The following is a 57671-nucleotide window of genomic DNA, read 5'->3' as shown; positions in this document are numbered from 1 at the left end:
GTTGCATCACCTGAGCCGAAACTCACTGCGAGGAAAATGGCGCTCTTCTCGCTACCGAATTTCACACCGTCATGCAAGATGTTGAGGGCTCGTTGCTGGTCGCCGTCCAATCCAAGGCTAAGTCCCAGGATCGACGCAGCTCTACCGTTTTCTTGAGCATGGGCGCATTCCAACAGCTTGTAGGCGAGTGCCTTGTTTCCCCAGGTCTCGCGTGCGGGGTCGTCACGGCTTGCATTGAGTCTTTCGCCGAGGTATGCCTGAGCGTCAGCACTTCCCATTTCAGCTGCGAGAGACCAGAAGGCATACGCTCGAGTTGCATCTTGCCTCACACCGGTACCATTGATATGCAGGGTCCCCATAAAATCAAAGGCACGAGGAATTCCCATCTTCATTACTTCTTCAACGAGTGAAACCGCTCGCTCCGTATCTTTCCCCACCCCTTTCCCTTGGATGTATAAGCTGGCTAAATTCAGCATTGCTTGCCAGTGCTTTTCTTCTGCGGATTTACTCCATAGTTTTGCCGCTTTCACGTAATCGCGGTCGTCTGGCCATAGATCAAAGCTGGTGGCTGCCAGGCCTTCTCTGAACCAGGTTTCCGCCTCTTCGTTAAGAGGAGTCTCGCTGTACTTCTCGTAATTGCAAGGAAACTCTTTGCGATGAGGATCGAATGCCTTGAGGGACATGTTGCGGGGAAGCTTATGCATGAACATTGATATCAGAAGAAAGAATACGATTAATGACAACAAAGCGACCCCTATGGCGGTGCCGCGTAATTTGATTTTTTTGATAAAGATCGTTGGCATGGGCAGGAGTTATGCGATTCGCATATTGGATGTGCGCTTATCTTCGAAGGGGATAAGGAAGCCCTTGCAAGGTTTTTGGTCGTCTTTACTTATCTTGTTCTCAGACAATAATTTGACCCAAGCCTTAAATGCTTCTTGAATAGCGTGATGGCCTCCGTCTCCGCCATTGCACCTGATCGCATCGTCCGTGTGCATAGTGAAAACTCGTGATCGCAAGTTCTCGCTCAACAGCGGATCATCACACCCGATGTTGATCTCAGCATCTACCGCCATGCTGCGCAGATTCATGTTGGCGCTACCCAACGTAAAGAACGCATCGTCGATGATCATCAACTTGCTGTGGATGTAGATCTCGCGATATTTTTCCCCTTTGCTGTCGCCGGCATGATCGTAGGTCCACAGACTGGCTACGAGTGTTTTGATGCCGAGGGAATCGAGCTCCTTGGCAATGTCGGCATTGCTCCGTGATTCACTATCAGGAGAGGCCGGCTTGGATCCCCGCACCAGCTCTGGCGGAGCACCATTTTTCCTTTCCTTGAACTCGTAGGTCGCCAGTTCTTTCTCCCGTTCCCGGAGAGCCAGCTCTCGTTCCACCTCCTTGTCCTGATTGGGCATCGATGTGCCGTGCCCGAGCGCCTTGACGGTCTCATGCGTAGCCGGAACCATCTGCGGGCGCTCTGGAGTGGGGATGACGATGAAGACATGCAGATCGGGGAGCTTGTTCATCGGCTGCCCCGCAGCCTTCCATGCTGTGATGAAATCACGCCGCAGCTGCTTGAGATACTTCGCCCACTCCGCGTACTGGAAATACTGGTTTTCGATGTAGATGTAATTGGACGCGAAGCTGGTTGCTTGCCGATAGAGGCGCTGGATGGTCTTGTCGCCTTCCTCCGCCTGTGTGCGCACGATCTGCGCGCGATGAGCGGCCTTGCCAGCGCGAACCTTCAGGCCAGCCGGTGGTGAGCGCAGGTCGTGCATGCGCTGGATTTGTTGGTCGGCTGTGGCTACCCGATTCCAGGCATCCACGAAATTCTTGCTCACGCTGATCAGGGCCTCGCCGCAAATGCGGCAGGCATAGTCCTGCAGCGGTTTAAGCCCGGGAAGTTCATCCCCGCCACCTTCCCACGATTGGCCCCGGCGCGGGTCGTAAAACAAGTGCTTTCGCGTATCCCAATAATCGGTGACGCTGTTCAGTCCCATTACGTAGCCGACCGCATGTTCTCCCTGCGCATGGTCGTAGTCGATGAGTATTGTTTTCTGATGGGCAGTCGATGCTTGGACCAGGGATTGGTGCTCAGTCATCGACAGCCTGGCGGAACGCTCTTCTGCCAAGCTCTGGCGGACTTTATCGGCGTCGCCCGCGCGGACCTTGAAGGTGAGATGAGGATGCGTGCCGTGAGTGGCCTCAAAGAACCACAAAGCGTTGAAATGGTCACGGCGTTCCTGCGGCGAAAGCCCAGCTTCATAAGATTTTCCGGAGAGTCGTTCGTGATGCCGGATGCGCTTGACCTGCTGGGCGTCGAGCTTGCCGTAGCCCGGCGTATTGTTGGCCATGGCCGAGATCGGGCTCTCATTCCAGCACAGCACCCGTACCTCTACCGGCTTGCCATTGTTGTACTTGCCGGCCGCGACCTCCCTGAGCAAATCCCCCCAGGTCGGCCCACGCGGCCAGGTGTTGCCCTTGCGTTCCAGCTCCATGGCAGGGTCGAATCCCCAGCAGATGATTTCCACGCTGTGCTTTGCTTGGCGGATGTCCTGCAGGATGCGGGCAAATCCTTCTTCGCCACAGATCAGCACTTCAAGCTGGTTGGCGTGATAGATCGGGGAATTGCTGTCTTCTGCGCGCTCCAGCAGCCATTGCGCTGTTGCGGTAGCACTACGTTTGCGCAGATCGATGGGAACGCTGCCTGGATGGTAGGTCTGTGTCATGGCGATGATCAAAAAGGGGAAGGGGTTCAGGCGCCTGCATGGCGCAGGCGGCTTTCTGCGTCCGCTTCAGTGCTGCGGTAGCCCGAGGCCGCCAGCTGTTGGTCCAGTGCACTGATCTCTTCGTGGACCGGCAAATCAAAGCGGTAGCCGTTGGGGAGCTCGACCGAGTAGCTGTTGTCGCCCGGCTGATGGTCTTCGATCCGTAATCGCCCGGCCGCGTCAGTGACGCCCTCGGCGATCTGCGCCCCCTGTTTGAAGAGCGTATAGGGTTGGTGTGCCAGCGGCCTTCCATGGCGCGCATGACTGCGCAAGCGCACCAGCAAACTGTCGCTCTGCTGCAAGTCTTCATAGGTGGGCGGCGGCGGTATTTCCGGTGGCGGACAATTGGCCGGGCCCAGCACATTGTGCTCGGCCGCCTGTTGCCGCCACTGTCCGCTGGTGCCGTGTTCGATGAGGCTGGCGTGCCAGCGGCTGAAGCTGCCGCCTCCATTGATTTCGGTGTTGTCGCGCGAACGGATGCTGATCTTCGGGGCCTGCAGGATGATCTCCTCGCTGGCCTCCAGCAGGATGCGTCGCGCAGCCTGAAGCTCGATGTGTTCTTCGTGAGCCTGTACCTGGACGCTGCCCTTGCCGCTGATCAGCTTCATGTGCTTGGCCGCAAAGGCAGCGAACAGTTCTCCCGCCCGCATCAGCAGCTTGCGTCCGGCACTGAGCTGGATATTGTCCCGGCTGACCAGGTCGATATGCCGCGTCGCGCCCAGTACCATGGTGTCCTGGCTGGTCACGCTCACGCCGGCCGGCGCGTCGAGGGCGACCATGGGTGCCGCAGCGTGCCTTGTGCCGGCGGCCCCTTCGCTCGACTCCCATGCTTGCAGTTGCTTCCTGATGCGCTCCAGTTGCGCCAGATCGGTCGCTTCTGCGTGGTGCCTGGCGGCATCCTGGCTCAAACGCTGCGCCAGTTCCTCCAGGCTGCGCAGCGTGTCCAGCAGGGTCTCCCGCTCCAGCATGCGGCCACGCCCACCGTCCTGTGCTTGCGCCGTAATGAGGACACCCTTTGCCCCGCGCAGGACGCCATGCCCATCCGTGCGCATTTCCAGCCCCTCGCCACGATCATCGCCATGTCCATCGTGGCGCGGTTCGGTGAGATAACCCAGGTTGATCTGGCTGTGCTGGTGCTCGCTGGCCAGTTGCGAGCTGATCTGTCCTGGCGTGTCGTCCAGGCGCAGCTGGTTGTAGCGCGCGCCGTCGATCTCCTTGGACTTGATCCCGGAGAGAAAACGATTGCCGGGCAAACCGCCACCGTGGCTGAAGCGGGCGGGATGGTTGATGCCGTTGTGCAGGACACCGGCGACGACCATCTTGTCGGGATCACCCCCGAGGAAATCTATCAGTACTTCCATGCCCACCCGCGGCACGGCATCCTGCCCATAGCCTGCACCCGCCCAGGCGCTCGATACGCGCACAAAAGCGCTGTCGCGGTCCTCTCCGGTGGTACCCGCGCCTTGCGCATGAACATGGTCTTCCGCATGCAGTCCCTGCAGTTGCACCTTGATGCGACCAAGTTCGTCGCAGTACACCTCCTCGCGTGCAGGACCGACCACCAAGGCAGTGATCGGATGCACGGGGGGCAGGTGCAATCTCGGGTCGTAGTGCGGTGCTAGCGTCGCACTACGGCGGCGGCAGATGAGCTGGTTGCGGTAGCGCATGTCCGCTGCACCCGGCACCTCGGCTTGCCAGATGGAGGCGGGCAGCAGGCGCTCGATGGCATCCTGCAGCGCTTTGGGGAAATTGTTTTCAGCCTGTTGCCGTAACGAGGTCACGATGAATTCGCGCAAGGTGCGATCGTGTCCGCGTAGGTCGGGATGCCCTTCCAGCACGAACCAGTGCCCCACGGCCAGATCGCGCACCGTGCCACTGGCCTCGAAGGATTCGCTGCGGCCCTCGTGCGCCATCATGCGGGCATGGGCCATGCGCAAGTGATCTTGCTGGCCGTCGGCCGTGTGCGGGGCCTCGATGAGCCCGTCATCCAGGACACAGGCCAAGGCCCTGCCCGCATCGCCCTGGTCGAGTACATTTTGACTGGCCACCTCGTCCACGCGCACCGCCTTGTAGTCCCAGCTGCCGCGCCACACACGCCCCGGCACCAGGCTGCGCTGCCGGCTCCAGGCGTTGATGGTGTCGCGCTGCTCGGTAGCGCCGGCGCGGTGGTAACGCACGGTGCCGGCAGCGGCCTGGGGCAGCAGCGCGGCGTAATCACAAAACACCAGCGTGTGCATCGGAACGCCCGCATCGGCTGGCTTGCCAGTATCGTCCGCAGGCTGGGCGCTGGCTATGTACCAGCCGATGCCTTCGCGCCGGCAGAGGCGTCTGATGAAGTGCGCGTCGGATTCGTTGAACTGATGACTGATCTCGCGCACCGGATAGCGGCGATTTTCCAGGCGATGGAGGTCGAAGTGAAACGCCGCCGCCAGTGCCGGGCTGCGCTGGCGCCATTCACCCAGCATGATCTCCAGGATGCGGGGTACGCTCAGTTGACGGAAGATGCGGGTATTGATGCGCTCCTCCATGATCGACAGCGCGTCCTTGAGCGTGAGCTGGTAGATCCGCAACGCCCCGTCGGCGTGGCCTGCGCGCGCCTCGGTGATGATCCCGTTCGTGTGATGCAGCCCGCCACGGTCGGTCACCATTTCGATGCCCAGCGGCTGTCCCAGCAGGGCCTGCAGCGGCAGTTCAGGATCGCTGGAAACGCAGGTCAGTTTCGCCTGCAGTCCTTCCAGCCAGGCTTCCTCGATATCGACCCGCTGCACCAGCAGCCATTGCGCGAAACGGGTTTCCTGCGGTCGCCAGCGCAGCCTGAGCGGGCGGTGTTGCTGCGAGAGTACGGCGCTGGCGAACGCCGCAGCGATGGTCTGGAGGTGATCTGTCATGGCGGAATGGACTGCAGCAACAAGCGTGGTCACAAAAACCGCCCAGCATAGGGACGCCAGCCCGCCAGGACGCCGATCCGCCAAAGAAAGGAAGTGAATCCCGATTTTCTTGAGCAAATGATTCAAAAAATATCGATAATTACCGCTACCTACTGAGCGTCACTCACCAATTCACATCCTGACATGGACACCACCCGCATCGACAAATGGTGCTGGGCCGCACGCTTCTTCAAGACGCGATCGCAGGCCACCGAAGCCGTGGAGCGCGGCCGCATCAAGCTCAACGGCGAGCGCACCAAGCCCGCCCACAACGTCAGGAATGGCGACCGCCTGGATATCGACAACGGTTCCACCGAATGGGAGGTGCTGGTCACGGGCATCGCCGACAAGCGCGGCTCGGCCGCCATTGCCGCCACCCTGTACCAGGAAACCGAAGAGAGCATCGCGCGGCGTGCTGCGCTGGCCGAACGCCATCGCCTCTTCCGCGAACCCTCGGCCGAGATCAAGGGACGCCCGACCAAGCGTGACCGCCGACTGCTCGACCGGTCCTCATCCTGATCCCGCTGCAACGCGGGCTCGTTGTAAGATGAGGACCGTTTTCCCCGGCCTGTCTTTTCTCCAACCCAGGTGCAAAGGTGCAGATGTCTCAGGTGGTCTCTTCCGAATCGATGCAGTCCGTCCCCGTGGCCCGTCCCCTGCGCAAGGAGTGCCCGCCCGGTGCCTGCGATTGCCAGCGTGAAGCGCTGCTGGAATGCCTGCACGCGCCCGAAGCCCGCGTGCTCTGGCTTACCCGTGAAGAAGAAAAACGCCTGATCGAACGCATCACCCGCATCAGCACCTACGACGAGCTGCTGCATGTGGGCAGCCTGATGCGCAAGAACCTCGGCATCCACCTGCACATCAGCCCCGGCCCCAACGAGGTGCGCACCGTGCGCGGCCTGCAGATCCACCTGGCCGAGCAGCCCGGCCTGTGCCGCAAGACGCGCGATACCATCCCGGCAGCCATCCGCAAGTGCCTGGAAAACAACCCCACCATCGTCTACGCCCTGCTCGATGCCCACGACCTGCTGGGTGCCGCCAATCCCCCTCCCGCGTCCGCCTGAAGGCTTGCCACCCGGCAAAATCCGTACCGCAAGACGGCCCGATTTTTTGTTTGACATTTGCGGCGTGATGAATAATAGTACGATCGTTCGAATAAATTCTGCATGAAGATAAATTCATGTCAGTTTATCCAGGGCACAAGACAGCGGACCCCGAGCCGCGCCCGTCGAACCGGTTCCTTCCCGTCGCCGTCTGCGGCGGATATCAAAGAGACAACGATGACTGAGACAAGCAAGGTGACCACCGCGCCCGCCCGGCCCAAGTTCCTGCGCAAGGGCGAGCAGACCCGCGCCGCCATCCTGGATGTGGCGCTGGAGCTGGCCAGCCGTGATGGCCTGGAAGGGCTCACCATCGGCCTGCTGGCGGAGAAGATGAAGATGAGCAAGTCCGGCGTCTTCGCCCATTTCGGCTCGCGCGAGGACCTGCAGATCGAGGTCGTGCGCCTGTACCACAACCGCTTCGAGCAGGACGTGTTCTATCCCTCCATCAAAGAGCCGCGCGGCCTGCCGCGCCTGGAAGGCATGTTCGCGCGCTGGATCAAGCAGGTCACGGTGGAAATCGCCCTGGGCTGCATCTACATCAGCGGCGCGGTCGAGTATGACGACCGCCCCGGCGCCATCCGCGATCACCTGGTGGCCATGGTCCAGGCCTGGCGCGATGCGCTGGAGCGCTGCATCAAGCAGGCCATGGAAGCCGGCCACCTGCGCACCGACATCGAGGTCAGCCAGATGGTCTATGAAATGTATGGCCTGATCCTGGCCCTGCATCACGATGCGCGCTTCCTGCACATCCCCGGCAGCGTTGAACGTGCCGAGGCCAGCTTCCGCCGCCTCATCGACAGCTACCGCCCGCAGGGCAGCGACAGCGCCAGCACCAGCACCCCCAAGAATTCCAAATCGGCTGCCAGGAAGGCAGCGTAACCCGTCCGGAGACATCCATGCCCCAATACAACGCCCCCTTGCGCGACATGCAATTCGTGCTGCACGAGCTGCTCAATGTCGAGGAAGTGTTCAAGGAACTGCCGCCCCACGCCGACACCAACCGCGAACTGGTGGACCAGGTACTGGAAGAGGGCGGCAAGTTCGCCTCGCAGGTCCTGTTCCCGCTGAACCATTCGGGTGACCGCGAGGGCTGCCATTTCGATCGCGAGAGCAAGTCCGTGACCACGCCCAAGGGTTTCAAGGAAGCCTACAAGCAATATGTGGAAGCCGGCTGGGCGGCGTTGTCCTGTGATCCGGACTTCGGCGGCCAGGGCCTGCCGCTGACGATCAACAACTCCTTCTACGAGATGCTGAACTCGTCCAACCAGGCCTGGACCATGTACCCCGGCCTCTCGCACGGTGCCTACGAGTGCCTGCATGCGCACGGTTCGGACGAACAGAAGCAGCTCTACCTGCCCAAGCTGGTCTCGGGCGAATGGACCGGCACCATGTGCCTGACCGAAGCCCACTGCGGTACCGACCTGGGCCTCTTGCGCAGCAAGGCCGAGCCGCAGGCCGATGGCTCCTACAAGATCACCGGCAACAAGATTTTCATCTCCGCTGGTGAAAACGACGTGTCCGCCAACATCGTTCACCTGGTCCTGGCCCGTCTGCCCGATGCACCCGAAGGTTCGAAGGGGATTTCACTTTTCCTGGTGCCCAAGTTCCTGCCCAATGCCGACGGCTCGCTGGGCGCACGCAACCCGATCTTCTGCGGTGCCATCGAAGAGAAGATGGGCATCCACGGCAACGCCACCTGCCAGATGAACCTGGATGGCGCCACCGGCTGGCTGATCGGCCAGCCGCACAAAGGCCTGCAGGCGATGTTCGTGTTCATGAACGCAGCCCGCCTGGGCGTGGGCATGCAAGGCCTGGGCTTGACCGAAGTGGCTTACCAGAACGCCCTGGTCTACGCCAAGGACCGCCTGCAGATGCGCAGCCTGTCCGGCATCAAGGCCGCCGACAAGCCGGCCGATCCGATCATCGTGCATCCGGACGTGCGCCGCATGCTGCTGACCGCCAAGGCCTTCGCCGAAGGTGGCCGTGCTTTCACCTCCTATGTCGCGCTGGAGCTGGACAAGGAACTGACCCACCCGGATGAACAAGTACGCAAGGACAGCGCCGACATCGTGGCCCTGCTGACCCCGGTGGTGAAGGCCTTCCTGACCGACAACGCCTGGATGGCCACCTCCGAGTGCCTGCAGGTCTACGGCGGCCATGGCTACATCGCCGAGTGGGGCATGGAGCAATACGTGCGCGATGCCCGCATCAACATGATTTATGAAGGAACCAACACCATCCAGTCACTGGACCTGCTGGGCCGCAAGATCCTGATGGACAACGGCGCCAAGCTGAAGAAATTCGGCGCGCAGATCCAGGCCTTCGTGGAAGAGCACGGTACCGATGAATCCATGTCCGAGTTCATCACCCCGCTGGCCGACATCGGCGACAAGGTGACCAAGCTGACCATGGAAATCGGCATGAAGTCCTTCGCCAACCAGGATGAAGCCGGCGCGGCTGCCGTGCCTTACCTGCGCGTGGTTGGCCACCTGGTGTTCTCCTACCTGTTCGCGCGCATGGCCAAGATCGCGCTGGAAAAGCAGGACAGCGGCGACGCCTTCTACACCGCCAAGCTGGCCACGGCGCGCTTCTACTTTGCGCGCCTGCTGCCGGAAACCGCGATGCTGATCCGCCAGGCCCGTTCGGGTGCGGCCAACCTGATGGCGCTGGACGCAGAACTGTTCTGATCGCAACACCACGCCGCGCGCGGGCTGCACGCCTGCACGCGGCGTTGATCCAACGCAATGCGGCCCGTGACGGCGTCACGCGGGCGTCACTGCGGCAGGGCATGCTGTGAGCCGCCGCACCAGGGATAAAGAGCGTACAGTGAGCGCTCGCCCCTGCGGCGCAGCACCTTGCCAGGCCCGAATTCATGTTTCATGTTTGCAGCACCAGCAAAGGAGATTTGCGTGTCCAATTTCATCGTCAAAAAAGTGGCCGTGCTCGGCGCGGGCGTCATGGGGGCCCAGATTGCCGCCCACTGCATCAATGCCCGCGTGCCGGTCGTGCTGTTCGACCTGCCGGCCAAGGAAGGCCCGAAGAACGGCATCGTGCAACGCGCCATCGAGAACCTGAAGAAACTCAGCCCGGCACCGCTGGGCAACAAGGATGACGCGGCCCTGATCCAGGTCGCCAACTACGAGGATGACCTGGCCGTGCTGGAAGGCTGCGACCTCATCATCGAAGCCATCGCCGAGCGCATGGACTGGAAGCATGACCTCTACAAGAAGGTCGCCCCGCACATCGGCCCCAAGGCCATCTTCGCCTCCAATACCTCGGGCCTGTCGATCAATGCCTTGTCCGAAGGTTTCGATGCCGGCCTGAAGGCGCGCTTCTGCGGCGTGCACTTCTTCAACCCGCCGCGCTACATGCACCTGGTCGAACTGATCCCGACCCAATCGACCGAACCGCACATCCTCGACCAGCTCGAAGCCTTCCTCACCACCACGCTGGGCAAGGGCGTGGTGCGAGCCTTCGACACCCCGAACTTCGTGGCCAACCGCGTGGGCGTGTTCGGCATCCTGGCCACCATCATCGAAGCCGAGAAGTATGGCCTCTCGGTCGATGTGGTCGATGACCTGACCGGTGCCAAGCTGGGCCGTGCCAAGTCCGGTACCTTCCGTACCGCCGACGTGGTGGGCCTGGATACCATGGGCCACGTCATCAGGACCATGCAGGACAACCTGAAGGACGATCCCTTCTTCTCCTCCTATGCCACCCCGCCGCTGCTGGCCAAGCTGGTCGAGCAGGGCGCACTGGGCCAGAAGAGCGGTGCCGGTTTCTACAAGAAGGTCGGCAAGGACATCCTGCGCATCGATCCGGCCAAGGGTGACTACGTTCCGGGCGGTGCCAAGGCCGATGACATCATCGCCCGCATCCTCAAGGAAAAGGATCCGGTCAAGCGCATGAAGGCGCTGCATGATTCGACCAATCCGCAAGGCCAGTTCCTGTGGGCCATCTTCCGCGATGCCTTCCACTACATCGCCGTGCACCTGGAATCGGTGGCCGACAACGCCCGTGACCTGGACTTCGCCATGCGCTGGGGCTTCGGCTGGAGCGTCGGTCCCTTCGAGACCTGGCAAGCCGCCGGCTGGAAGCAGATCGCGCAATGGGTCAAGGAAGACATTGAGGCCGGCCGTGCACTCTCCACCGCACCGCTGCCCGACTGGGTCTTCGATGGCCGTGACGGCGTGCATTCGGAGAAGGGTTCCTGGTCGCCTTCCAAGAAGGCTGACGTGGCCCGTTCCGAACTGCCGGTCTACCAGCGCCAGGCCTTCCGTGCCCCGCTGGTGGGCGAAGGTGCCGCCGATGGCAAGAGCGCCGGCACCACCTTCTTTGAAGACGAATCGGTCCGCATCTGGCACCAGAATGACGATGTGCTGATCCTGTCCTTCAAGACCAAGATGCACGTGATCGGCCAGGGCGTGATCGATGGCATGAACAAGGCCGTCACCGAAGCCGAACAGAACTTCAAGGGCCTGGTGATCTGGCATCCGGATGCGGCCGAAGGCGGCGCCTTCTCGGCCGGTGCCGACCTGCAGTCGATGCTGCCGCTGTTCATGTCCGGTGGCGTCAAAGCGATTGAGCCGGTGGTGCACCAGCTGCAGCAGGCGCACCAGCGCCTGAAGTACGCCAGCGTGCCGGTGATTGCCGCTGTGGCGGGTCTGGCTTTGGGAGGTGGCTGCGAATTGCTGCTGCATACCGCCAAGCGCGTGGTCTCCATCGAGTCCTATATCGGCCTGGTGGAAGTGGGCGTGGGCCTGATCCCGGCCGGTGGCGGCCTGAAGGAAGCGGCCGTGCGCGCGGCCAAGGAAGCCAAAGGCAATGACATCCTGCAATTCCTGAAGGAATACATGCTGGCCGCGGCCACTGCCAATGTCTCCAAGTCCGCACTGGAAGCGCGCAAGCTGGGTTACCTGCGCGAAGATGACGTCATCGTCTTCAACCCCTATGAATTGCTGCACGTGGCCAAGGTCGAGGCGCGCGCGCTGTTCGATGCCGGCTACCGTCCGCAGCTGCCGCCGCAGGTGCCGGTGATCGGCCGCAACGGCCTGGCCACCATCATGGCGCAGCTGGTCAACATGCGTGATGGCGGCTTCATCTCGGCCCACGACTTCAAGCTCGGCAAGATGATCGCCGAGACTGTCGCCGGTGGCGAGGTGGAAGAGGGCAGCATCGTCAATGAACAATGGCTGCTCGACATCGAGCGCAAGTTCTTCATGGAGCTGCTCAACCACCCCAAGACCCAGGAACGCATCATGGGCATGATGCAAACCGGCAAGCCTGTGCGCAATTAATGAAACCTCTTTCCCCCTGAAGGGGAGGGAGAGTCCAAGGAGATTTGGTAATGAGCAAACAACTGCAAGACGCCTACATCGTCGCCGCCACCCGCACCCCCATCGGCAAGGCGCCGCGTGGCATGTTCAAGAACACCCGCCCGGATGACCTGCTGGTGCGTGCCATCCAGTCCGCCGTCGCACAAGTGCCGGGCCTGGACCCCAAGCTGATCGAGGACGCCATCGTCGGCTGCTCCTTCCCCGAAGGCGCACAGGGCCTCAACATGGCGCGCAATGCCGTGCTGCTGGCCGGCCTGCCCAATACCATCGGCGGCGTCACCATCAACCGCTACTGCGCCTCCGGCATCACCGCCATCGCCATGGCCGCTGACCGCATCCGCGTCGGTGAAGCTGACGTCATGATCGCCGCCGGTGCCGAATCGATGTCGATGGTGCCGATGATGGGCTTCCATCCTTCCATCAACATCAATGCCTTCAAGGATGAGAACGTCGGCATGGCTTATGGCATGGGCCTGACCGCCGAGAAGGTGGCACAGCAGTGGAAGGTCTCGCGGGAAGCACAGGACGAGTTCTCGCTGGCCTCGCACCAGAAGGCCATCGCCGCCCAGCAGGCCGGTGAATTCGCCGACGAGATGACCTCGGTCGAGATCGTCGAGCGCTTCCCCAACCTGGCTACCGGCGAGATCGACATCAAGACCCGTACCGTCGCCCTGGACGAAGGTCCGCGTGCCGATTCCAACCTGGCCGCGCTGGCCAAGCTCAAGCCTGTCTTCGCCGCCAAGGGCAGCGTCACCGCAGGCAACAGCTCGCAGACCTCCGATGGCGCAGGTGCGCTGATCATCGTCTCGGAAAAGATCCTGAAGCAATTCAACCTGACCCCGCTGGCGCGCTTCGTCTCCTTCGCGGTGCGCGGCGTGCCGCCGGAGATCATGGGCATCGGCCCGAAGGAAGCGATTCCTGCGGCCCTCAAGGCCGGCGGCCTGACCCAGGACCAGATCGACTGGATCGAACTGAACGAAGCCTTCGCTGCGCAAGCTTTGGCCGTCATCGGCGACCTCGGCCTGGACCCGAGCAAGGTCAACCCCATGGGCGGCGCGATTGCTTTGGGCCACCCGTTGGGTGCTACCGGTGCGATCCGTGCCGCCACCACCATCCATGCACTGCGCCGCAAGAACCTGAAGTACGGCATGGTGACCATGTGCGTGGGTACCGGCATGGGTGCAGCGGGCATTTTCGAACGCGTCTGATCCGCGCCCGCAAGGCCTGATGTAAAAGCCGCACTGCGCATGCCGTGCGGCTTTTTTTCATGAACCTTATAAATCATTTATAACATTCAAGGAGACCTGTGCAGATGGATATCCAGCTCATCAAGGCCGATGGCGTCCTGACCATCCACTTCGACCGCGAAGACAAGAAGAACGCCATCACCGCCGCCATGTACCAGCAACTGGCTGATGCCCTGAAGGAGGCCGAGACCGACAGCGCGGTGCGCGCCATCCTCTTCACCGGCAAGCCCAAATCCTTTTCGGCCGGCAATGACCTGGAAGATTTCCTGAAGAATCCGCCCAAGACCCAGGACGCACCGGTATTCCAGTTCCTGTGGCAGATCAGCCATGCCAGCAAGCCCATCGTGGCGGCCGTCGCGGGCGTGGCCGTGGGCATCGGTACCACGCTGCTGCTGCATTGCGACCTTGTGTATGCCGCTGACAATGCCAAGTTCTCGATGCCCTTCACGCAACTGGGTTTGTGCCCGGAGGCGGCGTCGTCGCTGCTGTTGCCGCATATCGCCGGTTACCAGCGTGCGGCCGAGAAGCTCTTGCTGGGCGAAGCCTTCGGTGCAGACGAAGCCTGCCAGATGGGTGTGGTCAACCGCGTGCTGCCGCTGGAAGAATTGCTGCCCTATGCGCAGCAGCAGGCCGCCAAGCTGGCGGCACTGCCGGCGGCGTCGATCCGGGTGACCAAGCAGTTGATGAAGAAAAACCGGGTGACAGCGACCGAGCAGCAGATGGTGGCCGAGATCGAGCACTTCTCGCGCATGCTGACCGCGCCCGAGGCCAAGGAAGCGTTCACGGCTTTCTTCGAGAAGCGCAAGCCGGATTTCACCCGGTTTTCCTGAGGGCGGCGACGGCGGGCTCGCCTGCCGTCACTTCCAGCTGCTCTTCCCCGAAGCAATCACCTCCACCGGCTCCACCCGCCGCTCATAGGGATGGCGCAACACAATGCGGCTGGCGAATTTCTCGATGCCGATCTCGTCCTCCAGCAGGCGTTCCATCAGTTCCTGGAACAGCCCAACAGTGGGCGAGACGATCTTGAGCAAATAGTCATACCCCCCGCTGACGTTGTAGCACTCCACGATTTCCGCATACCGGGCTGCCCCCTCTTCGAACTTGCGAAAGTCCGCGGGACGGTGGCTGCCCAGCGTGATTTCGGAAAACACCACGACGTGGCTTCCCAGCTTCTCCAGTGCCACCTGGGCCGCATAACCGGCGATGACGCCGGTTTCTTCCATGCGCTTGGTCCGCGTCAGGCAGGGGCTGGGACTGAGATTGACGGCCTCGGCCAGCTCCACGTTGGAACAGCGGCCCTCGCGCTGCAAGTGCTCGAGGATCTTGATGTCGGTGCGGTCGATGGGGTCGGGGGTGCGCATGGATCGATCATAGCACCGCATCATCGGCCTCAGCCGCGTGTCGCAGCTGCCCGGACTTCGGTCAGCGACTCGTCCAGCGCATCGATCACCATGCCCGCCTGGTCGGCCGACAGCACCAGCGGCGGCCGGATCTTGAGCACGTTGTGGCCCATCGCGCAGGCACTGAGCAGCACGCCCTTCTGGCGCATCCGGTTGACCACTTCGCTGGTGAGCGCCCGGTCCGGCGTACGCTGTGCCCGGTCCGACACCAGTTCCACGCCCACGAACATGCCCGCACCGCGCACGTCGCCGATGGCCTCATGGCGTTCGGCCAGCGCACGGATGCCGTCAAGCAGCACGCCACCGACCTCCCGTGCATGGGGAATCAGGCTTTCGCGTTCTATCGTCTTCAGTACCGCCAGCGCGGCTGCACACGAGACCGTATTGCCGGCGAAGGTATTGAAGTAACGCGAACGCTGCCCGAATTCCTGCAGCACATCGGCGGTCGCCAGGATGCCTGCGACCGGCTGGCCATTGCCCATCGGCTTGCCCATGGTGACGATGTCGGGCGTGACGCCATGGCGCTGGAAACCCCACATGTGCTGGCCGGTGCGGCCGAAGCCCGGCTGCACTTCATCGGCGATGAACAAGCCGCCTGCCGCCTTGATGGCCTGCACCGCCCCCTGCAGAAAGCCCGCAGGTCCGGGGAGGATGCCGTCGCTGGTGAACAGTGAATCCACGATCAGGGCAGCAGGCCGGATGCCGTGGCGTTTCAGGTCGGCGATGGCGGCTTCGACGTCGCGCGTGAATTTTTCTCCCAGGTTCTGCCCCGGCGCGTGATAGGCGCGCGGGGCCGGTACCAGGCGCACATGCGGCCCCAGGTTGACGCTGCTGCCCAGCGAGGGCGAGAACTGCGAGACGGCATCGGTGATGCCGTGATAAGCCGTGTCAGTGACGATGACGCCGGTGCCGCCGGTATGCACCTTGGCGATGCGATAGGCGAGGTCATTGGCTTCGCTGCCGGTGCAGGTGAGCATCAGGTGGGCCAGCGATGTCTCCGGTACCGTCGCCAGCAAGCGCTCGGCCAGCTCCAGGATGGTGTCGTGCAGGTAGCGCGTATTGGTGGCCAGCGTCTGTACCTGTTCGCAGATCGCTGCGGTGACGGCCGGATGGCAGTGTCCCAGCGAAGTGACATTGTTGTACACATCCAGGTAGCGCCGCCCCTGCGGATCGATCAGCCAGACGCCTTCGCCGCGCACGATGTGCAAGGGATGTTCATACATCAGGCGATAGGCCGGCCCCAGCAGGGCATTGCGGCGCTCGATCAGGGCCCCTGTCACGGGGCCGACGTCGGCGCGGCCGGGAATGTAGGCGTTGACCATGGTGAGGTCGGTGGTGGTGGTCGTGCTCATGCAATGCTCCTGTGTCGGATGTCGGAAAGCAGGCGGTCGCGCGCGTCCTGGCGCGGCAGGTCGGCCATCTGGCCGAGCGCCTCCCAGGCCGCCGGGTTGTGCCGCATGATGTAGGCGCGGTTGTGGGGATAGCGCACGGCGCGCCATTCAGAGATGAGGGCCGTGACCAGCTGGCGCGTGACCATCAGGTCGGTGACGATCTCCTGTTCGGGTGCGCTCAGCGGCAGCACGGCGTGATAGGCCGCCACGAATTGTGCCGGCCCGGTAAAGGGATCCTCGTTGCCTGCCATGTGGAAGGCTGCCGCCGTGGCGACTTCACCCACCAGCGGCGCGTGCAGCATGTCGCCGAAATCGATGATGCCGGTGATGCGCTCCTGCTCGTGCGGGGCCACCAGCACGTTGTAGAGGTGATAGTCGTTGTGAATCACCTGCGCACGGACGTCGCGCAGGCGCGGCAACACCTGCTCTTCGAAGCGCGTCATGAAGTGCCGTGCCAGCTGGCGTTTGGCCGGATCCTGCAGGCTCTCCATCTTGTCGCGCAGCCGGTGCGCCGCAGAGACGTTCCACAGCAGGTCGTGATGCGCCCCGGCGTGGTTGAAGCCTTGCAGGGCCAGGTCCAGCCTGGCCAGGCCACTGCCCATGGCGCGCCGCTGGCCGTCGCTGCGGTCGGTATGCTTGATCTGCACGCCGTCGAGGTAGGTCAGCATGCGCACCATGCTGATGCTGCCATCCGGCAGCCTTGCCCGTTCGATGCTTTGCCCGCCCAGCGAGCGCAGCACGCGCGGGATCGGCAGGTCCGGTGCCGCCTGCGCGATGTGATCCAGCGCAGCGATCTGGAAATCCACCACGGTGGCCTGTTCGGACGGATTGCTGATCTTGAGCACGTAGCGCGTGCCATCGGCGCTCTCGATGCAGGCGTTCTGGTCGCGTTCACCGCCCAGCGCAGTGGCCACGCCTTGGATGCCGTAATGTTGCGCGGCCAGCCTTTGCAGCGCCGGCGCCGGCAGGTCAGGTGCCGCCGTGCTGAGGGCGGCGGTATCGGTCGAAGCGGTCTCAAGCATCATGCGTCTCGCATCGCGTGAACGGCCCGGCGTCCATCAGAGGCCCACCAGCGCGGCCAGCTGGCGGAAGTCGGTCAGCCGGCTCACGCCATAACCATCGCAGTAGGGCTCGTGATTGCGATCGATGTAAGCCTTGCCCATGAAGCCGAGGTCTTTGGCCGTCATCAGGTCGTAGCGGAAGCTCGACGAGCAGTGCACCATCTCTTCCGGACCGCAGCCGAGCTGGTCGAACATGTATTCGAAGGCCTGTCCGCGCGGCTTGTAGGCTTGCGCTTGCTCAGCGGTGTAGACCGCATGGAAGGGCGCCTTGAGGTGCGCCACGCTGTGCGGGATCAGGTCGACCATGGAGTTCGACAGGATCACCAGCGGGATGTGCGGGGCGATCTTCTCCAGCGTTTCCACCACATGCGGATGCGGCTGCCAGGTCGGCACGGCTGCATAGAGCGCCTGCGCATCGCTGGCGCGGTACTCCACGCCATGAGCGTGACAGGCACGTTGGATGGCGCTTTCCACCACGTCGAAGAAGGGCTTCCAGGCGCCCAGCACTTCGTCCAGACGATAGAAGCGGAAGCTGTTCAGGAAGGCCGGCATGCGCTTCTCGTCGACACGATCGGCAAAGAGTGTGCGGGCGGTCGGACCCATCTCGAAATTGATCAGGGTTCCATAGCAGTCAAAACTGATGTACTTCGGCTTGAAAGTCATTTGCTCAAACTCCTTCGTTGGGGATGGAAGAAGTATGGCCGCCGGCCTCCAACTAATAATTCTTATTGCGCCGGGATCGGAGCAGCTTCTACTTTTAAACGGCGGCTTTCCGGCATTTTTCGTTACGCTGCGCCGCTCGTCCTGCTGGCAGCCAGCAAGGACGGGCGCTGCACGAGCATTAACCTGCGTTTAATGCTGCGTTCAATGAGCATTAATCACCGTACCGGGAGCGCACACCATAATCAGCACACACCCTGTTGCGGCCTCGCCCTGCGTTCACGCCCCGGCTGCCGACTGTCGATGGAGCTCCTGATGCAATTGAAGTCGTACTGGCTGGACACCTCATCCCCCTTCATCAGCACCCATCCCGCCTTGCCCGACGGCGGTTGCGACGTCCTGGTCGTCGGCGGCGGCATCACCGGTTCAGCCGCGGCCCTGGCGCTGGCGCGCAAGGGGGCCAGGGTGGTGGTGTGCGAAGCTGATATCGTCGGAGGTGCCGCCTCCGGACGCAATGGCGGCATGTGCAACAACGGTTTCGCGCAGGACTACGCTGCCCTGTCACAACGCCTGGGAACGGAATGCGCCAACCGGCTCTATCGGGCCTTCGATGCCGGAGTGGATACCGTGGAAAGGCTGGTGCGCGAGGAATCCATCGACTGCAGTTTTGCCCGTTACGGCAAGCTCAAGCTGGCGGCCAAGCCCGAGCACTTCGACAAGCTGGCGCGCAGCCAGGCCCTGCTGGCCGCCAATGTGGACGCCGATACGCGCCTGGTCAGCCGCGCCGAACTGCGTGACGAATTGGGCAGCGACCGTTACTACGGCGCACTGCTGATGCAAAAGAGTGCCGGCATGCATGTCGGACGCTATGTCCGCGGCCTGGCCCACGCCGCCCAGCGACGCGGCGCGATCTACCTCGAACACACGCCCGTGCTGGGCCTGAAGGCGCAGGGAGGCGGCTATCAGGTGCAGACGCCGGCAGGCAGCCTGCGCGCCGGCCAGGTGCTGCTGGCCAGCGGCATTTCACAGGTCGGTCCGTTTGGCTGGATACGCCGCCGCATCGTGCCGGTGGGTGCTTTCCTGATCGTCACGGAACCGCTGCCGGCGGAACTGCTGGCGCAGTTGCTGCCAACGCGTCGGATGTACACCGATACCAAGAATTTTGTAAATTATTTCCGCGCTACGCCGGACAATCGCCTGCTCTTCGGCGGGCGGGCGCGCTTTGCCGTGTCCAATCCGCAGTCCGACGCCAAGAGCGGCGAGATCCTGCGCGGCCAGATGCTGGAGGTGTTCCCGCAACTGGCCAAGGTCCGCATCGACTACTGCTGGGGCGGCATGGTCGACATGACCGTGGACCGCCTGCCGCGTGCCGGACAGCGTGATGGCGTCTTCCATGCCATGGGCTACAGCGGCCACGGCACGCACATGGCCAGCCTCATGGGGACGCTGATGGCCGAGGTGATGGAAGGCCGCACCGATCTCAACCCATGGAAAGACTTCGACTGGCCGGCCATCCCCGGTCATGTCGGCAAGCCCTGGTTCCTGCCCCTGGTCGGGGCCTGGTACCGCCTCAAGGACTGGTTGCAGTGATGTGTGCCGGGCTCACGATGAGCCGGTCGCGCCCGGCCCGCTTGGCATCATAGAGGGCGGCATCGGCTGCCGCCATCAGCTTTTCCAGCGTCAGCGCGGGCGTGGTGTAGAGACTGGCGCCCACGCTCAGGCTCACCGCATCAGGGGTTGCCACTGCCTTGCGCGCTACATGCGCGAAGGCCATCCGCAATTGTTCTCCAAGATGGGCCACCTGTTCTGCACGCACATCCCGCAGCAGGATCACGAACTCGTCCCCGCCCAGCCGCGCGGCCAGTGCATCGGCGGGCAGCACATCGCGCAGCAGGGTACTCAGGGCTTCGAGCAGCTTGTCGCCCGCAGCATGGCCGTGCAAGTCGTTGACCTGTTTGAAGTTGTCGATGTCGATGAGCAGCAGTGCACCCGGATGGGCCTTGCTGGCCTGGGCCAGCAGTGCCGGCGCGCCCGCCTGCAAGGCACGGCGGTTCAGCAGTCCCGTCAGGGGGTCGCGCGCGGCCAGCTGGCCGATGCGTTCTTCGCGGCGATGGCGTTCGGTGCCGGTCATCGACAAGGCGATCAGCATCACCGCCATCGATCCTTCCACCAGCGAGACCTGGATCAGCGCGCCGCCGAAGGCCGCCAGATCCACGAACGCGCCCAGCGCCAGCGCCGAGACCGCCTTGGCGAGATAGAACAGCCCGTGGATCAGCAGGACATAGCGCAGCTGTACCGCGCCCACGCTCAAGGAGGCGCCGTGCGGACGCAGCAGCAGGCTGGCGTGCAAGGTGAGGGCGGCGATCATCAGCGACTGCAGGCCCAGCATCACGCGCGACCACCAGGCGTGCGCGGGCAGCAGCAGCATCAGCAGCCAGAGCAGGGCGATGAGCCACCACCAGCGTGAGACACGAGTGCGCGTGAACCACGCCACCCCCGCCAGGAAGCAGCCGTGGGCGGCGATGAGCAGGCCATTGGCGAACCAGATGCCCACCACCAGGTAGCCGCGCGAGCGCAGCAGCGCCAGGAAGGAGCCGACCGTGATGATGGCGAAACCGCTGCTCCACAGCAGCAGCGAACGTTCCCGCACGCTGCCCCATTCGATGGCCAGGTACAGGGAGGCGGCGGCGGCCAGCGCAATGGTGAGGATGAGGAGAGTGGAGGGATCGAGAGCCATGACAGGAGCAGCGCCAATTTGCCGCGCAGTAAATACCGCTCCATTTTAGCCTTCCGGCGCACCGGGTCCGGAAATCCCCCTGCGGGAACTGTTGCTTTCGGAGAACTCAGCTTGCCGCCGATGGCGTTGCGGGCGCCTGCGGTGTTGCCTCCGGCGCCGCCGCAGCAGCGTCCCCGCCAGCCTGTTGCGGCGACAGCTGCGGCAGTTTCCTGTTGACCAGGGGCAAGTTATGACGCTCGCTGCCGTCGGGCATGACGGCCTGTTCAGCCGATAGCCAGTTGCCGTTGTCTTGGGACATGAGGGTTCTCCAGGTCATGAAAAGGGATCAGCAAGCCCGGAGCTTGTCTCTTCCGCGCCAACAACTCGTTGATACATCTCAATAGGGCTCATGTTTTGATGGGAATTTTTCTTATTCATTGGATAATACCCGCGACCGGTAGCGCTACCCTGGACAGGGAGGCCCAGCCGGTTCTGCCTGGCCGCTCGGCAGGCAGCGCAGATGGGCATGACGGGATGGAGATGTGAACGAACTCAAGACAGAAACCGGCGCCGGGGATCAAGACTCCCGGATCGCATTGCGACAACTGATCCGCGCCGACCAGCTCACGGCGGCACGGCATACGGTCATGCTGTCCATTCCGGTGGCCTTCGTGCTCAGCGGCATTTCCACGTTCGTGGCCTGGCATTCCGGCAAGATCTGGATTGCCCTGGTGTGGCTGGTTTGCGCCACGCTGGTCAATGTGGTGCGTATCCCCCTGTGCCGCCTGTCGCCACAGCGCGTGGCGCAGCTGGTACCGTGGATGCACCGGCGCGGCGAGGCTGGCGGCCCGGGCGCCGTGGTCGAATTGAACCTGCGCCTGCACTGGATCCTGGCACTGGTCTCGGGCATCGCCTGGGCCGGCATGCCCTGGCTGAGCGAGGGTTACACCACGCCCGAGACGCTGTTCTACCTCACCTGCGTGTGCGGCATCACGGCCGGTGCGGTCACGCACGGATTTGCCTTTGCCCGCATCCCCATCAGTTTCATCACGCCGCCCCTGCTGTCGGTGATCTTCTGCCTGCTCGCATTCGATCGCACCCCGACCCGCCTGGCCCTGGCCGCCACGGCCGTGATCTATCTCGCCGGGCTGATCCGCGGTGCGCGCGTGGGCGAGCGCATGTTCTCGCGCGCCTGCGCCCTGAAGAACGAAGCCACCACCGCCAACCACGCCCTGGCCGTGGCGCATGAAGACCTGCGCCAGTTCGCCGCGCGCATGCAGTACCAGGCCGAGCACGACCTGCTGACCGGCCTGCTGGACCGCGCCGGTTTCATGCAGGTGGCCACGCAGGTGCTGGCGCAGCAGCAGGACCGGCATTGCCTGATGTTCCTCGACCTGGATGGTTTCAAGGTCATCAACGACGCCTACGGCCACGAAGCGGGCGACCAGGTGCTCATCGAAGTGGCACGGCGCCTGCAGGCCGCCCTGCCCGAAGGCGCCACGCTGGCGCGCCTGGGCGGCGATGAATTCGTGATCCTCTATCCGCTGACGGTGCAGGCAGAGCTGCCGGAGCAGGTGGCCCGGCGCCTGATCGCAGCGATCCGCCAGCCCTTCGCGCGCCTGGCCCATCGCCACATCGGCCTGAGCCTGGGCATCTACCTCTCGCGCGGGGACGACATCAACGAGATGCTGGTCTGCTCGGACGCCGCCATGTACGAAGCCAAGCGCCGTGGCCGCAACCAGTACCAGCTCTTCAACGCCGCGCTGGATGCCCATCTGCAGATGAAGCGCGACGTCGAGCGCGACCTTGCCCAGGCCCTGGCCGATGGCGAACTGCAGGTCTGGTTCCAGCCCATCGTCTGCGATGGCGGGCGTGCCCTGGACGGCTTTGAAGCGCTGGTGCGCTGGACCCATCGCCGCCACGGCGCCATCGCCCCGCCCGATCTCATCGAGATCGCGGCGCTGGCGGGTTTGTCCGAAGAACTGCTGCGTTTCATCATGGGTGAAGTCGCCGCGATGATCCGCTTCATGCAGGACAACGGCCGCAGCGACCTGCGCGTGTCGATGAACATCTCGCCGCGCGAAATGGAGCGCATCGTCATCGAAGACCTAGTCGCCGGTACCCTCAAGCGCCAGGACCTGCCCGCGCGCATGCTGGAAATCGAGATCACCGAAGAGACTGCGCTGGACCTGCAGGCTGCCACGCAGACCTTGACTGCGCTGGCGATGCAGGGCGTCAGCATTGCCATTGACGACTTTGGTGTGGGCTATTCCTCGCTGGGTTTCCTGCGCCAGATGCATGTCTCGCGCGTGAAGATCGACCGCAGCTTCGTCACCGGCCTGGCCGACCAGACCGAGAACCAGGCCCTGGTCTCGGCGGTGCTGCAGCTGGCCGAGTCCTTCGGCTTCCAGGTGGTGGCCGAAGGCGTGGAGAGCGCGGAAGACCTGCAGGTGCTGCAATCCATGCGCTGCCACGCCATGCAGGGCCATTACTTCGCCGAACCGATGCCGGCCGAACGCGCGCGCCAGCATGTGCTGGCTCTGGCGCCGGCCTGATCGACCGGATCACAGGACCAAAGTTGAAGCAGATCAAGCTTTGTGTTCTCTGTCCCGCCAGCGGGCAGTCCTGCAATTGAACTCACCTCCTGCCAAGGATATGCTGCGACACAGCAAGCCCGCATGAGCGCGTCCTGCCTCATGCCATCCCCCCAAGGAGGTCGACATGGTCCCACCTGCGCAGGCCACGCCTGCCGAACGCTACGGTCAACTCATCCGCGATGCCCTGGGCGCACAGCCCATGCGGGTGGCCGTGGTCCATCCCTGTTCTGCCGAGGCCTTGCAGGGCGCACTGGAGGCGCGTGAAGAAGGCCTGCTGGAGCCCCTCCTGGTGGGGCCGGAAGCCAGGATACGACGGGTCGCCGAGGCGGCGGGCCTGTCGCTGGCGGGTTTGCAGATCGAGTCCACCGAACACAGCCACGCCGCTGCCGCACGCGCGGTCGAACTGGCCGTCCAGGGGCGCGTGGCCGCGCTCATGAAGGGCAGCCTGCACAGCGATGAGTTGCTGGGCGCCGTGGTCGCCGCCGGTTCGGGGCTGCGCACCGAACGCCGCATCAGCCATGTCTACGCCATGGCCATCCCCACCTACGCCAAGCCGCTCATCATCACCGATGCCGCCATCAACATCACGCCCACCCTGGCCCACAAGCGCGACATCTGCCAGAACGCCATCGACCTGCTGCACGTGATGGGCGTGCCGCGTCCGCATGTGGCCGTGCTGGCGGCAGTCGAAACGGTCAACCCGGCCATGCCCTCGACCCTGGATGCGGCGGCCCTTACCGTGATGGCCACGCGGCGCCAGATCACAGGCGCCCTGGTGGACGGACCGCTGGCCTTCGACAATGCCATCAGCCTGCAATCAGCCAGCATCAAGCACATCGATTCACCCGTGGCGGGCAGTGCCGACATCCTGCTGGTGCCTGACCTGGAGGCCGGCAACATGCTGGCCAAGCAGCTGATCTACCTGTCCCAGGCCGAGGCGGCCGGGTTGGTGCTGGGGGCGCGTGTGCCGGTGATCCTGACCAGCCGCGCCGACAGCCTGCGCGTGCGTCTGGCCTCGTCTGCACTGGCGCGCCTGTTCGCCTCGCGTAGCAAGGTGGCGGCCATCGGCAAGGAGGCCGCATGAACCGCTGGCTGCTGACCTTCAATGCGGGCTCCTCCTCGATCAAGCTGGGCGTGTTCCGCCTCGATGGCAGCAGTGCCAGCAAGATCGGCCACGGCCAGCTCGACCTGCATCTGTCTCCCTTGCGGCTGCGCCTGGAGATCGAGGGGGTAGCCTCGGAGATGGGCATCGATGCCGATCCTGCCGCTTCCATGGACCAGGTGCTGGAGCAGGTCCTGCACCAGCTCGAAGTGGGCCATGAACAGGGCGCCCTGTGTGCGGTGGGCCATCGCGTGGTGCATGGCGGACTGCATCTGGCGCATCCGGTCCTGCTCGACGAACGCCTGGAGCAGGAGCTCGAAGCCCTGGCCCCGCTGGCGCCCTTGCATCAGCCGCAGAACCTGCGCCTGATTCGCGCCATCGCGCGGTTGCGTCCGGGCCTGCCGCAGACGGCCTCCTTCGATACCGCATTCCATGCGACGCAGGATGCACTGGCGCGTCGCTTCGCCCTGCCGCGCAAGCTGCATGACCAGGGCGTGCTGCGCTATGGTTTCCATGGCATCTCCTACAGCTACATCGCCAGTGAATTGCGCCGCCGCCAGTTGCCCGAGGCACACGGCAACGTGGTGGTCGCACACCTGGGCAATGGTGCCAGCCTGTGCGGCATCCAGAACGGGCGCAGCGTCGATGCCAGTACCGGATTTTCCACGCTGGAAGGCGTGCCCATGGGCACGCGCTGTGGCGCGCTCGATGCAGGCGTGCTGCTGTACCTGCTGCAGCAGGGGATGACGCCGGCCGCGCTGGAAGACTTGCTGTATCACCAGTCCGGCCTGCTGGGCGTGTCCGGCGTGAGCGCCGATGTGCGGACCCTGCAGCAGAGCAACGGGGTTGCCGCGCGCGAGGCGCTGGAGTTGTTTGCCCTGCGCTGCGCCGGCGAAGCGGCGCGCCTGGCCACTACCCTGGGCGGCATGGACGCGCTGGTCTTCACCGCCGGCATCGGCGAACACGACGCGCGCATGCGTGCGGCCATCTGCGCACGCCTCGACTGGCTTGGCGTGCAGCTCGATGAGAGCGCCAATGCCCAGCATCTCGAATGCATCAGCCACCAGGCCAGCCGCGTGCGGGTGCTGGTGATCCCGACCAATGAAGAACAGGTCATTGCCGACGATGCGGCAAGACTTGTCCAAGCTTCCCGGAGCCATCCATGACGACTTCCCCTGCCAGCCACACCCGCCATCCCGCGCAAGAGCCAGCGGCCTGCGGACCCGGCTGCGTCCCGCTGTTCTGGCCCATGATGCTGGCCACCGAAGTATTTCGCCAGGGGCAGGACGTGGTGGACAAGCACCTGCGCTTCCTGGAGGAAGAGGCCAAGCTGCATGCCCTGCATCATCCGCAGATGGCCACTGCCAACCGGGTGCGCCTGGCGTTGCGCACCCTGAGCCTGCGCGAATACGGCAAGCCGGGTGCGGCCCATGCGGTTCCTACGCTGGTGGTGGCGCCCTATGCCGGGCACACCTCGGTGATTGCCGACTATTACCAGGGCCAGAGCCTGGTGGAGACCCTGCTCGAACATGGCGTGCCGCACGTGTTCCTGACCGACTGGCACAGCGCCAGCGAAGACATGAAGGACCTGGAGATCGACAACTACCTGGCCGACCTGTGCGTGGTCATCGATGAACTGGGCGGACGCGCCAACCTGGTCGGCCTGTGCCAGGGCGGCTGGATTTCGGCCATGATCGCCGCGCGCTTCCCGCACAAGGTGCAGCGCCTGGTGCTGGCCGGTTCCCCCATCGATGCCGGGGCCGGCGACGGGCCGCTCAAGCAGATGGTGGATCGCACGCCGATCCGCTTCTACGAAGACCTGGTACGCACCGGCGGCGGACTCATGCGCGGCAGCTTCATGCTGCAGGGCTGGAAGAACATGCACCCCGACGAGCACTACTTCACCGAACACGTGGACCTGTTCCAGCACATTGATGATCCCGTGTACCTGGCCAAGCGCGAGACCTTCGCCGCCTGGTACGAAACCCCGATCGACCTGCCAGGGCGCTGGTATCTCCAGGCGATTCGCCAGATCTTCAAGGACAACCTGCTGGCACGCGGCCAGTACGTGGCCCTGGGCAAGACGCTGGACCTGCGCGACATCACCTGCCCGCTCTACCTGCTGGCCGGCGAGCGCGACGACATCACCACCCCTGAGCAGGTGCTCAACGCGGCGCAGCTGGTGGGCACCGCGCCCGGGCACATCACGCAGCGCGTGGTGCCGGGCGGGCACATCGGTCTGTTCATGGGAGGGCGCACGCTGGCCGAGGCCTGGCCGCAGATCGCGCAGTGGCTGTGCGCGCCGCTGAAGACGAGCGGCTAGCCCGGTTCAGGCAACTGGCGGGATTTTCTTGCGGGCGGTGGCGGGTTTGCGCACCGCCTTTTTTACGTCCGTAGCAGGAGGGTGATCCCCAGGGGCAGCGACCGCAACGGAAGCCTTGAGGAACCACGCCAGCACCGATTCGGCGGTCTTGCCGTCGACGATGTGCGGTACGCAGCGATAGGAAAAACTCACACCCTCGCACAAGGCCATCAGGCCGATGGCGATTTCGCGCGGCGGTGCCGCCGGGGCGGTGCCGGTCAGGTGGCAGTAGGCTTCGACAAAAGCGGTGATCTGGCTGTAGCGCTGTTCCAGGAAGGTATCGAGCTGGGCGCGGAATTTCTCGTCGCGCAGGGCAATGATGCGCGCCTCCATCCACAGCAGGCTGCATTTGTCATCGCGGTACAGCGCCGAATACTGCACCGCCAGCGCATCGCGCAGGGCGGCGGGATCGGTCAGTCCGCCATCGAGGATACGCTCGAAGCCGCGGTCGATGCTTTCGCCTTCGCGGCGCAGCAGCTCGAAGAAGAGCTGCTCCTTGTCATCGAAGTTGGAATAGAAGGCGCCGCGCGAATATCCGGCGGCCGTGCTGATATCCTCCACACTGGCCTGCGCGTATCCCTTCTGCATGAACACCGCGTGCGCCGCCTCCAGCAGACGTTCCCGGGTCTGCTCACGGCTTTGCTCGCGGCTGAGTCGTTGGCGTGTCATGGGGCAGGATTCTAACACTGTTGTATTCGGATACAAGCTTGCATCTGAATTCATATGTGCATTAGAATCGCTGAAATTTTGTAAAGATGCGGAACGCGCCGCGATCCGACACCTGACACCACCCTTTCCCGAAAGGAATGCTGTGAAGCCAGTCTCCCGTCCGTGTTCCGGTCGTCTTTCCACATCTGTCCCGGTCCCTCACCGCGCACCTTTGGCGCGCCTGGCGCTGATGGCCATTCCCTTCACGCTGTTGCTCTCGGCCTGCAGCAAGCCCGCGCCGGTCGCCGATGCACCGCGCGAAGTGGTGGTGCTGCAGGCGCAGGAACGCGGCAGCACCCGGCCGCTGCACCTGCCGGCCGAGGTCCAGTCGCGCTATGTGACTTCGCTTTCCTTCCGCGTGGCCGGCCAGCTGGTGGAACGCCGCGTGCATCTGGGTGACAGCGTGCGCAAGGGGCAGGTGCTGGCACGTCTCGACCCCTCTGACGCCGACCAGAATGCCGCCTCGGCCCGCGCCGAACTGGACTCCGCCCGCCAGCACCTTGAGGCGGCGCAGAAACAGCTGCAGCGCGACACCGCGCAAGCCGCCGAACAGCTCATCAGCGCCCAGCAACTGGAGCAGAGCCAGGATGCCCACGCTGCCGCGCTCTCGCAATTCAAGGCCGCGCAGGCCCGTGCCGCGGTGGCCGGCAACCAGCGCGACTACACCACTTTGGTGGCCCAGCATGATGGCGTCATCAGCGCCGAGCAGGCCAATACCGGAGATGTATTGAGTGCTGGCCAGCCGGTCTATTCGCTGGCCTGGTCGGGTGCGGTCGATGTGGTCACTGATGTCGCGGACCGCCAACTGGCCGGCCTGCAGCCCGGTGCCGCCGCCGAGGTCACGCTGGCAGCCTTGCCCGGCAAGACGTACAAGGGCCGCGTGCGCGAAGTCGCCCCGGCGGCCGATCCCCAGAGCCGCACCTTCCGCATCAAGGTCACGCTGGAACAGCCGGACGCCAGCGTACGCCTGGGCATGACCGGTGAAGTGCGCATCACCCCGGCCGATACCGCGCAGGGCCAGGTGCTGATGTTGCCGGCCACTGCCCTGTTCCACCAGGGCGGCAAGCCTGCGGTATGGATCGTGGGCAACGAGGGCAAGCTGGAATTGCGTCCGGTCACGGTAGCCGCTTATGGCGAGCGCAGCATCTCGCTCTCGCAAGGCGTGGGCGCACAGGACAAGGTGGTGGTGCAGGGTGTGCATACCCTCACCGTGGGTGAGAAGGTCAAGCCGGTGGCGCCCTTGCATGCCGAGGACTTCGCCCTATGAGCGCGCCCGGCCGTTTCAATCTGTCCGCCTGGACCCTGCAGCACCAGGCACTGGTGACCTTCATCCTGGCGCTGGTGACCTTGCTGGGCATCGGTTCCTACTCGCGCCTGTCGCAATCGGAAGACCCGCCCTTCACCTTCAAGGTGATGGTGATCCAGACCGACTGGCCTGGCGCCACCGCGCGCCAGGTGCAGGAGCAGATCACCGACCGCATCGCGCGCAAGCTGCAGGAGACCCCCGATGTGGATTTCCTGCGCAGCTATTCGCGCGCGGGTCAGTCGCAGCTCTTCTTCACCATCAAGGACACGGCACCCGCCTCGCAGGTGCCGCAGACCTGGTACCAGGTGCGCAAGAAGGTCGGCGACGTCGCGGCCACCTTGCCCCAGGGCGTCAGGGGTCCTTACTTCAATGACGAGTTCGGCGACGTCTACACCAACATCTACGCCCTGGCCGGCGATGGCTTCACGCCTGCGCAGCTGCGCGACTATGCCGACCAGCTGCGCGGCGAACTGCTGCATGTGCCGGGCGTGGCCAAGATCGACTACTTCGGCGAGCGCCAGGAACGCATCTACATCGACATCGGCAACACCCGCATGACGCGCCTGGGCATCAGCCCGCAGCAGCTGGCCGACGCCATCGGCGGGCAGAATGCGGTGGTGCCGGGCGGCCTCATCACCACCAGCAGTGACCGCGTCTACGTGCGTCCCACCGGTCAGTTCGACAACCTGCGCGCGCTGGAAGACAAGATCATCCACGTCAACAACCGCAATTTCCGCCTGGGCGACATCGCCACCATCACGCGCGGCTACGACGAACCGCAGGAGCAGGAGATGCGCGCCAACGGCCAGCCGGTGCTGGGCATCGGCGTGACCATGCAGCCGGGCGGCGATGTCATCCGCCTGGGTAAGGCGCTGGACGAGCGCACTGAACAATTGCGCAAGCGCCTGCCCGCCGGGCTCACGCTGACGGCGGTCTCCAGCATGCCGCATGCGGTGGAAAAATCGGTGGATGACTTTTTGGAAGCCGTAGCCGAAGCGGTGGCCATCGTGCTGGTGGTCAGCCTGGTATCGCTGGGTATCCGCACCGGCATGGTGGTGGTGATCTCGATTCCCATCGTGCTGGCGGTGACGTCGCTGTTCATGTACATGTTCGACATCGGCCTGCACAAGGTCTCGCTGGGTACGCTGGTGCTGGCGCTGGGCTTGCTGGTGGATGACGCCATCATCGCCGTCGAAATGATGGCGGTCAAACTGGAGCAGGGCTGGAACCGCCGCCGCGCCGCTGCCTTCGCCTACACCAGCACGGCCTTCCCGATGCTGACCGGTACCCTGGTGACCGTGGCCGGCTTCCTGCCGATTGCCCTGGCCAAGTCGGGCACGGGGGAATACACGCGGTCCATCTTCGAGGTCTCGGCCATTGCGCTGCTGCTGTCCTGGCTGGCGGCGGTGGTGCTCATTCCGCTGCTGGGCTATCACATGCTCAAGGAAAAGCCGGGCGCGCTCACCGATGAAGAGATCGCCGCCAATCCGCATGCCGGCCACGATGAGGAAGACCACGACCATCCCATCTACCAGACCCGCATCTACACCTGGCTGCGCCGTTCGGTGGCCTGGTGCGTGGCATTCCGGGGCCGCGTGGTGATCGCCACCACGGTGCTCTTCATCGCTTCCCTGGCGGCGTTTGCGCTGGTGCCGCAGCAATTCTTCCCCAGCTCGGATCGCCCCGAATTGCTGATCGACCTGCACTTGCCGGAGCGCGCTTCCTTCGAAGCCACGCAGCGCGAGGCGGTGCGCATGGAAGCGCTGCTCAAGGATCGTCCGCAGATTGAGCATGTGGTCAGCTTCGTCGGGGTCGGTGCGCCACGCTTCTACCTGCCGCTGGACCAGCAACTGGCCAGCCCCAACTTTGCGCAATTCGTGGTCACCGCCAAGTCGGTGGAAGATCGCGAGGCCTTGGCCAAAGCGCTGGAGGAGCCGCTGCGCAAGCAGTTCAGCGGCGCGCGCACGCGCATGACGCGGCTGGAGAACGGCCCGCCGGTGGGCTTCCCGGTGCAGTTCCGCATCAGTGGCGAACAGATTCCCAAGGTGCGCGCCATCGCCGAACAGGTCGCCGCCGAATTGCGCAAGGAGAGCCGCGCCACCAACATCCAGTTCGATTGGGATGAACCGGCCCAGCGTTCGGTGTCCTTCGAGATCGACCAGAAGCGTGCCGGCGAACTGGGCTTGAGCAGCCAGCAGATCGCCAATTTCCTGGCCATGCAATTGTCCGGCTTCACGGTGACCCAATACCGTGAACGCGACAAACTCATCGGAGTCGACCTGCGTGCACCGCGTAGCGAGCGGGTTGATCCATCGCGCCTGGCCACCTTGTCCATGCCGACCGCCAACGGCCCGGTGCCGCTGGCCGCGCTCGGCCAGTTCCACAACACGCTGGAATACGGCGTGATCTGGGAGCGCGATCGCCAACCGACCATCACCGTGCTGGCCGATGTGCAGGCTGGCGTGCAGGGCATCGACGTCACCAATGACGTCGACCGCAAGCTCGATGCGCTGCGCGGCGAGCTACCGGTGGGCTATCGCATCGACGTCGGCGGACCGGTGGAAGAAAACGCCAAGGCACAATCCTCGATTTCGGCGCAGATGCCGCTGATGGTCATTGCCGTGCTGCTGTTGCTGATGGTGCAGTTGCAGAGTTTCGGCCGCACCCTGATGGTGGTCATGACCGCACCGCTCGGATTGATCGGCGTGGTGGGCGCGCTGCTGCTGTTCGGCCAGCCCTTCGGCTTCGTCGCCATGCTGGGCACCATCGCCATGCTGGGCATCATCATGCGCAACTCGGTGATCCTGGTGGACCAGATCGAGCAGGACATCGCCGCAGGACGTGGCCGTTTCGATGCGATCGTCGGCGCCACCGTGCGCCGCTTCCGCCCGATCACGCTCACTGCTGCGGCGGCCGTGCTGGCGCTGATCCCGCTGTTGCGCAGCAACTTCTTCGGTCCGATGGCCACCGCCCTGATGGGCGGCATCACCATCGCCACCATCCTGACCCTGTTCTACCTGCCGGCGCTGTATGCGCTGTGCTACCGGGTCAAGCCGGATGAAACCCATCACCGCGACCAGGCCGCGCAAGGGAGCCACTGATGAGCGCAATTCGTTTGATGTTCGCCCCGCAGGTGCGTCCGGTTGCCCTGGCCGCGGCGCTGCTACTCTCCGGATGCGCCCTGGGCCCGACCGGCGAAGCCCCTGCCACGCCCCGGCCGGCCCAATACGCCGTCGAGGCCACGCCGGCTGCACTGGGTCCACAGGAGGCTCGCCAGACCTTCGTGCTGGGCCAGCGGTCCGTACCGCAATGGTGGCGTGCCTATGGGTCGCCGGATTTGTCGGCCTGGGTCGAGGAGGCCTTGCGCAGCAATCATTCGCTGGCCGAGGCGGATCGCAACCTGGCCAGCGCGCGCCTGCAATTGCGCGCGCAGATCGATGAATCGCTTTGGCCCACCATCGATGCGGTCGGCCAGGCCCAGCGCCAGCGTGCCCTGGGCCTGCCCAACATCGGCCCGACCACCAATCTCTACAACGTCTTCGCCGGCCAGATCCGCGCCAGCTATACCTTCGACCTGTTCGGCGTGGAGCGCTTCGCCAACTCGGCGCTGGCCGCGCAAGTCGATGCCCAGTCCTACCAGTTCGACGCGGCCCGCCGGGCAGTGGCCGCCAATGTGGTCATCAGCGCCATCAATGCGGCCTCGCTGCGCGCGCAAGTGGCCGATACCGAACGCCTGGTGGCGCTGGCCGATGCCGATGTGCAGGAGCTGCAGCGGCGGCTGGCCTTGGGGGCGGTCTCCAATGATGAGGTCTTGTCCGCGCGCGCCAGTGCGCAATCATTGCGCGCCAGCCTGCCGGCCTTGAAGGCGCAGTGGCAGGGTGCGCGCCATGCCCTGGCGGTGTTGATGGGACGTACGCCGGATGCCGCGCCGCCCGATCTCGATATCGCCAGCCTCAAGCTGCCCGAGCAGGTACCGATGACGGTGCCCTCCGAACTGCTCAAGCAACGTCCCGACATCCTCGCCGCCGATGCGGCCCTGAAGGTGGCGGCGGCCGAACAGGCGCTGGCCACGGCCGAGATGTTTCCCAGCTTGTCCATCAGTGCCTCCTTCGGCCAGTCCGGCTTCTCCTGGGCCAAGGCCACCAGCGGTGCCGGTGCAGTGTGGGGGCTGGGCGCGTCGTTGACGCAGCCGCTGTTCCACGGCGGTGCGCTGCGCGCCAAGCGCGATGCGGCCAAGGAAGCCTATCTCGCCGCCGAAGCCCATTATCGCCAAACCGTGTTGAATGCTTTCCAGAACGTGGCCGATAGCCTGGTGGCATTGACGCAGGACGCCGATGCCTTGCAGGCCTCGGCCGCAGCGCGCACGGCGTCGGAACAGGGGTGGCGCAATGCGCAGCGGCGTGCGCAACTGGGGGCCTACCCGGCCAGTGCGGCACGCGCGGGCGAGCGCCAATATCTCAACGCCAGGCTGGGCGAGATTCGCGCCACGGCCAGCCGCATGAATGACACGGCCACGCTCTACCAGGCCATGGGTGTCGGGTACGAAACGCCGGCGCATGCAGCGCAGGCGCCGATACCGGCCGGCGGTGATTCGCCGCCGCCGGTTCGATGAAAATGATCATGATCATGGTCCAGCCCCAGCTCCCGCCCCCGGCATCACCGAAAGGCGCCAGGGCGGGAGCGCCAGCCCTGCATTAAGCGAGCCGGGACGCTTCAGCCCTTGCTGGCCCCGAAGGTCAGTCCGGCCACGAACTGCTTCTGCATCACGAAGAACAGGATCACCGAGGGCAGCGCTGCCAGAATGGAACCGGCCGAGACCAGGTTCCAGGCCGTGGTCCATTGCCCGCGCAGCGCAGCCACGCCCACGGTGATGGGCGCCACGTCATCGCCCTGGGTCAGCACCAGCGCCCAGAAGTAATCATTCCACACGAAGGTGAACACCAGCACCGCCAGCGCGGCCAGTGCCGGGCGGATCAGCGGCAGCACGATGCGATAGAACACGGTCCACTCGCTGGCCCCTTCGATGCGCGCCGCCTCGATCATCTCGAAGGGGAGCTGCTTGATGAAATTGCGCAGGAACAAGGTACAGAATCCTGTCTGCATGGCGATGTGGAACAGCATCATCCCGGTGATGGTGTTGAACAGGCCCAGCGACAGCGACAAATCGCGCACCGGGATCATCAGGATCTGCTGCGGCACGAAGTTGCAGGCCACGAAGGTGGCGAAGAGCACCGTGTTGCCACGGAACTGGTAAGTCGACAGCGCAAAGCCGGCCATGGCCGCCAGCGAGATGGCACCGATCACCGAGGGGATGGTGATGAGGCAGCTGTTCCAGAAGTAATGCAGCATGGGCGAGGCGGTCAGCGCCTCGCGGTAATTCTCCAGCATGGCGAAGTCCTGCGGCCAGCCCCAGTAGTTGCCGGCCATCAGTTCATCGTTGGAGCGGATCGAGGTGACCAGCGCGGTCAGCATCGGCAGCAGCCAGATCAGCAGCGCCACCGGCAGCGAAGCCCGGTAGAGCGCGCGGTTGATCGGCTTCCATTTTTCTATCGGCATGGGGAACATGGCGATCTCTCTTTTCTCTTGAGCGTGGGCGATGGACGTGCAGCGTCGGACGATCAGCGTTCGTCGCGCAGCATGCGGCGCAGTTGATAGATGATGTAGACCAGCATGATGGCAAACAGCGTTACCGCCACGGCCGCCGAATATCCCTGGCGGTAGTACTTGATGGCTTGGTCATAGGCGTAGTACGCCAGCACGGTGGAGCTTTCGTAAGGACCGCCGCTGGTCATCACCGAGATCAGGTCGAAGCTGCGCAGCGCGCCGATGATGCTGACCACGAAGGCCATGAAGGTGGTCGAACGCAGCTGCGGCAGGATCACGTAGCGCAGCATGCTCCAGCCCTTGGCGCCTTCCATGCGGGCCGCTTCGACCTGGTCATGGTTCAGGGCGGTCAGGCCGGTGAGGAACAGGATCATGCAATACGCCGTCTGCGGCCACAGGGCTGCGAAGATGATGCCGAAGGTGGCATAGCGCGCATCGCCCAGCACCGGCACGCCCTGGCCCAGGATCAGCGACAGCAGGCCGAAGCTGGGGTCATAGAACCAGCTGTAGATCAAGCCGACCACCACGCCCGAGAGCACGAAGGGCGCGAAGAACAGCGACTTCACCACCCGCATGCCGGCGACCTTCTGGTTCAGGTAGAGCGCAATGGCCAGCCCCATGGGCGGGGCCAGCAGGAACATGAGCAGCCACAGCACGTTGTTCTTCAAGGCCGTGTAGAAGGTCGGCGCGTGGAACAGTTCGATGTAGTTGGCCAGGCCCACGTACTTGGGATCGGTCATGCCATCCCAGCTGAAGAAGCTGAGATAGATCGTGTAGAGAATCGGGTACAGCACGTAGACCAGCGTCATCACGCAGGCCGGCGCCAGGAACCAGAAGGCGGCGCGATTGCGGCGGGCGGCACTGCGCTGCGGACCTGAGACTGGCGTGGCAGCGGGTTGGGTCGCAGGCGGCTGCGCGGCGGAAGTGGGCGCTAGCATGGCGGGGTCTCCTTCTTTTTCTGCGGGGCCATTCCACCGTTGCGCATGGCAAGGGGAACGGCCCGGATGGAATGCCCGGACGGACCAGGCATCAACAGCGATGCAACGATGAAACGGTACAGCGCAAAGCGGCGATCAGGACTTCTTGTAGATACGCTTGCGGCTTTGTTCCAGCTCGTTGAGCACGTCGTCGATCTTGCTCGGATCGCTGATGAACTTCTGCATGCCCTTCATGCCTTCATCGGCCATTTCCTTGGTCATGTCGCGATCATAGAACTGCGAGATGCCGCCCTTGGCATTGGAAAGGATTTCGAAGCCGATGCGCGAGATCGGATCGGCCGGGGCCGGCGACTTGCTGTTGGCCGGCAGCGAACCCAGGCCATCGGCCAGCTTGGCGCTGATGGCCGGGGTCCCGACGAAGGCGATGAAGCGGCGCGCATCGGTCTTGTTGCGCGCCTTGGCCGGGATGTGGATGGATTCGGTCGGACCTTCTTCGGCGGTCGGCACATTGGCATCGATGATCGGGAACTGGAAGTAACCCATCTCCGGTGCCAGCTTGGCCGGGAAGCCCTTGGCGATGAAGGTGCCCATGAGCATCATGGCGGCCTTGCCCTGGAACAGGAAGGGCTGGGCGCCATCCAGGTCATAGGACAGCGCATTGTCGATGAAATACTTGTTGTCGATCAGGCTCTTCCAGGCGGTGTAGACCTTCTTGACGCGCGGGTCGGTGTAGGCGACGTCGCCGGCCATGAGCTGCTGGTGGAAGGCATTGCCGTTGATGCGCAGGTCGAGGTAATCGAACCAGCCGGCCAGGGTCCAGGCGTCACGGCCACCCACGGCGATGGGGGCGATGCCGGCGGCCTTGAGCTTCTTGCAGGCCTCCAGGAATTCATCCCAGCTCTTGGGTTCGCCGGCGATGCCGACCTTCTTGAACAGGTCCTTGCGATAGAACATGCCCCAGGAGTAATACACGGTCGGTGCCGAATATTGCTTGCCCTGCCAGGACGAGGCTTCCTTGGTGGAGGCATAGGTGCTGTCCCAGCCGTTCTTCTTCCAGTCCTCGCTCAGGTCTTCCAGCAGGCCGCGGCTGGCGTAGAAGGCCATGCGCTCGCCGTTGTGCCAGTTGATGATGTCCGGGGCCTGGGTCGAGAGCCAGCCCGGCAGTTGCACCTTGTAGGCTTCTTCCTCGATGAAGGAGACCTTGACGTCGACGTCCGGATTGGCCTTCTTGAATTCATCGACCGTGGATTGCCACACGGTGCGTTGTACGGCGCCCTTGTAGGCGATGTTGACGGCCAGCGTGCCGGCCAGGGCAGCGGCGCTCCAGGCGGCGGAGGCGGCCAGGCAGCCGGCGATCACGGTCATGCGCATCATTTTCTTCATTGTTGTCTCCGAATGTTTGGTTCAAACAGCTATGTCGTGGATCTTCCAGGTTCTTTTGGGTTCACGGTAAGGCGTTGCTGCGCAGGTTCTGTCGCCTGCTCATGCACGGCAGCCGCAGCCGCCGTGCTGTCTTCCAGAGTGCGGCCAGCGGGTTGCTTATCCTTGCGTGCGCGGACGATAGATCGCCACGCCCTGCGGTTCCAGCGCCGCCTGTCCGACCAGGAACTGCGCGCCGTCGGCGTGCGGCAGCGCGATCGGTGCGTCGCTATAGTTGAAGGCGAACTGAAGGCCGCCGCGCTGCTGCAGGCGCAGCCCTTCCGGCAGGCGTTGCGGGGCCAGTCCGGCCGCGCGCGCCACTTGCTCGAAGTAGCGCGTGGTCAGCCCGGCGTCGAAGATGCCGGCCAGGTAGTGCGCACGTTCCTTCTGCACGATGGCCGGATGGCCGTCAGCGAAGGTGGCGATGGTCTGCAGGCCTTCGCCGTCGGCTTCGATGAGGTCGCGCCAGTAGCGGGCCTGGCCTTCTTCCGTACCGAACCGTACTGTTTCGCTGACGTTGGGGCGCATCGATTCCACGCGCCATACGCGCATCGGCAACAATTGTTGCAGCGGGCCGGGCGGCAGGGTCGAGGGAATCTGCAGCGACTTGGTCTTGGAGCCGCTGCGCGGGCCGAACACCACCTGCGCGCCACTGTCGGCGATGCGGCCCGGCAGGTCGTCCGGCACGATCGGCAGCGGCGGCACCACGATCATGGCGTAGCCTTGCAGGTCGGCGTTGAGGGGGACGATGTCCACATCGAGGCCCAGCGAACGCAGCGTCGAGTAATAGTCGAAGGCGAAATGCGCGTACTCGAAATCGATGCCCTGGAAGTGGATCTCGAAAAGCCACTTGGCATCGTAGTCGAACAGCAGCGCCACCTTGCCGCGCGGCTGGGCCAGCGCGCCGTTGGCCTTTTCCACCGCGATGATTTCCTGGGCCACGCGCTCGGCTTCGGTACCGCCCACGTCGAGGCGATTATCCGGGCGGTTCAGGCCCGCGTGCAGCTGTTCTTGCGCAAACGGGCATTGGCGCCAACGGAAGTAGGAGACGCAACCGGCACCGTGCGAGAAGGCTTCCCAGCTCCACAGGCGCACCATGCCGGGCAGCGGGGCCGGATTCCAGTGGGCCCAGTTCACCGGGCCGGGCTGCTGCTCCATCACCCAGAAGGGTTGGGCCGACATGCCGCGATAGAGGTCGTGGTTGAAGCTGGCGAAATCCGGATGGCCGGTGCGCAGCCAGCGAGCCTTGGTGTCGGCGTCGTACCACATCACTTCCAGCGCACCCAGCGGGTAGCTGTCCCAGGTGGCGACATCGAGGTCGGCGGCCACCGGATAGTGATCGAACTCCAGGAACATCTGCATGAAGTTGTGCACCATCAGCCGGCCCGGCGAGAGCGGGCGCAGGATCTCGACCTGCATGCGGTTGTAGCGCACCACCTCGTCCGAGGCAAAGCGGCGATAGTCCAGGCGATGCGAGGGATGGGCCTCGGTGACGGTGCCGACCGGCGCGTCGATCTCGTCGAAGCTGCGGTATTCCATGCTCCAGAACACCGTGCCCCAGGCGGTATTGAGCGCGTCGATGCTGCCATAGCGCTGGCGCAGCCACTGGCGGAAGCGGCGCTGGGCCGAGGGCGAATAGCTGACCACGGTCTGGTGGCAGCCGTACTCATTGTCCAGCTGCCAGGCGGTCACCGCCGGATGCTGGCCGTAGCGCTCGCCCAGCAGGCGCACGATGCGCTGCGACTCCTCGTAGTAGGAGTCCGAGGAAAAATCATAATGGCGGCGCGAACCGAAAGCGCGTTCGCGGCCGTTGGCGTCCACTGCCAGCACGTCGTCGTGACGATCGATGAGCCACTTGGGGGGCGTTGCGGTCGGGGTGCACATCACCACTTCCAGACCGTGCTTGGCCAGCACTTCGATGGCGCGATCCAGCCAATCCCAGCGCAAGTCGCCGGGCGAGGGTTCGATGCGGCTCCAGGCGAATTCGCCGATGCGCACCTGCTTGATGCCCAGCGCCTGCATGCGCTGGGCATCGCTTTCCCACATGGCCTCGGGCCAATGTTCGGGGTAGTAACAGACTCCCAGTCGTAACGACATGATCGTGGTTCCTTAGCGGTAGTGAAGCGTCAAGAGAAGAGGGCGCGTGCGCAGAGCCTGTTCAGGCTGCGGCAGCCAGGCCCGGATGAACTTGTGTGCGTGCCAGTGCGACGCCGTCCTGATCGAACAGGTAGGCGCAGTTCGGCGCGACTGACACGCGCAGGCGTTCGCCGCGCGCGATGTGGGCGTCGCCCGGTGCCTTGGCCACCAGCGGCTGGCCGGCCGGTTCGTCCAGGTGCACATAGGTCTGCTCGCCCAGGCGTTCCACCAGCATCACTTCGCGGGTAATGCCGTACTGGCCCTGGCTGCCGATTTCCATGTGTTCGGGGCGTACGCCCAGGGTTACCTGCTGGCCTGGCTGCACCGCACCCTTGGCCGCCACCAGCAGGGTTTCCTCGCTGTGCTGCAGGCGGATCAGGATACCGTTCTCCTGCGCATTCACCACCTGTGCGGGCAGGAAGTTCATGCGCGGCGAACCGATGAAGCCGGCCACGAAGCGGTTGCGCGGATGGTGGTACAGCTCCATGGGGGCGCCGACCTGGGCGATGCTGCCGAAGCGCTGGGTGTCGGCACCGGCATGCAGCAGCACGATGCGGTCTGCCAGGGTCATGGCTTCGACCTGGTCGTGCGTGACGTAGACCACGCTGGCCTGTTCGAACTGGCGATGCAGGCGGGCGATCTCGATGCGGGTCTGGCTGCGCAGGGTGGCGTCGAGGTTGGAGAGCGGTTCGTCGAACAGGAACACGCCAGGACGGCGCACGATGGCGCGGCCGATGGCTACGCGCTGGCGCTGGCCGCCGGAGAGTTCCTTGGGCTTGCGCTGCAGCAGTTCTTCCAGCTGCAGGATGCGTGCCGCTTCGCGCACCTTCTGTTCGATCTCGGCTTTGGGCAGCTTGGCCAGGGTCAGGCCGAAGCTCATGTTTTCATACACCGTCATGTGCGGGAACAGCGCATAGCTCTGGAACACCATCGCTACTGAACGCTGCGCCGAGGGTACATCATTGACGCGCTTGCCACCGATGAAAAGGTCGCCGTTGGTCAAATCTTCCAGCCCCGCGATGCTGCGCAGGAGCGTGGATTTGCCGCAGCCGGACGGGCCCAGGAAGACACAGAATTCATGTTCGCCAATGTCGAGGTCGACATTGCGGATTACCGGCGGTGCGTCGCCGTAGGCTTTTTGTGCTGCACGCAAGCTGATGCTGGCCATCACGATTTCCTAACAGAAATGGATTGCAGGGCAGGCCGCCACGAGGCAGGCGGGGCGTCAGGTTAAGCGCTTAATCAAGTGACCCAAAAAAAAGATCGCCTGAGTTTCCTGTGTGCAATCGGGGGTTGTCTCCACGTCGTTGTTCTGAGCGTGTTGCCGTCTTGGGTTGGCAAATATTTTGGTCGATCATACCCATCTTGCATGGCCTCTGCAACAACAATCCTGTAACGGGAAACTGCCAGCGTTTTGTCAGCAAGCGCGCCCCTGCCTGCCCGGGCAAGGCGTAAATCATTTCCGGATTTCCTTGCGTATCGCACCCATGGCGGCCGAAGCCAACGGCCCGTGCGCGTTGACAAGCCTGGCATAAGCGGTTTGAATGCGAGGGCTTCCAACTCCATGCACCCATGACCACCTTATCCGAAGTCGCCCGTCTGGCCGGTGTCACCTCGGCCACTGTGTCCAACGTCTTGCGCCAGCGCGGCAAGGTCGGCGAGCAGACGCGCCAGCGCGTGCTGGAGGCGGTGGCCCAGCTCGGCTATCGTCCGCACCTGACCGCGCGTGCGCTGGCCGAAGGGCGTGCGCCGACGCTGGCGCTGGTGGTCTCCAGCATCGCCAACCCGTTCTATCCGGAGTTCGCCCTGGCGGCCGAGCGTGCGGCGCGCGAGCGGGGCCGCTTCCTGATCGTCTGCAACACCAATGACGATCCCGATACCGGCCGCGCCTATCTCGACCAGATAGCCGGAACGCTCTCCGACGGCGTGCTAATCATGAACGCCAACCTGCCCATGGATGAGTTGAAGAAGACCGAGCAGCGCGGCGCCCCGGTGGTGCTGTGCATGTGGGAGAAACCGGACGCCCCGCCCGAGCTGCCCTGCATCGCGGTGGATTTCTATGCGGCCGGGGCGACCGCTGCGCAGCACCTGCTGGGACTGGGTCATCGCCACATCGGTGCGCTGGTGGGCAGCAAGAAGAGCGGCATCCATGCCGAACGCTATCGCGGCTTCGTCGAGGCTTGTGCCGCCGCTGGCATCAAGCACAGCTTGCAGAGTGCGCGCTACATCGGTGATACGGTTGAAGCGGGCTACCAGGCGACCATGACGCTGCTGCGCGAAGAACCGACACTGACGGCCATCTTCGCCAGCAATGACCTGCCCGCATTGGGCGCGATGAATGCCATTGCCGATCTCGGACTGAACGTGCCGCGCGACATCTCGGTGATCGGCATCACCGACATCCAGTGGGCGCGGGTCTCGCGACCGGCGCTGACCACCGTGGCCGTGCCCACGGAAGAGGCGGCGCGCATGTCCATCGACCTGTTGCTGGCCTTGATCGAGGGCCGCAGTCCCTCACCGGTGATGCGGGTGACCGCCACACCGCAACTGGTGCAGCGCGCTTCCACGGCGGCGCCGCGCAAGCGCAAGGGATGAGCGCAATTCAGCGCTGCAGGCTCTCCAGATAAGCACAGAACATGTCGGCCATGGCTTCGCCGTAGGCGCGGATTTCCTTGGCCGCTGGCGTATCGCGCGAAAGATGTTCGCCGGCTGTGGTGAGCGTGGTCATCATCAATTCCCCCGCGCGCTTGCGCCGTGGCGCAGACACCCCCGGCAAGGCTTCGCGCATGAACTGCGCGATGATGCCGTCCCAATCATGGCGCATCTCCTGGGCCTCGCGCGCATCGCGGTAGAGCGGTGCGGCATCGGCCAAGGCCATGCGCACCTGGGCTTCGGCGAATTCGCTGCGCAGGAAGGCATGCACCAGTTCACGCAGGCGCCGCGCCGGCGCCTTGCGCTGGTCCTGCAACAGCGCGCGCACCATGGCGGTGGTCTGCTGCCATTCGTCGGCCTGCAGGCGGAACAGGATGGCCGCCTTGTTGGGGAAATACTGGTACACCGATCCCACGCTCACGCCCGCCCGCTCTGCCACGCGTGCGGTGGTAAAACGCGTCGCCCCTTCGCGCAGCAAAACCTGAACAGCGGCTTGCAGGATGGCCGCGACCAGTTCGGTGGAGCGGGCTTGCTGTGGTGACTTGCGCAGGGAGATTTCGGGGCGGCGCGGCTTGTTCATGGGAAGGACAGGGAAGATAAAAAAGATGTAAACGGAATGCGACTAGGAAACCTGACGAATCCGTCGCATACTGCATCGCATCGAATATGACGGATCCGTCGCATTCTACTGCGCACCATCCTGCCCATCAATGGGGCCAATGCGCAGCACTCCTGCAAGCAACCATCAACACTATTATCGAGGGTCATCCATGAATGGAAAACAGGCTGGCAAGCCTCATTCCAGCACGCCATCCGCCAACACCGGCAGCAGCACGACGGTCTTCCTGGCATTGGCACCGCTGACGCTGGCGGTCTTCATCGCCTTTCTCACCATCGGCCTGCAGTTGCCGGTGCTACCCCTGCATTTGAAAGAAGCCTTGGGCATGAACGCCACGGTGGTCGGCGTGGTGGTCGGGGCGCAGTTCGCCGCGGCCCTGCTCTCACGTGCCTGGGCCGGCAATGTGGCCGACCTGCGTGGTGCCAAGCGGGCCGTGGTGGGCGGCTTCTTGGCGGCGGCGCTGTCAGGGCTGGTCTATCTGGCTTCCCTGCTGTGGCTGGACCAGCCTGCGCTCTCGGTGGCCGTGCTGTTGGCCGGACGTATCCTGCTGGCGCTGGGCGAGAGCCTGGTCATCACCGGCACCATGGGCTGGGGCATCGCCCTGGTCGGACCGCAGCATGGCGGCAAGGTGATGGCCTGGCTCGGTATTGCCATCTATGCGGCCATGGCCGGCGGTGCACCGTTGGGTGTGGCGGTCAGCAAGGCCTGGGGATTTGCGGGCATAGCCGGTGTGAGCGTGCTCTTGCCGATCGTGGCGCTGCTGGCCGTCAGCCCCTTGCGTGGGGTTGCGCCCGGTGCCAGCCGTCGTACGCCCTTCTATCAGGTGCTGGGTGCGGTATGGAAACCTGGCCTGGGGCTGGCATTCTCCAGCGTCGGTTTCGGTGTCATCACGGCATTCATCGCCCTGCTGTTTGCGGCACGGTCGTGGGGGGACTCGTCGCTGGCCTTCACCAGCTTCGGTGTGGCGTTCATCGTGGCGCGCCTGTTCTTTGCGCACCTGCCGGACCAGATCGGTGGCGCCAAAGTGGCGCTGGTGTGCTTGGTCATCGAGGTGTGCGGGCAGTTGCTGATCTGGCAGGCTGATCACGCCTGGATGGCCTATGCGGGTGCGGCCCTGACCGGGTTTGGCTATTCGCTGGTGTTCCCCGGCTTCGGCGTGGAGGCGATGCGCCGCGCGCCGCCGCAGACACGCGGCCTGGCCATGGGGGCGTATGTGGCGTTCCTCGATCTCTCGCTGGGCATCACCAGCCCGCTGGCCGGCGCGCTGGGCAGCCATGCGGGGGTGCAGGATGTTTATCTGGCGGGGGCGGTGGTGGTGGGCTTGGCGATGTTGGTGGCGCTCCATTTGTTGCGGTCAGTGAAAACGGGAAATTGAGCAAAACATTTTCTATCCGCAAAAAAAGCAGGCGCGCAATGAGGCCGAAATTTAGAAATTTGACTAAATGATTTTGCCCGGCTGTTCGGTAGCATGCAGAGCTTTCCCGGCTCTGTGCTCGCACCATGACAGCCTCAGCCGACATGACCTCTGCGCCCCTAGGCGCGATGCTCAAACTCCTGACGCACGAGCGGCGCCTGCTCAAGCTTCATTGGCCGACCTCTGCAACCTCACTGGCAACCAAGCTGGTCGCGATGCAAGTGAGCGGAAGCGAGACCGTGTGCGGCAATGTGCGCTATCGGGTGCAATGCGCCAGCAGTATGCAGGACATTGGTATCGACGATCTGCAAGGGCTGCCTGTCGGTTTCTCCGTCAAGGATGTTGACGGTGTTCCCGCCTTGGTGTGCGGTCTCGCCGCCTCCGTACGGCAGGTGCATTCTGAAGCGGGTGCCGTACTCTTCGAGATCGAACTCTGCGATGCCCTGCATCTGCTGGAGCAGCGCAAGACCTGGCGTGTCTTCTGTGATCGTTCGGTAGTTGAGATCAGAGACCAGATCCTGTCCGAGCACCGCCACGACAACAACATCCTCGCCGCCGCCTTGCGCTGGCATACGCGTGGCCTGCACAAGACCTACCCACAGCGGGCCTTCATCATGCAGGCCGGTGAGAGCGATGCCGCTTTCCTGCGGCGTATCTGGCAGCAGGAAGGGATCGCATGGCACTTCCGCTTCACACTTGAGGGCGAGGAACCGGTCCATCATTTGCATCTGGCCGACCATCCGACGGCCTACCCCGATCAAACCGCCGTTGCCTTGCGCTACCACCGTGCGGACGCCCTGGAGCGTACGGATACCATCAATCAATGGGAAGCGTGGCGTGAGCCTTTGCCTGGCGAAGTCACGCTGAGCGCCTTCGATTACAAATCCAACCAATGCATGGAGGCGCAGGAAGGCACGCTCAGGGATCAAGGTCAGGCAGGTCTTGCCTTGGCCCGCAGCCTGGGCAATTACGAATATGGCCCTCCCTTCCTGGCGGCCGGACGTGCGCACCAGCAGCAGATGGCCCGCGCCAGGATGCAAGCCCATGAGCTGGCTGCGCGTGGCTATCGTGCCCGCAGCGTCGTGCGCTCCTTGCGGGCCGGAAGCCAGTTCGCGCTGAGCGGACAGCCCCATATCGACACCTTGCCTGAACACGCTCGCCGCTTCACCGTCACGCAACTGAGACTTTATGCGCGCAACGCCCTGGTGCTGGACGCCCCCTGGATGGCCGCCTTGATGGAGGACTGGTTGCCAGCGCGCGCCGCCGTGGGCGACCAGGCTGCGCTGGACGTTCCTGTCTACTGCAATGCCTTTGAGTGTGTGGCGCGCGATACCGTCATCGTGCCATCGTATGACCCGGACCAGGTGCCCAAGCTGGGCATGATGAGTGCCGTCGTGGTCGGCGATGGTGACAAGGAGGTCGATGTCGATGAGATGGGGCGCATCGCCGTCAGGTTTCTCTTTGCCCGGCCGCATGAACACCCCCGTCAGCGCGGCGCCAGCGGCTCCACTGCTGACTCGGCCCGTATCCGCGTCTTGCAGCCCTGGGCCGATGCCGGCTTCGGTACCGCCTTCTGGCCCCGGGTCGGCAGCGAGATCCTGATCGCCTTCCTGCAAAATCATCCCGACAAGCCGGTGGCCTTGGGCGGGCTTTACGATGGCACGCATTGCCCGCCGCAGTTTTCGCACCAGGGCAAGCTGCCGGAGAACAGTGCATTGTCCGGGATCCGCAGCAAGGAATTCAAGGCGGACCGCCACAGCCACCTGCGCTTCGACGACAGTGCTGGCCAGATCAGTGCCCAGCTCCTGTCGGACCATGCTGCTACCCAACTCAACCAGGGCTGGCTGGGCTCCCCACGCAACGAAGGAAATTCCACACCGCGCGGCGAAGGGTTTGAGCTGGCCACCGATGCCGCAGGTTGCTTGCGCACGGCCCATGGCCTGCTCATCACCGCCTTTGCCCGCCTCAATGCCAGCGGCCACCAGCTTGCCCGGGACGAAACGCTCGCGCTGATGCAGCAATGCGTGCAGCTCTTTACCGGCATCGGCGATTACGCAGCGCGACACCAGGCAATGGCCGCCGATCATGCTGCCCATGAGCGCCTGTATCGCCAGTTGCAGCGTTGGGAGAATGGCTCCAATACCGCACCCGACGCAGGAGACGGAGGTACCCCCGTGGTCGCCATCACGGCACCGGCCGGCCTGCATTTCAGTACCCCCGAGACCGCCGTCACGCATGCCGGCGAGAACTGCGACACCGTGGCACTGCGCAATATCCAATTGGCCAGCGGCGAACACCTGACGGCCAATGCAGGCAAGGGCATGTCGCTGTTTGCGCAATCGGAAGACCTCAAGCTCATCGCGCACCAGGGCGAGCTCAGGCTGCAATCGCAGCACAACGATACCAGCGTGGTGGCGGCCAGGAACCTGAGCCTGAGCGCCAGCGACGGCAAGGTGCAGATCATCGCGGCCGACGAAATCCTGCTGGCGACCGCGGACGGCAGCTATCTGCGTCTTGGAAAAGGAAAGATCGACATGGGTTGCAGCGGGGCTGCATCGATCCATGCGGCCAAGCATCACTGGCTCGATGCACAGACCACGCCCGGTGAGCTGCCAAAGTTCGCCAAGGAGGAGGTGGGGCGCAAGCCGGTCGTGGCACGTCCGACCGATGACCAGGCCGTGCCGGGTGCACGCTTCGAGATCGACCGCAGTGACGGTGTCGGGATGACCGGGCAGACCGATGAGCAAGGCGCGACCGGTGCGATCTCCAGAAGTGCATTCGAGCAGCTGCGCATTCGCTTCCTCGACACCGACTCTTGAAGGAGAACGAGACCATGAGCACGACACCCGGTGCCGCACCATCTTCCCGCGTGATCGGAGGCGGAAAATTCACCCTCTTGCCCAACCATGGCGAGGCGCGTTTCTACAAGACCTTGCCCTTGCCTGGGGTCATCATCCTGGTGCATGGGGTGAACTCCGATGGGGAGTGGTACGAGAGCACTGAACGCGGCCTGTGCGAGGGGCTCAATGAAAGGCTGGCCCGGCGGCCCGAGCAGATGGTCTACAGTGGTCCGACTTCGGGTCGCCTGATGCCTGCGCAATACACCCCCGAACTGACGGCCGACGGTTATCTCGCACCCCGGCGCAGTGCGGACAACTTCATCAATGCCGAATCCAACTATTCGCCCGTCATCCGGTTCCGCTGGGGATACAAGGCCAGCAAGACCGAGCTCAGGCAATTCGGCAAGAACGTCTGGCTCAACGAGAACGATTACTGGGGCGGCGGGCCATTCGCCAACGGTTGCTCGACCATCGCCGATCTCTGGACGGAGGGGCTCAATGACCGCCTATTCCTGTGGCTGACCGCGCAGCATCTCAATCCGGTGCCGGGACGCGACGTCTATCGCTGCCCGCACCGCGCCTACTATGTCCACGCCGCGCTGCGCCTGGCACGCCTCATCAAGTCCGTGCGCGACAGGCAGGCGGACTGTCCCATTACGGTGATGTGCCACAGCCAGGGCAACATGGTCGGGATCGCTGCGGCCTTTCTGGCCGACCGGCTGGGCGTGCAGGCGGACAACTACCTGCTTTGCAATCCGCCGCTGAGCCTGGTGCCGGACAATTTCACGGAAGGCTGGAGCCAGAGAGGCAGCAGTGATTCGCAAGGCGCGTTGGGACGGCGGACGTACCGGGCGCGGGTGGACACGCTGAAGAATTTCTTTGCGCTGTTGCAAGCCCGTGCCACCAGTGCGCACGCGGACGCCAGGATCGACAAGGAAATGGCCAACAGCAATCCCAAGCTGGGTCCGGCCTTCACGGCAGCCGGAGACCGACAGCGCCATGGGCTAAATGGATCCACCTTTGGCCGGGTGACCCTGTATTGCAATCCGCACGATCAGGTCATCTCGGCCACGACCGTGCAGGGGATAGGCTGGCGCGGCATGAGTGCACAGGAGATTGAGGTCACTAACGGCCGTGGCGTCTTCGTGCAGCGTGTTTTCGCGCATCAGTATCTGGTGGGGCAGGTACCGGGCAAGTCCTATCGCTATTGGGACGACCGCTGGAACAAGGATGCAGGAGCCGGCAAGGACGGGTTCTGGCATCCTCCTTCGCCCATCGTCGCCTATCGGTTCTGGCAGGGATTGGCGTCGAACGAGGCCATCATCGGGAAAATCGCGACGGCAGTGGGTCAGCTGTTGATGCCGCACATCGAGTTGGTCAGAGAGCGTGTCAATGCCAGCATCGAGAAGAGCTGGTCGATTCCGATTGACGCGCCTGAACTGCCGCGCCATTTTTTACCGACGGCCTATCGCTATGGAAAGCTGAGTCCGCAGTTTGATGAGGGTATCGATGCTGCCGGCAATGCGCGGCAAGCCCGTAAAAGCGAGGTCAATGGAAAAGCGGGCGATCCCTATGACGAACACGCCACGCTCACATCCGAGGACGGTTCAGCCAACGATGCAGCGCAGGGGGACCAAGAGTCGGAGGCCCGATTGCGCTACGAGCATCGGGCGCGCTTGCGGATGCAGGCCAGACGGGGCGACATAGCTGATGCAAAGGGGAACGTCGCCGGAGAACAGCCAAATGGACAGCCCACCAAGGCATATCAGGCTTGGCGGACTGAGCAGATTGGGAAATTTCTGAAGGAAGGCGTGGACCAGAGCGCTACGGATCATTCGACGATCGTGACCAATTCGGAGCATGCAAGGTTGGCGGCGGCTTATGACGTTGCTGTTGGGGTTTGTACGCTTAGTGAGGAAGAGATGCGGGAGCTGCGGGTTGAGGCGGATTGGCGGTACGGTCTGAAGCTGGTGCAAACGGGACATCCCCATGCTTATTTGAGTGAGTATTTTGATTGCGGGAAGATGATAAACAAGCAGCTTGAAACTTGGATAAGCGAAGAAGAAGCAACGCGTCCGGAAGGAATTATAGATGAACGATCATGGCGAAAAAATGGGAGCAGCGGGGGCAGAAAATGAGCGCTTTGCGTGCTTTGAAAATAGTAGCCATTTCCGTCATAGCGGCGGCCATTTCGCTGTTTTTGATAATTTTCTGGATGTACGTTCTCGATCAGAATGAGCCGAGAAGATGGACGGAGGCGGAGTTGATTTTCAGATTGGTCTTTCTACCGGCGGTAGCTTTTCTGTTGACGGTCTTTGTGGCGAAAGATCATCTTACTAAAGCCTCAGACCCTGTTAATGCGCAGCTTGAGCAGCCGCTGCCGAGAGACGATGAGCATTTCAAGGCCCAAGTCGTGGGCATCCAGTGGCTGAATCCGTTGATCCGAAGAGATTATCCTACTGAATGGCAATTGCTTTGGGCACTGGGAGTAGTCAAGCCTAATCTCCACGATGACGAAGTACAACGAGATCCCGCGGTATTCACTACCGTGCAGTCGATTGCTCCAATCGCGTACGGTGGTCGCGGTAGCAAATTTCCTCTATTTTTTGAGGGGTATGTTTGGAATGCCATTAAGCCAATAGGACGCGGCTATGCTGCGGATGGACAGTATTTCTATACGATTCAGCCGAAGAAAACAGAACGTTGGAAAGAACTTCACGGTATTCATGTCGAATTCGCGATTCCCGATATTTCCGAATTACCAAAAGATCAGGCTGGAGATATTCTCCGAAGAGCTTTTGAAAAGGAATTTGAGTTCGCTAATACAGAGCTATCCACAGCGAACATCCCAGCGGATGTCAATTTTATCAAAGGCGGCGCCAGCGCTGGTTTTGCCTCCCTGTCAGCGGGTATGGATTATCTGGAAGCCCACCCCGAAAAAACCGTCTGGGTCATGAATATGGATGCGCCAGAGTTTCCCGAGTATGGTCGGATCAGCGAGAACTGTACTTTGCTGATCCTGGCGGGGCCGAAGTTCAACACAGGTCGCGAACCTCTTGCATGGATCGCCCGCCCTGCAGTTCGTAGGGTCGAGGACTTTGCTACCACTGAAGGCGAAAGCCGAACCGCAAGTGCGTGGAAAGGCGCAATCCAGTCAGCCGCAGAACAAGCAAAAATCTCTCCCTACGAGATCCGCTACGTCATCCACGACGCCGGCAAAGGAACGGAAGAAGCAGGCCGCCGCATCGGCACGTTGGCCCAGGCCATGACGCAGAACCTGCCCGAACTGGATGTACTCAAGCACTCCTTCAACACCCCGCAATTGCTGGGCGACATGCGTGCGGGCACAGCCATCACCAACGTGGCACTGGCCATCGCTTGGGCCCATCACAAAGGCAGGCCGGTGATGGTGGCTGGCACGACCGAGCCTGACAAGGCCACGGCAGTGATGGTGACGCCACCTGATCGTGCCCGCGTCTTCGACCCCGAGAAGAACTGGTTCCGCGCCCGAGGAGAGGGCTACGCTTACTTGCCTTGGTGGGGGCTGAGGAAGGACCTCGACTGGTCGACCTATATGCAGGGCTACTCGGACTGACCTGCAGGTCATCCATGTCAAAAGGAGAACAAGATGAAAGGCGTCATCCGTCTCGGCGATCCGACCACGCATGGCGGCAAAGTCATCAGTGCCGGTGCGCGTGTAGCGGTGAGGGGAAAAGCCGTTGCCCGCGTCGGTGATTCCTGCACCTGCCCGATCAAGGGGCATGAGGATTGCGTCATCATCGAGGGCCATCCCACGATCCAGGTCGACGGTGTTGCAGTGGCTTTCGAAGGCCATCGCACCAGCTGTGGTGCGGCGCTGATTTCGACGGTGGCAGACAGCGGAGCCGGGTGAGCATCTTCAAATGACAGACGCCGCTGTGAGCACAGCGGCGTCTGTTGAATGCAAGTAAGGCTGGGAGCCGATATCCGTAGCGCATTCCCTTATTCGCTCATGCATTTCATCCTTCAAGCATTACGCGGATTACGCCCATGCTTGCGCTGGTACATGGCCTGGTCAGCCGCATGCAGCAAGGCGCTGAAGTCGCACATTTCCGACGGCGTCACGGTCGCCGCGCCCAGGCTGATCTCGATGTCGGTGTGCGGCCACTTCACGCGGGCCACCGCCTTCTTGATGCGGTCGGAGACCTGCATCGCGCCAGTCTCATCGGTATCCGGCAGGATCAGCGAGAACTCGTCGCCACCATAGCGCGCCAGGAAGTCGCTGGCCCGCAGCGGCGAGCGCAGTACGCGTGCCAATTGCACCAGCAGCGCATCACCGGCCGGGTGGCCATAGGTATCGTTGTATTGCTTGAAGTAATCCACATCCACCATCAGCATGGTCAGCGGACGGGCGTTACGCAGGTGACGCGTCCACTCTTCACGCAGGCGCGAATCGAAGCTGCGGCGGTTGCCGATGCCGGTCAGCGCATCAGTCATGGTCTGCTGCTCCAGCTTCTGCATGGCGCGATGGCTGTCAATCTGCGCCTCCAGCTGGCGCGCCAGTTTCTGGAACGCGTCACGTTGTGCCGGGGTGAGCGTGCGCGGTTCGCGGTCCATCACGCACAGCGTGCCCAGGGTGTCGCCATTGCCCGACACGAGCGGTACACCCGCATAAAAGCGCACCGCCGGATTGCCACGTGCCAGCGCGCCGGTGGCAAAGCGCAGGTCGCTGCTGAGGTCATTGACTTCGGTGATCTGGCCGGGCGTGCGTGCGGCCATTTCACACAAGGAGAAGTCCACCGCGTTGCGCAGTACGCCGGTCTGGCCAGGGAAGCGCCACCATTGGTTGCGCGCGTCGCCGCGGCCGTTGTTGACGGAGAGGTAAGGATGCTGCAGCCCGATGTCGGCATGCAGCTGGCTGAACATGCCCATGGGCGTACCGCAGACGCTGGACGCCAGCGAAATGAAATCGGACAGCGCCGGCTCCAGCCAGGCATCGGCATCGCTGTCGGTGTGCGCGAGTTCGATGCGGTCGGCGGTGCCTTCGCTCAAGGCACGATGCGCTGAGGTGGACCGCTTGAAAATGGAGCGTTCGGGAGTGTACTGAGCGTGCAGGTCTCGAATGTTCATGGCGCGTTACTCGTGAGGGTTATATGGCGTTGTCGTTGGTCGCCGTCAGCGCATCGTGGAATGCAGTGGGGAGGACGGCGTGGCATCTCGGTGCGCAAGTGGAAATATTTTTCTTTTTCTTCACTGCACATCATGTTGCCCTGCGACATCAAGGTAGCAGATCAAGTTCGGAAGTAAACCGTTTTGGAACATCCTCTTACAATTTATACGCGTTCGAAGCTGAAACGATGCTATTCCGATCACATACAAACAGCTTGGCTGATCATGCTGACAATTGACGTTTTGCTAGTCTCTTCTCGGCGATGGATAACCTTAGTTTCAACGCGCTGAAATGAACATCGGACAGCACCACTTTCGCTTGTCAGCGGATTCTTATATTGCTCTGCAATATTTCATGCAAAGGGCGACAGAAAGGCGTCGCCTGACGGCGACACAACAGCGTCGCCACAGGCAGACGATTAGTGCTTGCCAAGTGCCATGGTCGTAAATAAACTCTGCCGTTCCTTGTTTGATCCGATCAACGTTTTTGAAAGCAGAGATGTCGACCCAGCCCAAAGCAGGCGCAGTCCTGTTCGCCAAAGATGTAGCCCGCCTCGCCGCGTTTTATGCGCAGGTGCTGGCGGTGGTTCCCAAGCAGGCCCAGGCCGAGAAGGTAGTGATCGAGGCCGAGGATTTCCTGCTGGTGATTCATGCGATTCCACAAGCCACGGCAGCCAAGGTGGAGATTTGTTCACCACCGGTGCTGCGCGAGAACGTGCCGGTGAAGCTCTTCCTCCCCGTGCGTTCACTTGCCCACACACGCCTGTCTTCCGAGCAGCTCGGCGGTGGCATGAAGCCCGCTGCGGCCGAATGGAACGGACCGGATTTCCGGGCCTGCGATGGCTTCGATCCGGAAGGCAACGTAGTGCAGTTCCGCGAGGTCCTGCGTGAAACGGCACTGGCGTCCTGAACGCCTGATGCATCGGGGATAAGGCAGCGCGGCATCACAAGAACAGCATCGCGCTGTGTCCTTCACCCGAAAAAAAGCCGCCCGGTTTGCACCGCGCGGCTTTTTGTTTTGGGGTGTCCGCTGCCAGGGCAGCAGGGTCACGCTATCGGCTTATTGCAGGGCGACCTTGAAGTAGGTCTCGCGCTGCATGTCGACCACTTCCACGGTGATCTGCACCTGGAGATCCTTGGGCCAGCTCTGGTCCTTCTGGATCGCCGCACCCAGCAGGTCCGACACCGACTTCTTTTCTTCCAGCGTGCGGCCGGTCAGGATGGCCAGGCGCAGCGCGATGAAGGCACGCTTGGCCTCGGCAGCGGTACCGACCAGGTAGTTGTCCAGGCGCACGGCACGCGCCTTGATGGCGTTCTCTTCAAAGTGGCCGCTGGCCACCAGTGCCTGGTTGAGCTTGAGCAGCGTGGGCTGCACATCGAGCGCGAGATTATCGGTGTATTCCAGAACGAGATGGGGCATGGTGTTTCCAGTCCTTGTGATTGAATGGTGGGAGCTAAGTCAATGATGAGGCTCAACACTGTAAGCCAAAATGACCCCGCGCGAGATTGGGGTCACTGATGCGGCCAATCATCAGGACAAATACCCCGACAACTTGCCCAGGTCGATATTGCCCCCGCTGATGATCACGCCCACGCGCTTGCCCTGCAGCTGGTCCTTCAGCTTGCGGGCCGCGGCAAAGCCCAGGCAGCCGGTCGGTTCCACCACCATCTTCATGCGCTCGGCAAAGAAGCGCAGGCCCGACACCAGCTCGGCATCGCTGACCGTATGGATGTCGTCTACCATGTCGCGGATGACCTTGAAGGTGTACTTGCCCAGGTGCTGCGTCTGGGCACCATCGGCAATGGTCTTGGGGGTATCGATGTGCACGATCTGGCCTGCGCGCAGCGATTGCTGGCCATCGTTGCCGGCTTCCGGCTCGACGCCATAGATCTTGCAGTCCGGCGACAGCGCCCGCGCCGCCAGTGCCGCGCCGGAGAGCAGGCCGCCGCCGCCCAGGCAGACGAAGAGTACATCCAGCGGGCCTGTTTCCTGCAGCAGTTCCAGCGTGGCCGTTCCCTGGCCGGCCATCACGTGCGGATGGTCGTAGGGCGGGATCAGGGTCATCTTGCGTTCGGCCGCCAGGCGCGCACCGATGGCTTCGCGGTCCTCGGTATAGCGGTCATACATCACGACCTCGGCACCGTAACCTCGCGTGGCAGCCACCTTTGCCGCAGGCGCGTCCTGGGGCATGACGATTACCGCCGGAATACCCAGCAGCTGCGCCGCCAGCGCTGTTCCCTGGGCGTGGTTGCCGGAGGAAAAGGTGATCACGCCATGCTTGCGCTGCTCGCTGTCGAATTGTGAAAGCGCATTCATGGCACCCCGGAACTTGAAGGCACCCATGCGCTGGAAGTTCTCGCACTTGAAGAACAGCTGCGCGCCTACCTCCGCATCGGCCGTGCGCGAGCGCAGCAAGGGCGTCTTGTGGGCCCAGGGCTTGATGCGTTCGGCGGCCAGCAGGACGTCGGCAAAGCTGGGCAATTCGGTAGCACTGGAGAGCGGAATCATGAGGTTTCCTTCAAGTGGGATGGAAAGATGGGGACCTTGGGCATGGCAAGCGATGAAGGCGCGGAGCGACGCCCTCACTCCTTCTCGTCGTTGTAGACCGTCGCACGCGATACACCCAGGTGCGCGGCCACGATTTCGGCGGAGCGCCGCACATCCATGCAACCGGACTGCCGCAACTCACGCATGAGCTGGCGCCGGTCCTCGGCCTTGAGGCTGCGCGGCGTGGCCGACAGCCGCGCGGCAAAGGCATCGATGCGCTGGCGCAATGCATCGGCGCCCGCCGGCTCCAGCGTCTCGGCCACGCGGACCGCGTTGTCGATGCCGCCAAACTGGCGCAGCATGCCTTGCAGTGCGCCGAACAGGGTCAGGTCGATATTCATGCACAAGGCGGCCACATACTTGCCGTCGGCATCCTTGATGCCGATCGAGGTGCTCTTGGCCTGGCGTCCGTCGGGCAGGGTGTTGGCGTAATTGGTCAGGACCTGCGGATAACTCTCGTCGGCGATGCGTGCCAGTCCCAGTTCGGTGGTGGCATCTCCTACCTCGCGGCCGGACAGGTTGTTGTGCAGGGCGACGATGGAGTGATCCGCGTCCCGCAGGTCGTGCAGCACCACTTCGCAGAACGGTGCGAAGGTCTCGCCCAGGCCCTTGGCCACCTGCTGCAATTGCGAAAGCAGCAGGGCATGGTCGGGACGGTCAGGTTTCTTTTTGCGGGAGCGGGAGGTCATGTGATACATATTATCTAAAATTAGACGGTATGTATAGCCGCGATTCTTCGCTGCATTCTCGTCCGCTTGCGAGGGGCTTTCCGGACTGCAAGACGGGGGCTGTTGCTATCATGAGCTCTTGTTCATGACTGTTGTTTCCAGCCGTCCATCCCTGAGCGCACCCATGAGAGACCTTCCCCCCACGGCCACCCTGCGGGCCTTTGAAGTCGCCACCCGCCATGCCAGTTTCACCTCCGCCTCGGAAGAGCTGCATGTCACGCAGAGTGCGGTCAGCCACCAGCTGCGCCACCTCGAAGCGCTGTGGGGCATGCCGCTGTTCCAGCGCGGCAAGTCCAATACACTGACCCCGGCCGGGGCCGCGCTGGCGCCGGTGGTGCGCGAGTTCTTCGCCCGCCTTGAAGCCACCCTGGCCGAGCTGCGCGCACAGGAAGGGCGGCAGCCGCTGAAGGTCAGTACCACCTATTCCTTCGCGCTCAAATGGCTGCTGCCCCGGCTGCCGGCGCTGGCACAGGCCCATCCCGAGCTGCTGGTGACGCTGGAGACCACCGATACGGCCATCCACTTCACGCCGTCCGAACCGGATGTGGCGATCCGCTTCGGCCCCGGCCACTATCCCAGCCTGTTTTCCGAATTCCTGTTCCGCGAGCAGGTGTTCCCGGTGGCCAGCCCGGCCCTGCTGGCGCGCCTGGGCATGCCGCGCAAGCCGGCCGACCTGCGCCGCTATCCCCTGCTCACGCGCGCGGGGGCCGACATGGTGCCGAAATGGGACCTGTGGTTCCAGCAAGCCGGGGTAAGCGTTTCGGCCTTGCGGGAAAGCGTGCGCCTGGCCGATACCAACATGACGCTTGAGGCGGCCCTGCTGGGCCAGGGTGTGGCGCTGGCCCGCAGCGGCCATGTCGAGCAGGAACTGGCCAATGGCAGCCTGGTGCGGCTGTTCGAGCTGGCCTTGCCTTCCCCGCTGGCCTATTACTTCGTCTGCCCCAAGGGCGTGGAGACGCAGCCGCACGTGGCCAGTTTCCGTGCCTGGCTGCTGGCGCAGTCACAGGCCGCCGGTGCGCGCTACTGAGATGCGGGGGCACCGCCTCGGCGCCAGGCATGAGGATTTGCTCATGACGGGATGAGGAGACTTCGCTTCTGTCCGGCGGCGCTCCTGCTTACCATGGCGCATGCCTTTGCCTGTCGTCCTGCTCATCCTCCTTGCCGCCTTCCTGCATGCCAGCTGGAATGCGCTGCTGCGCAACGGCGCCGACCGCCTCTGGTCGATGACCGTGATGTGCCTGGCCGTAGCCCTGGCCAGCCTGGCCGCCACGCCGTGGCTGCCGGTACCGTTGCCGGCCAGCTGGCCGTATGGAGTGCTCTCTGCCCTGCTGCACGTGGGCTACAACCTGTTCCTGGTGCGCAGTTACCGCAGCGGTGAGCTGGGCCAAACCTATCCGATCGCGCGTGGAAGCTCGCCCCTGCTGGTCACGCTGGGCGCGGCCCTGCTCGCCGGCGAGACGCCGGGACCGCTGGCGCTGCTGGGCATCGGGCTGGTATCGGGCGGCATCATCGCCCTGGCATTCCGGGGACGCAGGGTGGCACTGCCCGGCCTGCGCTATGCCCTGGGGACCGGCTGTTTCATCGCGGCCTACAGCGTGGTCGATGGCCTCGGTGTGCGCCTCTCGGGCAACCCCATGGCCTATACCGCATGGATGTGCGCCGGATGGGGCTTGCTGATGCCCGCCGTCTTCATGGCCTGGCGCGGCCCCCGTGCATTGTGGCAGCCCCCCGCATCGGCGGCGACGTTTGCCACCGCCTTCGCGGGCGGGCTGGTGTCGCTGCTGGCCTATGGCATCGTCATCCAGGCCATGGCGCTGGCGCCCATGGGCGCGGTCTCGGCGCTGCGCGAAACCAGCGTGTTGTTTGCCGCCATCATCGGCCGGCTGTTCCTGGGCGAGACGCTGAGCTGGCCACGGGTACTGGCCTGTGCCGCCATTGCAGCGGGGACGGTACTGATCGGTTGATCCGGTGGCTGCTCCCGCCCCTGCTCCCCTGCCGTTTTGCTCACTCCAAGGAGATCCGACATGACTCATGCAACAACCAAGCCCGTCATCCTCATCACCGGCGGCAGCCGCGGCATGGGCGCTGCCACCGCGCGGCTGGCCGCCGAACGCGGCTACGATGTGGCCTTCAGCTATCTGCACGATGCGGCAGCGGCCGATTCGGTGGCGGCCGATATCGCGCAGCGCGGCGCACGGGCGCTGGCGCTGCGGGCCGACAGTGCCGACCCGGACCAGGTGGCGCAGCTCTTCGCTGCCATCGATGCGCGCTTCGGCCGCATCGATGTGCTGGTCAACAATGCGGCCATGCTGGAGCGCCAGTCACGCATGGAAGACCTGGGTTTCGCACGCATGCAGCGCATCTTCGCGGTCAATGCCATCGGTCCCATGCTGTGCGCGCAGCAGGCGATCAGGCGTATGGCCTATCGGCACCAGGGCAGGGGCGGGGTGGTGATCAACGTGTCGTCGGCCTCGGCGCGCCTGGGCAGTCCCAACGAGTATGTCGACTACGCCGCCTCGAAGGGCGCACTGGAAACCTTCACCACGGGACTGGCCAAGGAAGTCGCCCGCGAAGGCATCCGCGTCAACTGCGTGCGGCCCGGCCACATCTACACCGACATGCACGCCAGTGGTGGCGAACCGGACCGGGTCAACCGGGTCAGGGAATCCATTCCCATGGGGCGGGGCGGGCAGCCCGAGGAAGTGGCGCGCGCCATTCTCTGGCTGGCCAGCGAGGAAGCTTCCTTCAGTACCGGGACCTTTCTGGACGTCACCGGAGGCAAGTGAGGCCGGCCTCGAGCTTCATCATCCACTAGGGCCTGTTCACATTCAATCTGTGAGATGCGTTGCCCCCAGAAGGCGTGCTGGCAAGGCGCGCGTCAGGGCTGGTGGTGGTGCCACCAGCCCTGACGTGCAACGCGGCCAGCGCGCCTTCTGGG

At 63.6% G+C, this 57671-nt stretch carries 44 protein-coding genes and 1 pseudogene (1 of these 45 running past the window's edge); 25 read left to right on the top strand and 20 right to left on the bottom strand.

The genetic code is table 11. The features are described from left to right. The 3 genes from FYB76_RS23600 to FYB76_RS23590 all read right to left on the bottom strand — a co-directional run. Positions 1-710 carry the beginning of a tetratricopeptide repeat protein gene (locus tag FYB76_RS23600; protein ID WP_195724709.1) on the bottom strand. It extends 853 nt beyond the left edge of the window, so 710 of the gene's 1563 nt are visible here — the first part of the coding sequence; it begins with the start codon at positions 708-710; the stop codon falls past the left edge of the window. 102 nt (positions 711-812) lie between these two features. Next, on the bottom strand, positions 813-2732 hold the full coding sequence (locus tag FYB76_RS23595) for a phosphatidylserine/phosphatidylglycerophosphate/cardiolipin synthase family protein (RefSeq protein WP_154135254.1): 1920 nt from the start codon (positions 2730-2732) through the stop codon (positions 813-815). 26 nt (positions 2733-2758) lie between these two features. Further along, on the bottom strand, positions 2759-5659 hold the full coding sequence (locus FYB76_RS23590) for a type VI secretion system Vgr family protein (RefSeq protein ID WP_154135253.1): 2901 nt from the start codon (positions 5657-5659) through the stop codon (positions 2759-2761). Positions 5660-5842: 183 nt separating this feature from the next. On the opposite strand from FYB76_RS23590, the gene FYB76_RS23585 reads away from it, so the two are divergent. From FYB76_RS23585 to FYB76_RS23555, 7 genes are all read left to right on the top strand, one after another. Next, the gene (locus FYB76_RS23585; RefSeq protein ID WP_121042390.1) at positions 5843-6217 is read left to right on the top strand and encodes an RNA-binding S4 domain-containing protein; all 375 of its coding nucleotides are present in this window, start codon (positions 5843-5845) and stop codon (positions 6215-6217) included. Between the two features lie 83 nt (positions 6218-6300). Beyond that, positions 6301-6762 (top strand): hypothetical protein, encoded by a 462-nt coding sequence (locus tag FYB76_RS23580; RefSeq protein WP_154135276.1) that lies wholly within the window; start codon positions 6301-6303, stop codon positions 6760-6762. A 216-nt stretch (positions 6763-6978) separates the two neighbouring features. Continuing rightward, complete coding sequence (locus tag FYB76_RS23575; RefSeq protein ID WP_088755786.1) at positions 6979-7680, top strand: TetR/AcrR family transcriptional regulator; 702 nt, start codon at positions 6979-6981, stop codon at positions 7678-7680. Positions 7681-7697: 17 nt separating this feature from the next. Next, a complete protein-coding gene (locus FYB76_RS23570) occupies positions 7698-9488 on the top strand; it encodes an acyl-CoA dehydrogenase C-terminal domain-containing protein (RefSeq protein ID WP_088755787.1) in 1791 nt (596 codons plus the stop codon). A 222-nt stretch (positions 9489-9710) separates the two neighbouring features. Further along, on the top strand, positions 9711-12098 hold the full coding sequence (locus FYB76_RS23565) for a 3-hydroxyacyl-CoA dehydrogenase/enoyl-CoA hydratase family protein (RefSeq protein WP_284076625.1): 2388 nt from the start codon (positions 9711-9713) through the stop codon (positions 12096-12098). 50 nt (positions 12099-12148) lie between these two features. After that, positions 12149-13345: an acetyl-CoA C-acyltransferase gene (locus tag FYB76_RS23560; RefSeq protein WP_008334355.1), complete on the top strand. Its 1197-nt coding sequence runs from the start codon at positions 12149-12151 to the stop codon at positions 13343-13345. 104 nt (positions 13346-13449) lie between these two features. Beyond that, positions 13450-14214: an enoyl-CoA hydratase gene (locus FYB76_RS23555; RefSeq protein WP_154135250.1), complete on the top strand. Its 765-nt coding sequence runs from the start codon at positions 13450-13452 to the stop codon at positions 14212-14214. 27 nt (positions 14215-14241) lie between these two features. Here FYB76_RS23555 and FYB76_RS23550 read toward each other — a convergent pair whose 3' ends face one another. The 4 genes from FYB76_RS23550 to FYB76_RS23535 are packed head-to-tail and all read right to left on the bottom strand — an operon-like array spanning position 14242 to position 17899. Beyond that, positions 14242-14745, bottom strand: a complete 504-nt coding sequence (locus FYB76_RS23550) for an Lrp/AsnC family transcriptional regulator (RefSeq protein WP_088755790.1) — start codon at positions 14743-14745, stop codon at positions 14242-14244. 29 nt (positions 14746-14774) lie between these two features. Then, the gene (locus FYB76_RS23545; RefSeq protein WP_154135248.1) at positions 14775-16136 is read right to left on the bottom strand and encodes an aspartate aminotransferase family protein; all 1362 of its coding nucleotides are present in this window, start codon (positions 16134-16136) and stop codon (positions 14775-14777) included. Further along, positions 16133-17200: a phosphotransferase gene (locus FYB76_RS23540; RefSeq protein WP_154135247.1), complete on the bottom strand. Its 1068-nt coding sequence runs from the start codon at positions 17198-17200 to the stop codon at positions 16133-16135. Before FYB76_RS23540 ends, FYB76_RS23545 begins: the two co-directional genes overlap by 4 nt. A gap of 33 nt (positions 17201-17233) precedes the next feature. Then, entirely contained in the window at positions 17234-17899 is a 666-nt protein-coding gene (locus FYB76_RS23535) for a haloacid dehalogenase type II (RefSeq protein WP_154135245.1), read from the bottom strand. 312 nt (positions 17900-18211) lie between these two features. Between FYB76_RS23535 and FYB76_RS23530 the strand changes: the two genes are divergently transcribed. Then, positions 18212-19486 (top strand): FAD-binding oxidoreductase, encoded by a 1275-nt coding sequence (locus FYB76_RS23530; protein WP_154135244.1) that lies wholly within the window; start codon positions 18212-18214, stop codon positions 19484-19486. Here FYB76_RS23530 and FYB76_RS23525 read toward each other — a convergent pair. Beyond that, complete coding sequence (locus FYB76_RS23525) at positions 19467-20633, bottom strand: GGDEF domain-containing protein (RefSeq protein ID WP_154135243.1); 1167 nt, start codon at positions 20631-20633, stop codon at positions 19467-19469. The genes FYB76_RS23530 and FYB76_RS23525 overlap by 20 nt on opposite strands. A gap of 106 nt (positions 20634-20739) precedes the next feature. After that, the gene (locus FYB76_RS23520) at positions 20740-20931 is read right to left on the bottom strand and encodes a hypothetical protein (RefSeq protein WP_154135242.1); all 192 of its coding nucleotides are present in this window, start codon (positions 20929-20931) and stop codon (positions 20740-20742) included. Positions 20932-21154: 223 nt separating this feature from the next. On the opposite strand from FYB76_RS23520, the gene FYB76_RS23515 reads away from it, so the two are divergent. The 4 genes and pseudogenes from FYB76_RS23515 (at position 21155) to FYB76_RS23500 (ending at position 26634) form a co-directional block, all read left to right on the top strand. Continuing rightward, positions 21155-23167: a putative bifunctional diguanylate cyclase/phosphodiesterase gene (locus tag FYB76_RS23515; protein WP_370516402.1), complete on the top strand. Its 2013-nt coding sequence runs from the start codon at positions 21155-21157 to the stop codon at positions 23165-23167. A 172-nt stretch (positions 23168-23339) separates the two neighbouring features. After that, positions 23340-24293, top strand: a pseudogene (locus FYB76_RS23510) (bifunctional enoyl-CoA hydratase/phosphate acetyltransferase); the annotation flags it as partial. Then, complete coding sequence (locus tag FYB76_RS23505) at positions 24290-25477, top strand: acetate/propionate family kinase (RefSeq protein ID WP_088755799.1); 1188 nt, start codon at positions 24290-24292, stop codon at positions 25475-25477. The pseudogene FYB76_RS23510 and the gene FYB76_RS23505, both read left to right, overlap by 4 nt. Further along, entirely contained in the window at positions 25474-26634 is a 1161-nt protein-coding gene (locus FYB76_RS23500) for an alpha/beta fold hydrolase (RefSeq protein WP_154135239.1), read from the top strand. Before FYB76_RS23505 ends, FYB76_RS23500 begins: the two co-directional genes overlap by 4 nt. A 6-nt stretch (positions 26635-26640) precedes the next feature. Here the strand turns inward: FYB76_RS23500 and FYB76_RS23495 are convergent, their stop codons facing one another. Continuing rightward, positions 26641-27342 carry a TetR/AcrR family transcriptional regulator gene (locus tag FYB76_RS23495; RefSeq protein ID WP_154135238.1) on the bottom strand — a complete coding sequence of 234 codons (702 nt, stop codon included), beginning with the start codon at positions 27340-27342 and terminating at the stop codon, positions 26641-26643. Between the two features lie 142 nt (positions 27343-27484). On the opposite strand from FYB76_RS23495, the gene FYB76_RS23490 reads away from it, so the two are divergent. From FYB76_RS23490 to FYB76_RS23480, 3 genes are read left to right on the top strand one after another with little or no spacing between them, the layout of a single operon-like run. Continuing rightward, on the top strand, positions 27485-28648 hold the full coding sequence (locus tag FYB76_RS23490; RefSeq protein ID WP_370516401.1) for an efflux RND transporter periplasmic adaptor subunit: 1164 nt from the start codon (positions 27485-27487) through the stop codon (positions 28646-28648). Continuing rightward, on the top strand, positions 28645-31788 hold the full coding sequence (locus FYB76_RS23485) for an efflux RND transporter permease subunit (protein ID WP_088755802.1): 3144 nt from the start codon (positions 28645-28647) through the stop codon (positions 31786-31788). The genes FYB76_RS23490 and FYB76_RS23485 overlap by 4 nt, the downstream gene beginning before the upstream one ends. After that, positions 31788-33299, top strand: coding sequence for an efflux transporter outer membrane subunit (locus FYB76_RS23480; protein WP_154135237.1), 1512 nt, complete (start codon positions 31788-31790; stop codon positions 33297-33299). The genes FYB76_RS23485 and FYB76_RS23480 overlap by 1 nt, the downstream gene beginning before the upstream one ends. Positions 33300-33400: 101 nt before the next feature. On the opposite strand, the gene FYB76_RS23475 is transcribed toward FYB76_RS23480, so the two are convergent. The 5 genes from FYB76_RS23475 to FYB76_RS23455 form a co-directional block, all read right to left on the bottom strand. Next, the gene (locus tag FYB76_RS23475) at positions 33401-34252 is read right to left on the bottom strand and encodes a carbohydrate ABC transporter permease (RefSeq protein WP_039789561.1); all 852 of its coding nucleotides are present in this window, start codon (positions 34250-34252) and stop codon (positions 33401-33403) included. A gap of 53 nt (positions 34253-34305) precedes the next feature. Then, a complete protein-coding gene (locus tag FYB76_RS23470) occupies positions 34306-35229 on the bottom strand; it encodes a carbohydrate ABC transporter permease (RefSeq protein WP_145605906.1) in 924 nt (307 codons plus the stop codon). Positions 35230-35364: 135 nt separating this feature from the next. Continuing rightward, positions 35365-36612 carry an ABC transporter substrate-binding protein gene (locus tag FYB76_RS23465; RefSeq protein WP_088755805.1) on the bottom strand — a complete coding sequence of 416 codons (1248 nt, stop codon included), beginning with the start codon at positions 36610-36612 and terminating at the stop codon, positions 35365-35367. 156 nt (positions 36613-36768) lie between these two features. Further along, entirely contained in the window at positions 36769-38745 is a 1977-nt protein-coding gene (locus tag FYB76_RS23460) for a beta-galactosidase (RefSeq protein ID WP_154135236.1), read from the bottom strand. Between the two features lie 61 nt (positions 38746-38806). Beyond that, positions 38807-39952: an ABC transporter ATP-binding protein gene (locus FYB76_RS23455; RefSeq protein ID WP_154135235.1), complete on the bottom strand. Its 1146-nt coding sequence runs from the start codon at positions 39950-39952 to the stop codon at positions 38807-38809. A gap of 404 nt (positions 39953-40356) precedes the next feature. Between FYB76_RS23455 and FYB76_RS23450 the strand changes: the two genes are divergently transcribed. Continuing rightward, positions 40357-41379, top strand: a complete 1023-nt coding sequence (locus FYB76_RS23450) for a LacI family DNA-binding transcriptional regulator (protein WP_154135234.1) — start codon at positions 40357-40359, stop codon at positions 41377-41379. Positions 41380-41386: 7 nt separating this feature from the next. On the opposite strand, the gene FYB76_RS23445 is transcribed toward FYB76_RS23450, so the two are convergent. Next, positions 41387-42016, bottom strand: coding sequence for a TetR family transcriptional regulator (locus tag FYB76_RS23445; RefSeq protein ID WP_088755809.1), 630 nt, complete (start codon positions 42014-42016; stop codon positions 41387-41389). Positions 42017-42206: 190 nt separating this feature from the next. Between FYB76_RS23445 and FYB76_RS23440 the strand changes: the two genes are divergently transcribed. The 5 genes from FYB76_RS23440 (at position 42207) to FYB76_RS23420 (ending at position 50201) form a co-directional block, all read left to right on the top strand. Further along, on the top strand, positions 42207-43430 hold the full coding sequence (locus FYB76_RS23440) for an arabinose transporter (protein WP_154135233.1): 1224 nt from the start codon (positions 42207-42209) through the stop codon (positions 43428-43430). A 167-nt stretch (positions 43431-43597) separates the two neighbouring features. Next, positions 43598-46288, top strand: a complete 2691-nt coding sequence (locus FYB76_RS23435; RefSeq protein ID WP_195724708.1) for a type VI secretion system Vgr family protein — start codon at positions 43598-43600, stop codon at positions 46286-46288. 14 nt (positions 46289-46302) lie between these two features. Next, the gene (locus FYB76_RS23430; RefSeq protein WP_154135231.1) at positions 46303-48447 is read left to right on the top strand and encodes a DUF3274 domain-containing protein; all 2145 of its coding nucleotides are present in this window, start codon (positions 46303-46305) and stop codon (positions 48445-48447) included. Continuing rightward, on the top strand, positions 48411-49904 hold the full coding sequence (locus tag FYB76_RS23425; RefSeq protein WP_229297075.1) for a hypothetical protein: 1494 nt from the start codon (positions 48411-48413) through the stop codon (positions 49902-49904). Before FYB76_RS23430 ends, FYB76_RS23425 begins: the two co-directional genes overlap by 37 nt. 33 nt (positions 49905-49937) lie before the next feature. After that, entirely contained in the window at positions 49938-50201 is a 264-nt protein-coding gene (locus FYB76_RS23420; protein WP_154135230.1) for a PAAR domain-containing protein, read from the top strand. Positions 50202-50314: 113 nt separating this feature from the next. Here FYB76_RS23420 and FYB76_RS23415 read toward each other — a convergent pair whose 3' ends face one another. Next, the gene (locus FYB76_RS23415) at positions 50315-51403 is read right to left on the bottom strand and encodes a sensor domain-containing diguanylate cyclase (protein ID WP_154135273.1); all 1089 of its coding nucleotides are present in this window, start codon (positions 51401-51403) and stop codon (positions 50315-50317) included. Between the two features lie 553 nt (positions 51404-51956). On the opposite strand from FYB76_RS23415, the gene FYB76_RS23410 reads away from it, so the two are divergent. Then, complete coding sequence (locus tag FYB76_RS23410) at positions 51957-52367, top strand: hypothetical protein (RefSeq protein WP_154135229.1); 411 nt, start codon at positions 51957-51959, stop codon at positions 52365-52367. A gap of 150 nt (positions 52368-52517) precedes the next feature. Here FYB76_RS23410 and FYB76_RS23405 read toward each other — a convergent pair whose 3' ends face one another. From FYB76_RS23405 to FYB76_RS23395, 3 genes are all read right to left on the bottom strand, one after another. Next, the gene (locus FYB76_RS23405) at positions 52518-52877 is read right to left on the bottom strand and encodes a 5-carboxymethyl-2-hydroxymuconate Delta-isomerase (RefSeq protein WP_154135228.1); all 360 of its coding nucleotides are present in this window, start codon (positions 52875-52877) and stop codon (positions 52518-52520) included. A 111-nt stretch (positions 52878-52988) separates the two neighbouring features. After that, a complete protein-coding gene (locus FYB76_RS23400) occupies positions 52989-53966 on the bottom strand; it encodes a threo-3-hydroxy-L-aspartate ammonia-lyase (protein WP_154135227.1) in 978 nt (325 codons plus the stop codon). A 74-nt stretch (positions 53967-54040) separates the two neighbouring features. Continuing rightward, positions 54041-54703, bottom strand: a complete 663-nt coding sequence (locus FYB76_RS23395) for a transcriptional regulator (RefSeq protein WP_154135226.1) — start codon at positions 54701-54703, stop codon at positions 54041-54043. A gap of 154 nt (positions 54704-54857) precedes the next feature. On the opposite strand from FYB76_RS23395, the gene gcvA reads away from it, so the two are divergent. The 3 genes from gcvA to FYB76_RS23380 all read left to right on the top strand — a co-directional run bounded on the left by gcvA (position 54858) and on the right by FYB76_RS23380 (position 57519). After that, the gene (gcvA, locus tag FYB76_RS23390) at positions 54858-55760 is read left to right on the top strand and encodes a transcriptional regulator GcvA (RefSeq protein WP_154135225.1); all 903 of its coding nucleotides are present in this window, start codon (positions 54858-54860) and stop codon (positions 55758-55760) included. A 100-nt stretch (positions 55761-55860) separates the two neighbouring features. After that, on the top strand, positions 55861-56697 hold the full coding sequence (locus FYB76_RS23385) for a DMT family transporter (protein WP_154135224.1): 837 nt from the start codon (positions 55861-55863) through the stop codon (positions 56695-56697). 60 nt (positions 56698-56757) lie between these two features. After that, positions 56758-57519, top strand: coding sequence for an SDR family oxidoreductase (locus FYB76_RS23380; protein ID WP_088755817.1), 762 nt, complete (start codon positions 56758-56760; stop codon positions 57517-57519). Positions 57520-57671: the final 152 nt, after the last annotated feature.

The organism is Herbaspirillum sp. CAH-3 (genome assembly GCF_009668275.1).
In the GTDB taxonomy this organism is placed as follows: Bacteria; Pseudomonadota; Gammaproteobacteria; order Burkholderiales; family Burkholderiaceae_D; genus Herbaspirillum; species Herbaspirillum aquaticum.
Note: the sequence above shows the minus strand (reverse complement) of the source record. Positions and strands in the feature narration are given on the sequence as shown.

What these genes read in the sequence shown, in the direction of transcription:
- FYB76_RS23595 (WP_154135254.1), bottom strand. Translation starts at nt 2,732, where the DNA reads ATGACACAGACCTACCATCCAGGCAGCGTTCCCATCGATCTGCGCAAA.
- FYB76_RS23590 (WP_154135253.1), bottom strand. Translation starts at nt 5,659, where the DNA reads ATGACAGATCACCTCCAGACCATCGCTGCGGCGTTCGCCAGCGCCGTA.
- FYB76_RS23585 (WP_121042390.1), top strand. Translation starts at nt 5,843, where the DNA reads ATGGACACCACCCGCATCGACAAATGGTGCTGGGCCGCACGCTTCTTC.
- FYB76_RS23580 (WP_154135276.1), top strand. Translation starts at nt 6,301, where the DNA reads ATGTCTCAGGTGGTCTCTTCCGAATCGATGCAGTCCGTCCCCGTGGCC.
- FYB76_RS23575 (WP_088755786.1), top strand. Translation starts at nt 6,979, where the DNA reads ATGACTGAGACAAGCAAGGTGACCACCGCGCCCGCCCGGCCCAAGTTC.
- FYB76_RS23570 (WP_088755787.1), top strand. Translation starts at nt 7,698, where the DNA reads ATGCCCCAATACAACGCCCCCTTGCGCGACATGCAATTCGTGCTGCAC.
- FYB76_RS23560 (WP_008334355.1), top strand. Translation starts at nt 12,149, where the DNA reads ATGAGCAAACAACTGCAAGACGCCTACATCGTCGCCGCCACCCGCACC.
- FYB76_RS23555 (WP_154135250.1), top strand. Translation starts at nt 13,450, where the DNA reads ATGGATATCCAGCTCATCAAGGCCGATGGCGTCCTGACCATCCACTTC.
- FYB76_RS23550 (WP_088755790.1), bottom strand. Translation starts at nt 14,745, where the DNA reads ATGCGCACCCCCGACCCCATCGACCGCACCGACATCAAGATCCTCGAG.
- FYB76_RS23545 (WP_154135248.1), bottom strand. Translation starts at nt 16,136, where the DNA reads ATGAGCACGACCACCACCACCGACCTCACCATGGTCAACGCCTACATT.
- FYB76_RS23540 (WP_154135247.1), bottom strand. Translation starts at nt 17,200, where the DNA reads ATGATGCTTGAGACCGCTTCGACCGATACCGCCGCCCTCAGCACGGCG.
- FYB76_RS23535 (WP_154135245.1), bottom strand. Translation starts at nt 17,899, where the DNA reads ATGACTTTCAAGCCGAAGTACATCAGTTTTGACTGCTATGGAACCCTG.
- FYB76_RS23530 (WP_154135244.1), top strand. Translation starts at nt 18,212, where the DNA reads ATGCAATTGAAGTCGTACTGGCTGGACACCTCATCCCCCTTCATCAGC.
- FYB76_RS23525 (WP_154135243.1), bottom strand. Translation starts at nt 20,633, where the DNA reads ATGGCTCTCGATCCCTCCACTCTCCTCATCCTCACCATTGCGCTGGCC.
- FYB76_RS23520 (WP_154135242.1), bottom strand. Translation starts at nt 20,931, where the DNA reads ATGTCCCAAGACAACGGCAACTGGCTATCGGCTGAACAGGCCGTCATG.
- FYB76_RS23505 (WP_088755799.1), top strand. Translation starts at nt 24,290, where the DNA reads ATGAACCGCTGGCTGCTGACCTTCAATGCGGGCTCCTCCTCGATCAAG.
- FYB76_RS23500 (WP_154135239.1), top strand. Translation starts at nt 25,474, where the DNA reads ATGACGACTTCCCCTGCCAGCCACACCCGCCATCCCGCGCAAGAGCCA.
- FYB76_RS23495 (WP_154135238.1), bottom strand. Translation starts at nt 27,342, where the DNA reads ATGACACGCCAACGACTCAGCCGCGAGCAAAGCCGTGAGCAGACCCGG.
- FYB76_RS23485 (WP_088755802.1), top strand. Translation starts at nt 28,645, where the DNA reads ATGAGCGCGCCCGGCCGTTTCAATCTGTCCGCCTGGACCCTGCAGCAC.
- FYB76_RS23480 (WP_154135237.1), top strand. Translation starts at nt 31,788, where the DNA reads ATGAGCGCAATTCGTTTGATGTTCGCCCCGCAGGTGCGTCCGGTTGCC.
- FYB76_RS23475 (WP_039789561.1), bottom strand. Translation starts at nt 34,252, where the DNA reads ATGTTCCCCATGCCGATAGAAAAATGGAAGCCGATCAACCGCGCGCTC.
- FYB76_RS23470 (WP_145605906.1), bottom strand. Translation starts at nt 35,229, where the DNA reads ATGCTAGCGCCCACTTCCGCCGCGCAGCCGCCTGCGACCCAACCCGCT.
- FYB76_RS23465 (WP_088755805.1), bottom strand. Translation starts at nt 36,612, where the DNA reads ATGAAGAAAATGATGCGCATGACCGTGATCGCCGGCTGCCTGGCCGCC.
- FYB76_RS23460 (WP_154135236.1), bottom strand. Translation starts at nt 38,745, where the DNA reads ATGTCGTTACGACTGGGAGTCTGTTACTACCCCGAACATTGGCCCGAG.
- FYB76_RS23455 (WP_154135235.1), bottom strand. Translation starts at nt 39,952, where the DNA reads ATGGCCAGCATCAGCTTGCGTGCAGCACAAAAAGCCTACGGCGACGCA.
- FYB76_RS23450 (WP_154135234.1), top strand. Translation starts at nt 40,357, where the DNA reads ATGACCACCTTATCCGAAGTCGCCCGTCTGGCCGGTGTCACCTCGGCC.
- FYB76_RS23445 (WP_088755809.1), bottom strand. Translation starts at nt 42,016, where the DNA reads ATGAACAAGCCGCGCCGCCCCGAAATCTCCCTGCGCAAGTCACCACAG.
- FYB76_RS23440 (WP_154135233.1), top strand. Translation starts at nt 42,207, where the DNA reads ATGAATGGAAAACAGGCTGGCAAGCCTCATTCCAGCACGCCATCCGCC.
- FYB76_RS23435 (WP_195724708.1), top strand. Translation starts at nt 43,598, where the DNA reads ATGCTCAAACTCCTGACGCACGAGCGGCGCCTGCTCAAGCTTCATTGG.
- FYB76_RS23430 (WP_154135231.1), top strand. Translation starts at nt 46,303, where the DNA reads ATGAGCACGACACCCGGTGCCGCACCATCTTCCCGCGTGATCGGAGGC.
- FYB76_RS23425 (WP_229297075.1), top strand. Translation starts at nt 48,411, where the DNA reads ATGGCGAAAAAATGGGAGCAGCGGGGGCAGAAAATGAGCGCTTTGCGT.
- FYB76_RS23420 (WP_154135230.1), top strand. Translation starts at nt 49,938, where the DNA reads ATGAAAGGCGTCATCCGTCTCGGCGATCCGACCACGCATGGCGGCAAA.
- FYB76_RS23410 (WP_154135229.1), top strand. Translation starts at nt 51,957, where the DNA reads ATGTCGACCCAGCCCAAAGCAGGCGCAGTCCTGTTCGCCAAAGATGTA.
- FYB76_RS23405 (WP_154135228.1), bottom strand. Translation starts at nt 52,877, where the DNA reads ATGCCCCATCTCGTTCTGGAATACACCGATAATCTCGCGCTCGATGTG.
- FYB76_RS23400 (WP_154135227.1), bottom strand. Translation starts at nt 53,966, where the DNA reads ATGATTCCGCTCTCCAGTGCTACCGAATTGCCCAGCTTTGCCGACGTC.
- FYB76_RS23395 (WP_154135226.1), bottom strand. Translation starts at nt 54,703, where the DNA reads ATGTATCACATGACCTCCCGCTCCCGCAAAAAGAAACCTGACCGTCCC.
- gcvA (WP_154135225.1), top strand. Translation starts at nt 54,858, where the DNA reads ATGAGAGACCTTCCCCCCACGGCCACCCTGCGGGCCTTTGAAGTCGCC.
- FYB76_RS23385 (WP_154135224.1), top strand. Translation starts at nt 55,861, where the DNA reads ATGCCTTTGCCTGTCGTCCTGCTCATCCTCCTTGCCGCCTTCCTGCAT.
- FYB76_RS23380 (WP_088755817.1), top strand. Translation starts at nt 56,758, where the DNA reads ATGACTCATGCAACAACCAAGCCCGTCATCCTCATCACCGGCGGCAGC.